Annotated in this window: 51 protein-coding genes and 5 pseudogenes; 21 read left to right on the top strand and 35 right to left on the bottom strand. The window is 39.1% G+C overall.

Going from position 1 to position 54,682, the window contains the following annotated elements; all coding sequences use genetic code 11:
• The 3 genes from V757_RS16920 to V757_RS16910 all read right to left on the bottom strand — a co-directional run.
• The coding region (locus tag V757_RS16920; protein WP_023949182.1) for a UvrD-helicase domain-containing protein at window positions 1-1,882 on the bottom strand (1,882 nt) is incomplete at its 3' end.
• A gap of 1 nt (window position 1,883) precedes the next feature.
• Complete coding sequence (locus V757_RS16915; protein ID WP_147628814.1) at window positions 1,884-2,828, bottom strand: PD-(D/E)XK nuclease family protein; 945 nt, start codon at window positions 2,826-2,828, stop codon at window positions 1,884-1,886.
• Complete coding sequence (locus V757_RS16910; protein WP_031274049.1) at window positions 2,809-4,518, bottom strand: hypothetical protein; 1,710 nt, start codon at window positions 4,516-4,518, stop codon at window positions 2,809-2,811. The genes V757_RS16915 and V757_RS16910 overlap by 20 nt, the downstream gene beginning before the upstream one ends.
• A gap of 394 nt (window positions 4,519-4,912) precedes the next feature.
• Between V757_RS16910 and V757_RS16905 the strand changes: the two genes are divergently transcribed.
• The 3 genes from V757_RS16905 (at window position 4,913) to V757_RS16895 (ending at window position 7,037) form a co-directional block, all read left to right on the top strand.
• Complete coding sequence (locus tag V757_RS16905; RefSeq protein WP_023949176.1) at window positions 4,913-5,551, top strand: Rpn family recombination-promoting nuclease/putative transposase; 639 nt, start codon at window positions 4,913-4,915, stop codon at window positions 5,549-5,551.
• Window positions 5,552-5,603: 52 nt separating this feature from the next.
• Window positions 5,604-5,882 carry a hypothetical protein gene (locus tag V757_RS16900; RefSeq protein ID WP_023949175.1) on the top strand — a complete coding sequence of 93 codons (279 nt, stop codon included), beginning with the start codon at window positions 5,604-5,606 and terminating at the stop codon, window positions 5,880-5,882.
• 351 nt (window positions 5,883-6,233) lie between these two features.
• Window positions 6,234-7,037 carry a phosphatase PAP2 family protein gene (locus V757_RS16895; protein ID WP_052019186.1) on the top strand — a complete coding sequence of 268 codons (804 nt, stop codon included), beginning with the start codon at window positions 6,234-6,236 and terminating at the stop codon, window positions 7,035-7,037.
• A 16-nt stretch (window positions 7,038-7,053) separates the two neighbouring features.
• Here V757_RS16895 and V757_RS16890 read toward each other — a convergent pair whose 3' ends face one another.
• Window positions 7,054-8,685, bottom strand: coding sequence for an acyl-CoA synthetase (locus V757_RS16890; RefSeq protein WP_023949174.1), 1,632 nt, complete (start codon window positions 8,683-8,685; stop codon window positions 7,054-7,056).
• A 183-nt stretch (window positions 8,686-8,868) separates the two neighbouring features.
• Between V757_RS16890 and V757_RS16885 the strand changes: the two genes are divergently transcribed.
• On the top strand, window positions 8,869-9,387 hold the full coding sequence (locus V757_RS16885; protein ID WP_023949173.1) for a hypothetical protein: 519 nt from the start codon (window positions 8,869-8,871) through the stop codon (window positions 9,385-9,387).
• On the opposite strand, the pseudogene lptF reads toward V757_RS16885, so the two are convergent.
• A pseudogene (gene lptF, locus V757_RS16880) lies at window positions 9,373-10,498 on the bottom strand (LPS export ABC transporter permease LptF). The gene V757_RS16885 and the pseudogene lptF sit on opposite strands and share 15 nt — an antisense overlap.
• A gap of 48 nt (window positions 10,499-10,546) precedes the next feature.
• Between lptF and V757_RS16875 the strand changes: the two are divergent.
• The 3 genes from V757_RS16875 to V757_RS16860 all read left to right on the top strand — a co-directional run bounded on the left by V757_RS16875 (window position 10,547) and on the right by V757_RS16860 (window position 13,372).
• On the top strand, window positions 10,547-12,028 hold the full coding sequence (locus V757_RS16875; protein ID WP_023949172.1) for a leucyl aminopeptidase: 1,482 nt from the start codon (window positions 10,547-10,549) through the stop codon (window positions 12,026-12,028).
• A gap of 226 nt (window positions 12,029-12,254) precedes the next feature.
• Window positions 12,255-12,479 (top strand): DNA polymerase III subunit chi, encoded by a 225-nt coding sequence (locus tag V757_RS16865; protein ID WP_031274045.1) that lies wholly within the window; start codon window positions 12,255-12,257, stop codon window positions 12,477-12,479.
• 203 nt (window positions 12,480-12,682) lie between these two features.
• The gene (locus tag V757_RS16860) at window positions 12,683-13,372 is read left to right on the top strand and encodes a Bax inhibitor-1/YccA family protein (protein WP_023949171.1); all 690 of its coding nucleotides are present in this window, start codon (window positions 12,683-12,685) and stop codon (window positions 13,370-13,372) included.
• Between the two features lie 122 nt (window positions 13,373-13,494).
• Here V757_RS16860 and V757_RS16855 read toward each other — a convergent pair whose 3' ends face one another.
• The 9 genes from V757_RS16855 to V757_RS16825 form a co-directional block, all read right to left on the bottom strand.
• A complete protein-coding gene (locus V757_RS16855; RefSeq protein WP_023949170.1) occupies window positions 13,495-14,373 on the bottom strand; it encodes an ATP-grasp domain-containing protein in 879 nt (292 codons plus the stop codon).
• 183 nt (window positions 14,374-14,556) lie between these two features.
• Window positions 14,557-14,883, bottom strand: a complete 327-nt coding sequence (locus V757_RS16850; protein ID WP_218184467.1) for a plastocyanin/azurin family copper-binding protein — start codon at window positions 14,881-14,883, stop codon at window positions 14,557-14,559.
• Window positions 14,849-14,998 (bottom strand): hypothetical protein, encoded by a 150-nt coding sequence (locus V757_RS28815; RefSeq protein ID WP_218184466.1) that lies wholly within the window; start codon window positions 14,996-14,998, stop codon window positions 14,849-14,851. Before V757_RS28815 ends, V757_RS16850 begins: the two co-directional genes overlap by 35 nt.
• A gap of 15 nt (window positions 14,999-15,013) precedes the next feature.
• A complete protein-coding gene (locus V757_RS16845) occupies window positions 15,014-15,781 on the bottom strand; it encodes an ABC transporter ATP-binding protein (protein ID WP_023949169.1) in 768 nt (255 codons plus the stop codon).
• 9 nt (window positions 15,782-15,790) lie between these two features.
• The gene (locus tag V757_RS16840; RefSeq protein ID WP_023949168.1) at window positions 15,791-16,831 is read right to left on the bottom strand and encodes a FecCD family ABC transporter permease; all 1,041 of its coding nucleotides are present in this window, start codon (window positions 16,829-16,831) and stop codon (window positions 15,791-15,793) included.
• A gap of 4 nt (window positions 16,832-16,835) precedes the next feature.
• On the bottom strand, window positions 16,836-17,048 hold the full coding sequence (locus tag V757_RS28810) for a hypothetical protein (protein WP_218118023.1): 213 nt from the start codon (window positions 17,046-17,048) through the stop codon (window positions 16,836-16,838).
• A gap of 32 nt (window positions 17,049-17,080) precedes the next feature.
• Window positions 17,081-17,956: an ABC transporter substrate-binding protein gene (locus tag V757_RS16835; protein ID WP_218118024.1), complete on the bottom strand. Its 876-nt coding sequence runs from the start codon at window positions 17,954-17,956 to the stop codon at window positions 17,081-17,083.
• 270 nt (window positions 17,957-18,226) lie between these two features.
• Complete coding sequence (locus V757_RS16830) at window positions 18,227-19,057, bottom strand: OmpA family protein (RefSeq protein ID WP_023949167.1); 831 nt, start codon at window positions 19,055-19,057, stop codon at window positions 18,227-18,229.
• Window positions 19,058-19,240: 183 nt separating this feature from the next.
• Window positions 19,241-20,872, bottom strand: coding sequence for a mucoidy inhibitor MuiA family protein (locus V757_RS16825; RefSeq protein WP_031274040.1), 1,632 nt, complete (start codon window positions 20,870-20,872; stop codon window positions 19,241-19,243).
• Window positions 20,873-21,102: 230 nt separating this feature from the next.
• Between V757_RS16825 and V757_RS16820 the strand changes: the two genes are divergently transcribed.
• Entirely contained in the window at window positions 21,103-21,606 is a 504-nt protein-coding gene (locus tag V757_RS16820) for a DUF1543 domain-containing protein (RefSeq protein ID WP_218184465.1), read from the top strand.
• Window positions 21,607-21,672: 66 nt separating this feature from the next.
• Here the strand turns inward: V757_RS16820 and recO are convergent, their stop codons facing one another.
• From recO to V757_RS16745, 15 genes and pseudogenes are all read right to left on the bottom strand, one after another.
• The gene (gene recO / locus V757_RS16815) at window positions 21,673-22,269 is read right to left on the bottom strand and encodes a DNA repair protein RecO (protein ID WP_023949165.1); all 597 of its coding nucleotides are present in this window, start codon (window positions 22,267-22,269) and stop codon (window positions 21,673-21,675) included.
• Window positions 22,262-23,155, bottom strand: a complete 894-nt coding sequence (gene era, locus V757_RS16810) for a GTPase Era (RefSeq protein ID WP_023949164.1) — start codon at window positions 23,153-23,155, stop codon at window positions 22,262-22,264. The genes recO and era overlap by 8 nt, the downstream gene beginning before the upstream one ends.
• Window positions 23,152-23,910 (bottom strand): ribonuclease III, encoded by a 759-nt coding sequence (rnc, locus tag V757_RS16805; RefSeq protein WP_023949163.1) that lies wholly within the window; start codon window positions 23,908-23,910, stop codon window positions 23,152-23,154. Before rnc ends, era begins: the two co-directional genes overlap by 4 nt.
• Window positions 23,910-24,726, bottom strand: a pseudogene (gene lepB, locus V757_RS16800) (signal peptidase I). The gene rnc and the pseudogene lepB overlap by 1 nt, the downstream one beginning before the upstream one ends.
• Before the next feature lie 16 nt (window positions 24,727-24,742).
• Complete coding sequence (gene lepA / locus V757_RS16795) at window positions 24,743-26,536, bottom strand: translation elongation factor 4 (RefSeq protein WP_023949162.1); 1,794 nt, start codon at window positions 26,534-26,536, stop codon at window positions 24,743-24,745.
• Window positions 26,537-26,575: 39 nt separating this feature from the next.
• Window positions 26,576-28,066: a DegQ family serine endoprotease gene (locus V757_RS16790; protein WP_023949161.1), complete on the bottom strand. Its 1,491-nt coding sequence runs from the start codon at window positions 28,064-28,066 to the stop codon at window positions 26,576-26,578.
• A gap of 104 nt (window positions 28,067-28,170) precedes the next feature.
• Entirely contained in the window at window positions 28,171-28,584 is a 414-nt protein-coding gene (locus tag V757_RS16785; protein ID WP_023949160.1) for a hypothetical protein, read from the bottom strand.
• A gap of 8 nt (window positions 28,585-28,592) precedes the next feature.
• A complete protein-coding gene (fabF, locus tag V757_RS16780; RefSeq protein WP_023949159.1) occupies window positions 28,593-29,822 on the bottom strand; it encodes a beta-ketoacyl-ACP synthase II in 1,230 nt (409 codons plus the stop codon).
• A 178-nt stretch (window positions 29,823-30,000) separates the two neighbouring features.
• Window positions 30,001-30,234, bottom strand: a complete 234-nt coding sequence (acpP, locus tag V757_RS16775) for an acyl carrier protein (RefSeq protein ID WP_023949157.1) — start codon at window positions 30,232-30,234, stop codon at window positions 30,001-30,003.
• A gap of 205 nt (window positions 30,235-30,439) precedes the next feature.
• Entirely contained in the window at window positions 30,440-31,180 is a 741-nt protein-coding gene (fabG, locus tag V757_RS16770) for a 3-oxoacyl-ACP reductase FabG (protein ID WP_023949155.1), read from the bottom strand.
• A gap of 9 nt (window positions 31,181-31,189) precedes the next feature.
• The gene (gene fabD / locus V757_RS16765; RefSeq protein ID WP_023949153.1) at window positions 31,190-32,122 is read right to left on the bottom strand and encodes an ACP S-malonyltransferase; all 933 of its coding nucleotides are present in this window, start codon (window positions 32,120-32,122) and stop codon (window positions 31,190-31,192) included.
• Window positions 32,123-32,146: 24 nt separating this feature from the next.
• Window positions 32,147-33,121, bottom strand: a complete 975-nt coding sequence (locus V757_RS16760) for a beta-ketoacyl-ACP synthase III (RefSeq protein ID WP_023949151.1) — start codon at window positions 33,119-33,121, stop codon at window positions 32,147-32,149.
• Window positions 33,122-33,148: 27 nt separating this feature from the next.
• Window positions 33,149-34,198, bottom strand: a complete 1,050-nt coding sequence (plsX, locus tag V757_RS16755; RefSeq protein ID WP_023949149.1) for a phosphate acyltransferase PlsX — start codon at window positions 34,196-34,198, stop codon at window positions 33,149-33,151.
• A 27-nt stretch (window positions 34,199-34,225) separates the two neighbouring features.
• A complete protein-coding gene (rpmF, locus tag V757_RS16750) occupies window positions 34,226-34,408 on the bottom strand; it encodes a 50S ribosomal protein L32 (protein ID WP_023949147.1) in 183 nt (60 codons plus the stop codon).
• Between the two features lie 47 nt (window positions 34,409-34,455).
• Window positions 34,456-34,965: a YceD family protein gene (locus V757_RS16745; protein ID WP_023949145.1), complete on the bottom strand. Its 510-nt coding sequence runs from the start codon at window positions 34,963-34,965 to the stop codon at window positions 34,456-34,458.
• A 154-nt stretch (window positions 34,966-35,119) separates the two neighbouring features.
• Between V757_RS16745 and V757_RS16740 the strand changes: the two are divergent.
• Both V757_RS16740 and V757_RS16735 read left to right on the top strand, forming a co-directional pair.
• A pseudogene (locus V757_RS16740) lies at window positions 35,120-35,723 on the top strand (Maf family nucleotide pyrophosphatase).
• Complete coding sequence (locus tag V757_RS16735) at window positions 35,723-36,430, top strand: SAM-dependent methyltransferase (RefSeq protein ID WP_143000559.1); 708 nt, start codon at window positions 35,723-35,725, stop codon at window positions 36,428-36,430. Before V757_RS16740 ends, V757_RS16735 begins: the two are co-directional and overlap by 1 nt.
• A gap of 65 nt (window positions 36,431-36,495) precedes the next feature.
• Here the strand turns inward: V757_RS16735 and V757_RS16730 are convergent, their stop codons facing one another.
• The 4 genes from V757_RS16730 to V757_RS16715 are packed head-to-tail and all read right to left on the bottom strand — an operon-like array spanning window position 36,496 to window position 39,666.
• Window positions 36,496-37,314 (bottom strand): N-acetylmuramoyl-L-alanine amidase, encoded by an 819-nt coding sequence (locus V757_RS16730; RefSeq protein ID WP_023949141.1) that lies wholly within the window; start codon window positions 37,312-37,314, stop codon window positions 36,496-36,498.
• Window positions 37,315-37,336: 22 nt separating this feature from the next.
• A complete protein-coding gene (locus tag V757_RS16725; protein ID WP_023949139.1) occupies window positions 37,337-37,957 on the bottom strand; it encodes a protein-methionine-sulfoxide reductase heme-binding subunit MsrQ in 621 nt (206 codons plus the stop codon).
• Between the two features lie 57 nt (window positions 37,958-38,014).
• Complete coding sequence (locus V757_RS16720) at window positions 38,015-38,665, bottom strand: HAD-IA family hydrolase (protein WP_023949137.1); 651 nt, start codon at window positions 38,663-38,665, stop codon at window positions 38,015-38,017.
• 5 nt (window positions 38,666-38,670) lie between these two features.
• Complete coding sequence (locus V757_RS16715; RefSeq protein WP_023949135.1) at window positions 38,671-39,666, bottom strand: RluA family pseudouridine synthase; 996 nt, start codon at window positions 39,664-39,666, stop codon at window positions 38,671-38,673.
• Window positions 39,667-40,306: 640 nt separating this feature from the next.
• Here V757_RS16715 and V757_RS29825 point away from each other — a divergent pair.
• A pseudogene (locus V757_RS29825) lies at window positions 40,307-42,269 on the top strand (Rne/Rng family ribonuclease); the annotation flags it as partial.
• Between the two features lie 1,336 nt (window positions 42,270-43,605).
• The gene (locus V757_RS16705) at window positions 43,606-44,943 is read left to right on the top strand and encodes a short-chain fatty acid transporter (RefSeq protein ID WP_023949133.1); all 1,338 of its coding nucleotides are present in this window, start codon (window positions 43,606-43,608) and stop codon (window positions 44,941-44,943) included.
• Window positions 44,944-45,050: 107 nt separating this feature from the next.
• On the opposite strand, the gene V757_RS16700 is transcribed toward V757_RS16705, so the two are convergent.
• Complete coding sequence (locus V757_RS16700) at window positions 45,051-45,899, bottom strand: cytochrome c oxidase assembly protein (protein WP_023949131.1); 849 nt, start codon at window positions 45,897-45,899, stop codon at window positions 45,051-45,053.
• Window positions 45,900-45,971: 72 nt separating this feature from the next.
• Between V757_RS16700 and dusB the strand changes: the two genes are divergently transcribed.
• The 9 genes from dusB (at window position 45,972) to ruvB (ending at window position 54,113) form a co-directional block, all read left to right on the top strand.
• Window positions 45,972-46,964, top strand: coding sequence for a tRNA dihydrouridine synthase DusB (gene dusB, locus V757_RS16695; protein ID WP_023949129.1), 993 nt, complete (start codon window positions 45,972-45,974; stop codon window positions 46,962-46,964).
• Entirely contained in the window at window positions 46,957-47,202 is a 246-nt protein-coding gene (locus V757_RS16690; protein ID WP_031274030.1) for a helix-turn-helix domain-containing protein, read from the top strand. Before dusB ends, V757_RS16690 begins: the two co-directional genes overlap by 8 nt.
• A complete protein-coding gene (purH, locus tag V757_RS16685; protein WP_023949125.1) occupies window positions 47,199-48,788 on the top strand; it encodes a bifunctional phosphoribosylaminoimidazolecarboxamide formyltransferase/IMP cyclohydrolase in 1,590 nt (529 codons plus the stop codon). Before V757_RS16690 ends, purH begins: the two co-directional genes overlap by 4 nt.
• Window positions 48,789-48,797: 9 nt before the next feature.
• Window positions 48,798-49,340 (top strand): crossover junction endodeoxyribonuclease RuvC, encoded by a 543-nt coding sequence (gene ruvC / locus V757_RS16680; RefSeq protein ID WP_023949123.1) that lies wholly within the window; start codon window positions 48,798-48,800, stop codon window positions 49,338-49,340.
• A gap of 23 nt (window positions 49,341-49,363) precedes the next feature.
• Window positions 49,364-49,936 carry a Holliday junction branch migration protein RuvA gene (gene ruvA / locus V757_RS16675; RefSeq protein WP_023949121.1) on the top strand — a complete coding sequence of 191 codons (573 nt, stop codon included), beginning with the start codon at window positions 49,364-49,366 and terminating at the stop codon, window positions 49,934-49,936.
• Window positions 49,937-50,031: 95 nt separating this feature from the next.
• Window positions 50,032-51,015, top strand: a complete 984-nt coding sequence (locus V757_RS16670; protein ID WP_023949119.1) for a TRAP transporter substrate-binding protein — start codon at window positions 50,032-50,034, stop codon at window positions 51,013-51,015.
• Window positions 51,016-51,271: 256 nt separating this feature from the next.
• Entirely contained in the window at window positions 51,272-51,766 is a 495-nt protein-coding gene (locus V757_RS16665) for a TRAP transporter small permease (RefSeq protein WP_023949117.1), read from the top strand.
• 5 nt (window positions 51,767-51,771) lie between these two features.
• The gene (locus V757_RS16660; RefSeq protein WP_023949115.1) at window positions 51,772-53,031 is read left to right on the top strand and encodes a TRAP transporter large permease; all 1,260 of its coding nucleotides are present in this window, start codon (window positions 51,772-51,774) and stop codon (window positions 53,029-53,031) included.
• A gap of 20 nt (window positions 53,032-53,051) precedes the next feature.
• Entirely contained in the window at window positions 53,052-54,113 is a 1,062-nt protein-coding gene (ruvB, locus tag V757_RS16655) for a Holliday junction branch migration DNA helicase RuvB (protein ID WP_023949113.1), read from the top strand.
• A 130-nt stretch (window positions 54,114-54,243) separates the two neighbouring features.
• Here ruvB and V757_RS28805 read toward each other — a convergent pair.
• Window positions 54,244-54,682: pseudogene (locus tag V757_RS28805) on the bottom strand (IS66 family transposase); the annotation flags it as partial.

The raw sequence follows: 54,682 nt of genomic DNA, 5'->3' as shown, positions 1-54,682 counted from the left end.
TCTGTGCTAATGGCACCATTTTACCGCTTGAACAGGGATATTGGCTTGGTTCAAGGCTTCTGTCCAACCCTTCTAAACTGCTTGTTAACGCGAACGCACTAATACAGCCACCGTTCTTTTCTTTCTCAGACGCTTTATTTTGCTCCAATACATTTTGCACCAACGCTACGGCTTTATACACCGCCTGCTTTAATGCTTGTTCTTTACCTTCATCTCCACTTTGTTTGGTGAAGTTAAATGGATAATACTGAACTGCATTTGCCTCCTTTGCGGGTTTAAAGGGATGTGAATCCGTATAGCTAATTGCCCCTAGCGATGGCTGATTGTCAGAGGGGAACACCTGTTTAAACATATGATTCACCCAATCCACTACACCAGCATCTGAGCGGAAATTTTCTTTTAAGTGCAGTAAGTCCATCACCACATTACCCAATACTACTTGTTTTTCTGCCTCAGGAAGTCCTGTATTTTTGGCGGCTTTTTCAGCTAATGTCAGAAATAAACTCACTTCCGCATTGCGAAAACGATAGATGGATTGCATGGGATCGCCAACTAAAAATAAGGTACGACCATCACCCACAGACCATCCTGAAGTAATGAGATCTAATAACTCTTTTTGTGCAAAACTTGTATCTTGAAATTCATCAATCAGAATATGCTTTAAATCTGCATCGATTTTTAATAACATCTCTGTTGGAGCTTCTTGGCTACCTAACGCACGCAACGCGCGTTGTGAGATTTCTGTAAAATCAACCACCCCTTCCTCTTGAAATACTTTTTGCAAGTTATGTTCACATTGCAATAAGCACTCAAAAAAATGTTGGAATAAGGTAATATTTTCAGCATCAATTAATTGTGTTGGCAAGCTTTTAACATCACTGATTACATCGACCAAACGCTCGTCTAAAGTTTCAAACCACTCTACCAAGCCCTTTTTAAACGGAGCTGTCGGTGCGATACCACTTGTAACCCTCAAATCTCTCCGAATAGGTCCCTTATCCGTCGCCAAGAAAAAGCATAATGCCTGCCATTTTTCGATATCGTCAATGCTATGCGTAAACGGCTCTCCAGACCATTGCTTAAAAATTTTTAATGGATTCTCTTTTGGATCTTTACCTTTATCCAGTAAATATTGATGTAGGGTCTGAGCCGCCTCAGGCAAAATAGGCGATAAATAAGAAAACCACCCCACTGGTAGCAAGGTATCTAAGCGCTTGAGATTTTGCTCAATAATATTGTTAAGCGTCTCCATCATCTTTGTTAACGCTAGTGCTGGTTCTTGTGCTAATGATATCCAACCTTGCCGTTTATCTAACATCAGAACTAATAAAGAATGGAATTTTTCCACCTCTACATCAAGATGGGATAACACCACACGCACATTCTCTTGAGAATCTAATTGTGAAAATGTTTTTTGTACCGCTTTTCGATGCAATGACTCTGCCGACTCTTGAGGACTTAACCCTGCCCCGGCACCAGATAAGCTCGGTGTCATTCTGACTAAGGATTGAGCAAAAGAGTCTATCGTCTGAATACGTAAACGGCTTGGATTATCTAGCAAAGACCAATTAAGCTCACTATCTCTCTGTAACACAGCCAATGCTTTTTCTCTTGAGTCTTGTTGGTGTTCAGGTACAGGCTGTTCATTTGATCGCGCTTGTTCTAGCTTTTTCATCACACGATCTTTCATCTCAGCCGCTGCCTTACGCGTAAAGGTAATTGCCAAAATATCTTCGGGTCTATTGACAATCGCTAATAAGGACAAAATTCTATCCGTCAATAATTCCGTTTTCCCCGATCCTGCTGGTGCTTGCACAATATAAGAATGATGAGGATTAACCGCTTGCCTCCGTGCGATATGGTCAGTCGCTTGCTTCGTCATATTATTCCTCCTCTGTCTCATGTAATCTTAAAAATGGCAACACATTACAATGCCTCATATCATCGACGTCCAAGTAGCGATTTTTAGCCTCACCTCTTGCTATTTCTTGGAATAACAACAATAACGTAGACTGCCATTTGTCTGTGATTTCTATCCACTGCTCAGCGTTAATCAATGCTCTGTCATTTTGATTATGAGCATAAAGATTTTGCCAGAGGCCCACATAATATTCTTTTTGCCGAGAGAGACTACTAAATGCCACCCCATCTACATCAGCCGCAGGAGCAATCTTTAACAGCGATGCATATAAAGGTAATTGCAGATTTTTTAAGCGCTCACGATCCAACCAGTGCTTTTTGTATTCTGACGCAGATTCCAAACTTCCTGTTTTGTAATCAATAAAAATCAAATGCTCTTTCTCATTTTCATCAATACGATCCACTTTGAAGGTAAAGTGCAATCCCTCTTCTTCCAACATATAACGTCTTTCCGTTTCCCTAATCTTAAATGGCAAACGCTTTTCGGCATCATAGTCAATTAATTGCAAGACAAGATCACGAGCACGCTCTATCGTTAATGCTCTTAATGTCGGAGAGCTTAGATGTGATAATTCTGTCTGACCTGCCGTCTCTAAGGCTTGCTGTAACTGCTGAGTAACCCATTCTTTATCTTGAAGCTTACTTTGGTGACACCCTGTAAAATAAAACAACTCCATCACCTTATGTAAAAAATTACCTTTTACTAGAGATGTCAATTCAGTCTCAGGATAATCAGGTAGCGTTTCTAGCTGTAACCGCAGCACAGCATATGCCCATAGTGGATTGATGGATTGCTTCTCTAAGGTGTGATATCCACCCTCAACATGCCCTTGCATCGGCAAGCCACAATCATCTATTATTTTTTCTAACACAACGTCTTGAGCAGACTTAATATGCTGTATTGGCAAGTTTTTTTTGTGTCGCTAGATAAGGGCTTAAAAAACTACTGTGACGTAAAATTTCTTCACCTTTGAGACTCGGATAACTAAATACGACTAAGGGTGCACTATGCAATATCGCCTCAAAAACTTGTGTTGCCCATGCCATTTCACTTTCTGGCGTTGCATGCATCACATGTGCTCTACGCTGACTGCGTATAGGCAAATAGGGATTAGGATTGGAAATTTGAGGTAGCACATTATCCGTTAACCCCGATACCCACACAGCATCCCATTGCCCTCCCTCTATTTCATATAACCCCACGATATCGAGTACGACATTAGCTGGGCGCTGTCCTTGGAACATAGTTTGCCCAAGGTGTTGCTCAAATAACGATAAGGCTTCATCTGCACCCAACGCAGGTAGCATTTCATCTAACACAGAAAAGGCTTTCATCGCTTGTTCAAATGCCTGACAAAGCTGATAATTAATACTATTTAATGAGAAACCACTCGGAAAAGAAAAGGATTTTAAGGTCTCTTGATACACCTGCACCCACTCTGCACAGGTTCTTTTTTTCATAGACCATGTATCGATACTCGTTTGAAAAGCCTGAGCATGACTAGGATGAATTTTTGATAACTCATCAGAAAAAGCGTTGTACGATAATTTTACCGATGTACCAGAACGCAAGGTACAATCCCACATTGCCAACCGTTCACGATAATACGAGTCAAACGCAAACTCTGCATTTAACAAAGCATTACCCACATCCGCCAGCACCACTGCACCTTGTTGAAAACGTACTAATAGTCGGAACCACGCTAGCACAGAACGTACCAATCCCCATTCACTTAACGGTCGCCCTACCGCTATATGCCACTGCTGATCCAATACCGTATCCTTAAACATCAGCGTGAGCAAGCGCCGAAGTTGCGGGGCGGAATGCTGTAAGTCTGGCACGACTAAAGCGACTTTATGCGTAGGATTGCGTTGAATATACTGTGCTGCCCACATCAATGCTGATAACATTTCTTGATACGAATCCTCGGCACGATATACCTCTATCGATTGAGCCTTTTCACGATGTAATACTAATTGATAAACCTTGCTTCCATTAGCAATACACACTTCGAGCAGACGCTGTTGATACGCACTTAAACTATAAAAACCTAACAATACAATATGTGCAGGTGCTTTTAATTTACCCTCTTGAATCGCTTGCTGCAGCTGTGTTGCCAAAACAGGCGTATCCCACGCAGGCAATGCCGCCAATAACTGTTGATATTGCTGACGCCATTCACAAAACGCTGTATATTCAGGATTGACCTCATCCGCCCTAACCTCAATCCCCCATTCTGTCTCCAAACTATGTGCCTGATTCAAGGAGACCGCTGCCGCTGCCATATTCACCAAAGGCTCATCACTATTTTTTAATGCCGTTTGTAATGCTTGTCGCCAATACCATTGCTGTGCCATCTCATTAAGCACAATAGGCATCTCCACTTGCTGAAAATTTAACGTCGTTGCTAACTGCTGAAACCATGCTTTATAAGGCATAATCGTAGGTAGACTAATCACCTTCACATCAGCCGCCCGCTGTTGCAATAACAGCTTTTTCATAAACATCGCTAGACGATTATTAGCGGTAATAAGGGTTGTCTGCGTGGGAGGTAATGACGATAACTCAGTAAGAGATAAGGGCGTAAAAACAGTCATAATCGGTCAACATAGTTACAATTGATACGATTATAAATGAGATTTGAAAAAGATAACTAACGCTAGGATAGTTATTGCCATTAGATGAAAATATTACGCAGCACATCTTTTAAAGCCTCTTGTTTTGTCTAATAGTTACGTAATTTTATTGTTTCATTGTGAGAATAAATACTCAAAAACAAAAAATAACTCTTAGACAACAATATTCTGATAGAATATTTTATCTATCATTAATATAAAGACTTATAAAAAACGTTCTTCCTTTAACAAGCTCTGTCATTCATCACATAATCTTCCTCTACGGATATTTTTGTCTAATTGTCAGTCAGTACTATTCACTTTAGCATAAATAAATAATTTTTTATTCTTTGTTATCCAATAGAAACTCACACTTATGACTGACAAAATACCTTCATCTTCTTTAGATAATTCTCTATTTACAACCACGAGTAAGACAACATCAACTACTCAAATTATCACACCCAATACATCAGAAAATATCACTACACCTATTCCCTCTCTACCGCCTATCCTTAGTCTTAAAACGGATTGGGTCTTTAAATGGATGTTCGGTCAAGAAAAACACAAGCCTTTGTTGATTGACCTCCTCAATGCCATTCTGCAAGGCAAAGAGCCGCCCATTATCGACCTGACCTTTAACAATACCGAACAAATCGGTGAGCAATTAGACAATCGTAATGTTATCTTTGATATCTATTGCACCACCAGCGATAACACACATCTGATCATCGAAATGCAAAATATCAAGCAGCCACACTATATTGACCGTGCCCTTGCCTATGGGATAACGTCCATGAATAAGCAACTCAATACTCAGAGCAATTGGCATAAGCCACTTGAGCCAGTCTATGTGATTTCATTTGTTAACTTTATCTATTTTGAGAAAGACAGCTTTATTAGTCATGCCAGACTGAATGATTTAGATACAGGAACGGCTATTAGCTCAAAACTCAATCTTATTTTTCTGGAACTCCCAAAAATTAAAAAAAAATCAGTTAGACTATCAGCATAGTCGCCTAGATGCTTGGCTTTATCTTATTAACTACCTCGGAGAAATAGAGACCATGCCTGAATCACTAACGCTTGATAAGACCTTTAGAGAAATCTTTCAAAAAGCCAATACTGCTCAAATGACGGCGCAAGAGTTTGAGGACTTTATTCGCCGTAATAAATACCATTGGAATCACCTTATTGCATTAGATGAACGCTATACAAGTGGAATGGCTGAAGGTAAACTTGAAGGCTTAACTCAAGTAGCGAAGAGCCTCAAAACAGAGGGGATGGACATAACACTTATCCAAAAAGTCACCGGACTTTCTGCAGAAAAAATTAAGCAGCTCTAAAATATCTCGTATGAACAACTACATACATAATTATGGTTAAATCTCATTAGATGACATTTAAAAATTACTCATATCCCTTAAATGAGTGGTATTTCATCATAAATTCGTTTAATATTACATCAAAAAATTAGCACTACTAATACTATTACTTTTTGTGCATAAGAAATATAAAGAGCAAAAAAGCTTCAAACCATATTTTTAATCTTTTTCAAATGACTATTGGGGAATAGCCATGTTTTTTTATGGGAAAAAAAACCTTTCGCCTTCAACTACTCCATTATTGGCAAATAAAATCGCCCATAATTTAAATACCCTCAATAGTTACTCTCTCATACCACCTATTCTTATACTATGTCTCGTAATAGGTGTTCTATTTCACTACCACGCTTTTCACCAGTAAAATATGCTGAGCTTCAAAAACCTATTTTCTTGTATTTAAATGCAAAGCTCTCCCAATTTCCTCAGTTGCAATATAACTTAACGCAGCTAGGTAATGTGTTAATTGCTTTCTCTCTATTAAGTCTGGTGCTTGTGTATTTACCTAAAATATGGGAGGCTCTAGCATCAGCTTCAATTTGCTCTGCAATTTTATCTAACGGTCTGAAACGCCTTTTCGAGATGCCACGACCTGCACAAATGTTTAGTCAAGAAGAGTTTGTTGTTATTGGCGAAGTCTATAAAGGTTTTAATAGCCTACCCTCTGGACACTCAATAACTATAGCGACAACATTATTTGTATTGGTATTTGCTCTTCGCCCTAAAAACCTTACCAATAAACTTACGTGGTTTATTATATTTATCATCATTGGGCTAGGTTTAGCACTATCAAGAGTTGCAATAGGAGCTCATTATCCTCTTGATGTCTTGATCGGCTGTACGATTGGCTATTTTTGTGCGGCCCTTGGGATTTTGACCAATCAAAAATATCATATATGGTCATGGATAGCTAATCCAAAATATTATCCTTTCTTTATTATTTTATTCACTGGTAGTGCTATTGCATTAATAAAAAAAATGATCAGTAACCCCTTAGCTGTTTATTATATCGCGCTAATATGTCTGCTAATTTCCTTAAGCACTCTGATCAAATCTTATGCGCTATACATTAAACATCAATATAGGTCTAAGAGTCAGATAATATTATCCAACTCTTAGTCTCAAGATAAAAATATTAACTACCAAATAACTCAGACGCTTGTTTACGTAATTCAAATTTCTGAATTTTACCAGTCGCTGTTTTGTGTAACTCGCCAAAAACAACCTTTTTAGGTGCTTTGAATTTTGCCATATGTTCACGGCAGTATTCAATGATTTCCTCTTCCGTCACTGGAGGGGCATCATCTTTAAGCTCAATAAACGCGACAGGTACTTCACCCCACTTTTCATCATTTAGGGCAACGACGGCACAAGTAGCCACACCAGGGAATTTATAGATAACATCTTCAACTTCCAGTGAAGAAATATTTTCCCCACCCGAAATAATAATATCTTTTGAACGATCTTTAATTTGGACATAGCCATCAGGATATTTTACCGCCAAATCACCTGTATGGTACCATCCCCCCGCAAATGACTCATCCGTCGTTTTTTTATTTTTCAAATATCCTTTCATGACAATATTGCCACGGAACATAATTTCACCAAACGTTTGACCGTCAGCTTTAACAGGCTCCATCGTAACAGGATCTAGTACATCCACATCACCTTGTAAATGATAACGTACACCTTGACGTGCTTTTAAGGCAGCTCTTTCTGATACAGGCAAGTCAGCCCATTCTTCTTGTTCAGCACATACCGCTGAAGGACCGTAAACTTCCGTTAATCCATATACATGGCTAATATCAAATCCCATTTTTTCCATATTTGCCAAAATAGCTTCTGGCGGAGCAGCTCCAGCCACTTGACCTTTAACTTGGTGATTAATACCAGCTTTCAACGCCTCTGGTGCATTCGCTAATGCCGCGTGTACCACAGGTGCTGCACAATAATGTGTCACATGATGTTGGCGAATTAAATCAAAACATAGTTTAGGTTCAAACTTTCTTAAGCATACATTAACCCCAGCACGTGCTGCAATTGCCCATGCCATGCACCAACCATTACAATGAAATAATGGCAATGTCCATAAATAATTAGGGAACTTAGGCATATCCCACTCAAGAATTTGTGAAATAGCATTTAACGCAGCCCCTCGGTGATGATACACAACTCCCTTAGGATTGCCCGTGGTGCCAGACGTATAGTTAAGTGCAATCGCATCCCATTCATTTTCTGGCATCACCCAATTCGTTAAATCCTGCGCTTCATTCAATAAATCTTCGTAAGTGATATCAGAGAAATCTTCGACATCTGTCGGACCTAGATTATCGTTTACTTGAATAATTGTCAGATTAGGACATGCTTTTTTTATCTGAGGAATATGGGGAGCAAATTCACTATCTGCAAGTAAAATTTCAGCTTCTCCATGCTGTAAACAAAAAATTAACGCTTCTGTATCTAATCGTACATTTAGCGAACAAAGCACGCCACCAGACATAGGCACACCAAAGTGTGCCTCAACCATGGCGGGAGTATTATATAGAAGTACAGCAACTGTAGAATTACGCTTGATGCCTCGTTGTCTTAGTGCCGCAGCTAATTGACGACAACGATCATAAGTTTGTCTCCATGTCTGACGCAAATCACCATGTACAATCGCTTGTCGATGACCATATACCTCTGCCGCACGACGAATAAAATCCACAGGCGTAAGAGGAATAAAATTTGCCGCATTTTGCGTTAAATCAGTATCAAAGTCTGCCATATAACCCTCCTTATAGAAAGATATTCGATAAATTAAAAAGAAAATAAAAGAGCGAATATTTTTTAATCATACTGGTAAATTACAATAAGTCTTTAATAAAAATCAAAGAATCTTCTTAACCTATGGAAATCCCTAGTAATAATAATCTGGTAAAATAGAGCTCGTTTTTCAGACTCACCTCTTATGAATACCGAGCAAATCAAATTATTACGTGATGGCGCCAAACAAGCTGAAACTGACCGCAGCTGGTCTTCTTATAATAAATTTTTAGCTTTGGTCAATCCCCAAGATATTATGACCTTGTGTGATGAACTCCTCACCTTGCGTGCGGGACAATCAAAAACACCAAGTATTCGTCCGTCAAAATTAGCACTAGAGCAATTGCTTAATGCTGAAGTAATGGTGCCGTCCTGTGACAAAATAAAAAATGGCTACGCTATACGTTATGCAGGCTTTACTGTGGATGAACAAAAAACAGGACCTGACGAGGGTTTATTGTGGAGTGCTCAGGAACTTTATATTCACCATCTACGTCAAACTGGTGAATTGAATGACTTTATTAAGCAATTAGAGAGCCAAGCAGTCATTCCTACCTGGCAACTAACAGTTGAAGTTGGCAAACGAAAAAACTATGAAGGAACATTAATTTTTCGCTATATTCGCGAGGATCACGCCACTTATCAACAACTAAGCTTTTTGTAATGCTACTGGTCGTTTTTTGGGTGCTTTAACTCTCATTTTCCACCAAAATAAAAATATAACGAGCAATAATACACCGCCATTAACAGACACTAATCCTGTCCATAGACCAATCTTTCCTGCGGCAATCCAACCTCGCATCATATTGAGAATGTTCATATATAACAGCCCAACAATAGCTGCTACAATGACGTTCCCCGATTTACCTAGACGAGGATTAACAGCTCCTAATGGAATAGCTAATAAGGCTAAGTTTAATGCTGCTAAAGGTAAGGAAAAACGCCACATTAATTGTGAGTCACTTTTTTTATTATTATCTGCAATAAGCTTCTCCAACGGTCTTGCCTTGAGTTGGTTTAAAGAGCTGGCTCTAATCTGGCTCTCAGACATTTTTTTCTTCATTTTCAATACGCATTTTCAAATGATCAAACGTGGATATTTTGAACTCTGGTGAATTCAACGTCGCATCATAACGACTCCCTTTTTCCAACTCAATAAAACGTTCACCCGTCTCTTCATTTCGACTAAACTTGGCATGATCTGCATTAATAATACTAATCACACCCTTTTTAGTCATATCACGAGCAAATACCTTACCCGTTTCATAATCAGGATTAGAAGACGGTTCTATAAAGAATACTTTCTGACCTTGAGCTGTTTCCAAGAATTGTCCCATCGTCACTTTAGACAAATCTGAACGTTGTGCATAGCGCTGGCGATATTCTTCAATTTGGCGATATGCCCAAGGAGAACTCACCACTGTCAAAATAGCAATTAAAATGGCGACTGGTAGCCCTACTCTTAACACTGGGCGAATCCAATTTAATAACGAAATACCACTAGAAAACCATACAAACATTTCTTGTTCACGGTAATTTCTAGAAATAGTCGTTAAAATAGCAATAAATAGTGAAACAATAAGGATAATGGGCAATGCCGTAATACTTGAAAAGGCAGAAATAGCAACAACAATATCCGCACCGATAATGCCTTCAGCTGCTTGTCCAAGTAGTCTCACCAACAAAACACTAAGCCATACGACAATCAATGTTGAAAAAACAACACCCGCATGACTTAGTATTTCAGCAACAACTGAGCGTTTGAATAGCGACATAATTAAACTTGGGTAATAATACTATTATCTAAATAAAGAGGTTTTAAAATGCAATTTACCACACAATCCAATCGTACTTTTGAACAAATAAAAACTCCTGCTCTTTTTGTAGGGGTTTATGAAGATGGTCTTTTAGGCGACGTTGCCGCACAACTTGATACAGCGGGTAAAATCAAAAAAATTCTTGCCAAAGAGTTCAAAGCAAAAATAGGTCAACTACTAGTCTTAAGAGAGTTAGACAATATCGCTGCAGAGCGCGTTGTTCTCGTTGGTCTTGGTAAAAAAGACCATTATAACGCGAATAATCTAATGAAAGCACAAGCTGCTATCGTCGAGTATTTAAAAGAAAGTAGTCTATCAGAAGGGGTAATTACTTTCTTATCAGAAAATCAAACAATTAACTCATTGGAGGCTGCTCGTTTTGCAGCACGTGCAGCAACGTTAGCTACCTATGAGTACACAGCAACGTTTAGTGATAAGCTAACTGCTTTTGCGATTAAAAAATTAGTTTTCACGACTAATAAAGATACTGATAAAGATGTAGCCTTAGGTTTAGCGCAAGGGCAAGCTATTGCTAACGGTATGAACCTTACCCGAGAATTAGGTAATTTACCCTCAAATATTTGTACGCCAACCTATTTAGGCCAACAAGCAAAAGCATTGGCAAAAAACTATAAAACAGTATCTGCTGAAGTGTTAGAGAAAAAACAAATAGAAGCACTAAAAATGGGCTCTTTCTTATCAGTAGCTGCTGGTTCAAATCAAGATCCTCGCTTTATCGTATTGCAATATCAACCAGAGTCTAAAAAACACGCTAAACAAAAACCTATCGTACTTGTTGGTAAAGGCGTAACCTTTGATACAGGTGGTATTTCATTAAAACCTGGTTTAAACATGGATGAAATGAAATATGATATGTGTGGTGCCGCAACCGTATTTGGCGTTATCAGAACAGTGGCCGAGCTTGGATTAAATCGCCCAGTGATTGCACTTGTACCAGCAACAGAAAATATGCCTAGCGGTCATGCTACAAAACCGGGTGATATTGTGACAAGTATGTCTGGTCAAACCATTGAAATTTTAAATACCGATGCAGAGGGACGCCTAATTTTATGTGATGCGTTAACCTATGCGGAACGTTTCAACCCTGAAGCGGTTATTGATGTAGCCACATTAACTGGTGCTATTATTGTTTCTCTCGGCCATATTCACACTGGTCTTTTTGCTAATGATGATGCGTTAGCTGAAGAATTACTAGCCTCAGGCAAGAAAGCACAAGATACAGCTTGGTTAATGCCTTTAGGAGAGGCTTATTCCGAACGATTAAAAAGTAATTTTGCCGATATGGCAAACATTGCTAGTTCACCTGCCGGTGGCTCTATTACGGCTGCCTCTTTCTTGGCAAAATTTACTCAAAAATATTCATGGGCACACCTAGACATTGCCGGTACAGCATGGACTAGTGGTGCTAATAAGGGAGCCAGTGGTCGTCCTGTGCCTTTATTAGTTGAATTTTTATTGAATAAATAAATATGAGCCGTATTGAAGTTGCTCACGGAGCAGATCATCGTCTAAAACAAGCTAGCCAAACTGTGTATAAACAATTTTTGGCTGGCCGCCCTTTGCTGATTTTCTGCTCTGACTTAAAACGATTAGAGGCATTTAGCCAGTATCTATGGGGGGTTAAGTCCTACTGCGTTTATCCCCCACTTCTCCTTATCATTATCAGCTATCTGAAAAAGAAGGTATTCCTACCTTGATTAAAGTAGCAACGGAAATTCCAGAAAATATTCTTGACTATTTTTTAGAGGACACTAAGCCTTGGCTACTAAACCTTGATATAGCATGCCCACCTTTTTTTGAGGTATTCGATAAGGTTTTAGAAATTGTCTCAAATCACCCTGAGGATAAACAATTAGCGAAGCTACGTATTCAACATTACAAGCAATCAGGGCATGAAGTGCGTTTCCATCAGCTCTAAATAATAAATATACTTTTCAAATAATTGTGAAATAACACTAAACACTATTGGTATCTTTTTGTAATCTGCTTCAACACTATTGATTATTTAGTTAAATTCATTGAAATACTTATTTTATTTATTTGTCGTGAACTATCTTGTAAAAAGTCTTAACTACGTTAAAATGAATGCAAGTCCCCTATTTTTTAAATATCGGAGTTTTTATGCAACATTCTGACAATTTTTCTATGCCAAGTCATGCTAACACTAGCATAACCATTCGTAATAAAGTTTTACGAAGCACTTATATTTTATTAGCTATTTCGCTAATTCCAACGGTACTTGGTGCTATTCTAGCGTTGAATTTCAACTTATTCGCTAGCATGAGTCCATTAGCTAGTACATTAATTTTCTTTGTGGGTGCTTTTGGTTTAATGTTCCTTATCGAAAAAAACAAACATAGTGCCGCAGGTATTGGCTTTCTTATGCTATTTACCTTCTTTATGGGTATTATGCTTTCACGTATTTTAGGCGTAATAATGTCACTAGGGAATGGTGCATCTATTATTGCCCTAGCGTTTGGAAGTACGGCGATAATTTTTGCGGTTATGGCAACAATTGCCTCTACAACAAAACGTGATTTTAGCTTTTTAGGTAAGACATTATTTATTGGTGTTATCGTTCTGATATTAGCCTCTTTAGCTAATATCTTTTTCCAAATTCCAGCACTAAGTCTAGCTATTGCTACCGCTGGTACTATCATCTTTTCACTATTTATTTTGTTCGATGTACAACGCATTGTGAATGGTGGGGAAACTAACTACATCTCAGCAACATTATCTTTATACCTGAACATTTACAATATTTTTGTAAGTCTTTTACAAATCTTTGGTATTGTTGGCGGTGATGATTAATTAGCTATCAATTAAAATATAGTTTTTTATAACGTTAAACGGAAACTGTCTCCGTTTAACGTTTTTTTACGTACTGCAATATGTTAGATAGGCATCTAACGACAGTCATACATCTGAATTTATCAGTAATTTTTATTCTTACTCACTCCCATCATCTCAAGCAATACATTCGCAAAACGCTCACTCGCTAGTTGATTCGTGTGAAGATATAAAGCTGGCTCTATGACTTCTAATTCGTTAAGCAAGAATCGATTATCTGCCAATATATCCGTACCATCTACCCTTGCATAAATAGGTGTATGAGGTAATTTATCTAGTAAAGCGGTTGCGAGATCTAAGGCTTGTTGACTCGGCACTACGGTATGTATTTGTACACCATACGCTGAATTAGCACGCCACTCACCTGCCGGTGGCTGACGTTTTACAGCATGACTAAACACGCCATTAAAATAAATCAAACTCGTTTCACCATAGTGTTCAATAGCTTGTATGTAAGGCTGTATTACCAAGCCGTTCTGATAGCCCTCTAAATGAGGTAGCTCTGACGACAAGCAATCCCATTTTTGAACGGATTGCCCACTTTGTCCTATTAACGGTTTAAGTACAACAATATGCTGTTGTGTTTGCTGATAAATAGATAGCGCTAATTCTCGCAGTTTTTCTGCATTGATTTGAGGCATAACTTGCGTAGGAATAACATCAATCCCCCAACTAGCAATCTCTTGTAAATAGGACTTATGCATATTCCATTGCATCAGCGTTACAGGGTTGACGGTTTGGCAACCATGCTTATTCATATCTGCTAACCATTCTGAAAAAGCCATCGGTGTTTGTGCATAATCCCATGTACATAATGGCAATATATAATCGGCGGCTACGCTAGACTGCCACGGGGACACTGTCACCTTTATACCTTTTTCCTCTAATAAATTAACCATAGGTAATACATTCGCAGGGAGATTTGGCCAGTCAGTGCATGTCGCTACTAATAACTTTTTCATTTTATTTTGATATTCCTTTAACAAAAAAGGCATAAAACCTATTGTTTCTATGCCTTATATTGTTTTATTGAAAAACATTAATGATTAGGTGATGGATAGATTGTAAGTATAAAACTGAAAAAATCAATAATACAGATTAACCTAAAACCTATACACTCAAAACACTAGTTAACAACCAACTACCTATTTTACCTGTTCAAAGTATTTGGCTAAGCGACCTTTATTATCATTTGCACGTTTTTCAAGTTCTACAACCATTTTTTCCGCTTGCTCTTTATTGGTCGCTTTACCTACCTGAATAATACCACTCATATTCATCATACGATGTGGAGGGCATACATATACATATACGCCTTCATTCGTTAGTTTAACCGTAAACTCTTTATCCTCTTCTGACAAGAATTTCTCCGCACCTTCAGGCACTACACGACTTTGTGTCCAATGGCCTTTATTGGTAGGAATAAACGTAACCGTATCACCCACCTCTGCCTTGACAAAACCAGGGCTCAAATACTATAGAGCCATCAGTACCATTGTCAAGCATTTTAATTTCATGATTCGCAGCAAACCCTATCGTATGAGCTGAAGCTGCCATTAAACCGATAACTAATAATTTCTTAAGCATTATATATTTTCCTTGTCAAGTTAATTTACGCATAGGACGGATAACAGGTAATCCAAGGCTATCCTTCAAAATTTCAATATCAACGTTATATAAATCGCTAATAATCTTTGCTGTTAATACCTCTTCGGCGTGTCCTTGTGCTTGGACATTATTCTTGCCTAATAGAATGATTTCATCAGAAAATTGTGCTGCTAGACTTAAATCATGCAATATCATGACGGTAATAACATGATTTGCTTTAGTATAAGCACACACATGTTCTAATAAGTTAAGTTGATGATGCATATCTAATGCACTCACAGGCTCATCCAATAACAAGATTTCTGGCTGACGAAGCAGGACTTGCGCAAACATGACTAATTGCCGCTGCCCGCCACTTAAGCGCATAACATCACGATGCGCGAGATGCGCAATCCCGAGCATATCTAACATTTTCGCGGCTTCTGTTAATAACTCATCCCCCACATGCATATGTAAGGCATCTAAACGTCCCAGCAGCACTACCTCTAATACCGTTAAAGAAGCTTCTACTACCGTATCTTGCGGCATATAGCCAATAGGTTTACGCCATTTAAGCAAATGTTTCAATGACAGTGGCATATCCAAATAATGGATATCTCCCTTGAAAGGAACTTCCCCAAAGATTGTTTTTAATAATGTTGATTTACCTGCACCATTGGGACCTAAAATTGTATAAGTTTTCCCTTTTTCAAGTCTCAAATTAGCCTTATCAGCAATAACTAAGTCACCACGAGAAATTGAAATATTGTTTAATATTAGCATGTTGATTCCCTAGCGCTTCGTTAAGATAATCCAGAAAAAGAATGGGACACCTACAAATGAGGTGACAATACCCACAGGGAACAACGCACCCGGAATAATGACCTTAGACAAAACAGAGGCAATGGATAAGAAAGCAGCTCCGGCGATCATCGCTCCAGGCAAGAAGAAACGCTGATCTTCACCAAGTAGCATACGCGCAACATGAGGAGCTACTAAACCAATAAACCCAATCACCCCCACAAAACTAATCGCTGTCGCCGTCATTAAGGCCACAAAAACCAATGTTTTAAACCTCAGCCATTGCAAATTAATTCCTAGACTTTTCGCTCTTTCTTCTCCCAGACGTAAGGCGGTCAGTTTCCACATGTCTTTTGATAAGAAAAATACACAGATAGTTGTTACGACAGTGGTAATAAATAAACTATTCCATGTGGCTTTAGTAAGACTACCAAATAACCAAAATAAAATTTGTTGAGAAATTTCTGGGGCAGCGATAAACTGAATCAATGACAGCACTGATTGGAATAAGAACAATAGCGCAATACCTACCAACACTAACATTGATGACGTAAACCGCTTAATAGAGGCAAATAGAAACAAAATACCCGACGCAATCATCGTCATCACGAATGCGCCCATGGGTACGGCAAATGCTTGTGGCAAGCCAAATCCACCAAAGGCGATCACAAAAGAAGCACCTAACCCTGCTGCGGCCGCCAAGCCTAAAGTATAAGGACTTGCCATCGGGTTATTTAATAATGTCTGAATTTCTGCTCCACCAACACCTAGAGCAGCACCGACGATTAGCGCCATTAATGCCATCGGCAATCGTAAATCATAAACAATCACCTTGCTAATAGCATCACTCGTTTCATGACCAATTAATGCTTTTACTACCTCACTAATCGGCAACATAGATGGACCAGTGGCAATATCTAGCACTAGCCCTACCATACATATAAGAAAAAAAGCCAACAGTACAAACCAGCGTTTACGCTCAAGTAAACGCTGGTTCTTTACAATATCGGCGACAACAACCGATTCATTCATATATCTATTTACCTTCTGGTGCTAAATAGAATATTCCTTCTGGTGTCACGGGTAAATATTTCTTATAAAAATCCAAATAAGTTTTTGTAGGATCTAAATCAGCAAATAACTCAGGATAAATAGCTTTAGCGACAAACTGAATAGATGCGCTATCAGAAAGGGTACGAGAGTTTGCATGGTAAGCACCATATAAACGATTGTTTTTGATAGCTGGCAACTCAGCCCAGCCAGTGCGCTGTTTATAACCATCTAGGCGCTTAGTCGCCTCTGCTTTTTCAATGTCAAAACCATGACCATTGCTTGAGGATTTTTCTTAAGCTCTGTTTCACGTCCACTAATAATCACAACATCAGGCTTAGCCGCTAAGACAAGCTCTGGGTTAACTGCCGCATAATACTCTACAGCATCCTTAGCAATATTATCGCCACCCACAAGTGTAACCATTGATCCCCACATACTCTTACCAAAGCTTACACCATATTCTGCAGGGCCTTTATTACCAAATTCAACATATACTTTTGGTTTTGGCAAGTTAGCTTTTTCAACGCGAATTTGAATATCTTTGGCAACAGCCTCATACTCATTCGCTAATTCTTTAGCCTGTTTTTCGTTACCCGTTAATGTACCAATAATTTCTGTACTTTTCACATGGGCAGGTACTGTTTGAGCATTGTAATCTAACACAACAACTGGAATTTTAGCCGCTTCTAAAGGCTCTAAGTCTGAACCTAGTGCATCATATTGCCATTTAGCTAATACTAAGACATCAGGTTTAAGCGATAATACTTTTTCAATAGAGAATGTACCTACTTCTACCTCACCCACGTCTTCGATGCTATTAAGCTTAGGCAATGCTGCACTGAATGCTTTCCAGCTTGCTGGTGCCCAATCTGTCCATACAGCTTTAGAAAACCCTACGACATTATTTAGCTCATCTTTACCCGCAATAGCTAAATAGTCTTGATAATAAAAGCCAACAACAGCACGCTTAACAGGCACATCTACTGTCACTTTACGATCAGCTAAATCGGTAATTTCAACGGGTGCAGCATGGAGAGAACCTACCATACCAACAACTAATGCAGAAGCCACTACGACTGATGATAAATTAAAACGTTGTAACATATAATTTCTTTAAAATTTTATAAAAACACAAATGATATTCATTATCATTTTTGATATTGTAATATATTATTAAAAATAATTTCTAGTTCAATAATAGATAAAGAGAAAATAATACAGCTTATGAATACTAGCATCGCCCTCTATCTCTAGGCGAATAAATTTAAAAAATAATAACTCTTAAAAAAATTGCCCCCCATTAGTTTTCTGCTAATGAGGGGCAATTCGATTTTTACTATAACTAAAAATTTAAACTACTAATAAACTACAATCTTAGCGTTTTGGTGGTTGAGGATAAGATTTATCGTATAAAGCTGATGGTCCTTCTTTACCTGCAGCACCAGTGACTGGTGTTGTACCATTCGCTTTTACTTCAACACGACGGTTTGGTTTTAAGCAATCACGTAATGCTTGACCTGTCTCATTTGAACATGCTTTGATTTGGTGAGCCTTACCCATACCAACTGTTTCAATTGAAGCCGTTACACCATTATCTTTAAGTGCTTGTCCTACTGTAGCCGCACGACGTTTAGATAAGTCAAGATTATAGCTTTCAGACCCTAAGCGATCAGTATAACCAGTCACTACAACAGATTTTGCCCCATTTTTTGTTAACTCTTGAGCCACATTTTGCACAACAGCTTGACCTTCTGTTGTAAGGTAATCTTTATCAAAATCAAATAACGTATCGCCTAATGTATAGTTTGCATTGCCATTACATCCATTTGGATACCAGAAGAAGCTTTGTGCATTCATATCTTTATCGAACAGAATCTTGTATTGGCAAACCTTTAACTCACCATTTTCACGATAATTAAAGGCATAATTCCATTCACGTGTTCCAAAACCTTCTGCAAAGTGTGGGCGACCGATTAAGTTATAAAGTTGGTCTTTATTCATGCCACGTTCAATTAGACGAACATTATCCCAATTAGGCCATGACCCCTCTTGAGTACCGCTATGATTAAATTGTGCTGCACTTAATTTAGGCCAAACTAAATCAGAAACATCTGCCGTTCCTTCAGAAGAAACTTTACTTAAGTTTCCGCAAGCACTAAGAACAAATCCAGCCGACATTACTAAAGCTAAACGAGTTAATTTCATCTTAAAATCCCTGTAGCACGCCTTGACTGCGCGTTAATTTTCATAATAATTAGATAACTAATATTTCATTTAAAATCATATTAATTATCAATCCGATAGAGTAACCATTATAACTAATTTTTATTTTTTTAACAGTTTAAACACAAATTTTCAATAGCTTAAAACCCATTTCTTAACAAAAATTTAATTTGTATTGATATTTTTATCTGCTGGATACTCAATAGTAAATTCTTTTTTAACTACTTGGTCTACTTTAGGACCTAATTTAATCGTTTGTTGGTATCGACCAAATTGATCCATTTTTATATCGTTACTATTAGGACTTTGTAAAGTAACAATAATATCTTTTTGTCTTGAACTAGGAATACGCTCATTAATCACTAATTCAATCGCTTCTGGATGTGAATTAGTCAACGTTACTTCCTCTACAAATTTAAGCTTTTTCGTTTTATTAATCACACCACTTGTTTCTTCTAGTCGTTTAAGTGGTGATTTTTTAACAACAACTTTTTGATCTTCGCCAACTAATTGGGTAAATTTTTGCCCCGTATAAATGGTAGGTAAACTTCCTTGCCCAACAAACTGACCATCAAAATACGTTTGCAACTCACCTGCCAAAAGAGGATATTCTGATTTATTTTCTCCTTTTACTGTGACTAATACTTTGTCTTGTTGCTGCGGATAGTAAGCATACACCACTTCTACATCCTGATTGCTAGTTTGCATCTCAATGGCTTGGCTTTCTTCTTTGCTTAATAAATTAATTTTATGTTTAATTTCAAAAGTCACCGCCAGCTGATTATCCTGAACGATTGCCGCATCAGAGACGACACCAGCCGCCTCTTCTTGCGCTGGTGCTGCAGCCATCACGGTAGCTTCCATTGCTTGAGATCCTGCAATTCCTTTGTTTGTCACCATACGTTTTGTTCTCATTGGTGGCTGATAATAATCAATAAACCAAGGACTTACCTCTGGTACTTCACCAACCTGAACGGGGCGACCAGTAGATAGTTTAACGTTGACATTTTCCCAGTCCTCATTGGTATTTTGCGTGATATTAGCCGTATATTTCAGCTGAATTTTCTTTGCATTGCTATCAAAAAATAATTGATAGCTAGGCACCCAACTAACGCCATAGTTAATATAGTTTAATCCTAAAGTATAGTCACCTTCTTTACTCGCTCTGACTCTAACAACCACTTGTTTATTACGACCAAATTGTTTTTCTTTTTCTTTCTCTAGCTCATTGTTAATTTCCGCAATTAATTTATCTTGCTCAGAAAGTTTATCACTCAGACCTAATTGCTCCTCTAATAACTGTGCTTGAGATTGACGTGAAAATTGTTGTACTTGTTTTACTTCTTCTAGATTAAATGGCCTTTCAGAAGAGGCAATATTTTTTTGTAATTGACTAATAAGCTCTAATTGACCATCCAACACTCTTATTTGATCGATAACTTTTTGTTTTGCTTGTTCTGCTTCTTTTAGTCGAGTTTTGATTTTTTCTAAAGACTCGCTCTTAATTTTATCCTTTTCTATTTGTTGTTCTTCCACACCAATGAGGGTTAAAGGCGCAGAGCCATTTGCTTTAAATTGCAAGGATTGGCTTTCAACTTGCTCAGATAAATTAGAAAAAACTAGACGGTGCTCACCTACCGGTAAATGAATTTTTGCCTGTCTTGTTAAATACGCTTGCTCTGGATAGACAATAACTTCTTGGATATGGCTATCTACGTTAAATGTTTCTGCTAAAAGTGCAGGGCTTGCTGTCATTAAGCTTATCGCTAGGATAGATAACTGATTTCTCTTGACCACGAGTTAACTCCTTTTAGTAAAAATTAACCGACTATCGTCTAAACACTTTAACTTATTAACAAACCTTTCTTTATTTTTGACATATAGACGTTGGGCTTAGACCATAGCATTTTAACTACAATAAAGCGAATCTTATTAATATAATGAGATTGTACTTATGTTTAGATAGCAACCGCTATTTTTTCTTTTTACTTAATCATATTTTTCATTTTACTATGCAACAGCTCTATATGTTTTATCTTGGTGGAAATGCTGGTTTTTCTACTATTGAAGTCCATGACATACAATTTGTAGTTGATCACAATGTTGAAGAAGCCATTCCTACGCTACGCCAACGCTGGTTTGGTGACCCAGATAAAATCCATCTCGATGGCTATACAGTGCTTAATTGGGCAGACGGCTTTGACATTATATTGTCTGAAACGCCTCCCACGCATCAGCAAGAAAAACTATTCTTTGTTTATGTCGGTGGTTATACACCTGGCTCGTTGGCAGAGCAACATGATTATGGACTATTCGTAGCAAATAGTCCAGAGCAAGCCAAGCAGAAAGCTCTTCAGACGCTTCTAGTTGGTAAAGATCACCAACACAAAGATAACCTTAAAGATGTAGATCAATGTCTAGCACTACATCAATTTCAACATGAACATACCACAAAACCTTATACATTCATCTTCATGCTAATCCGAATGGAAAACCAGACAAGCCTAACTGGCAAGGTTATAGACCAATAGGCATATAAAACAATCTGTTATTTGTTTATAGCAAAAGCGTTCCATAATCAGGGGATACGTTTTTTATTAACGAGGATAGCTATTTTTTAATTCTGTAACCACTTTACGCGTATTGAGTGTTTTACCCTCTAAGTAATTATCAATAGCTTGTCTCAGCCTTTGTCTCAATAATGGTTCACTCTCTAGCTGATAAAAATCAGGCATCGATTCATCCATACCATAACCAACTTCTTTAAGTAACAACCATTCAAAACGTCGTAATACGATTCTTTCGTCTAGACCTGAACTTAAGTTTTGTAAAGCAAACACATATTCGTCATATAAAATAGAAAAAGAATCTTCCGGGGGTAAGCTTCGCAATAATAATTCATTCAAATACCATGCTGACATTAATGCTTTTGACGGCAATGCAATAAACCCATCAAATTCAGCTTGAGTAATAGTTTTCACCTCACCTGTCCCACTCCATGAGACAACTAAGGGTTGAAAATGAGACAAAATAGGACGCATGACGGAATACGGTCTTTTGGCACCTTTAGCAATACCTGCAACGAGTCCATAATCACGAGAAAATACCGTAGCGACACAAGACGTTTCGCTCCATGGAATCGCTTTTAATAAAAAAGCATGGGCATCAATAACTTTGTGCTGACGTTTACTCATAACCAAGGTCACGTAAAGCACTTTCTTTATCAGACCAACCTTTACGTACTTTGATATAAATTTCTAGAAAAACAGGCTTATCTAGCATCTCTCGAATATCCTGACGTGCCTCCGTCGCAATTCGTTTCATATGCATACCTTTTGCACCTAGCAAAATGGGTTTATGGCTTTCTCTTTCTACCACAACACACGCATTGATATGTACACCCTCTGGAGTTTCATCCCATTTTTCTATTTGGACTGTGCTGGCATAAGGTAGTTCATCTCCTACTAAACGGAAAATTTTCTCCCGAATTAGTTCGGCGGTGATAAAGCGCACTGAACGATCTGTCATGGCATCTTCATCAAACATCGGCTCACCTTCTGGCAACCGTTGTGCAATCTCATCCAATAATACATTGAGCTGAATATCTTTAACAGCACTCAAAGGAACTACCGCATCATAAGGAAATTTTTGTAAGATTTTGCTGGTAAATTCAAACAAATCATTTTTGCTTTTGAGTAAATCAACTTTACTAATCACTAGAATACACTTTTTCGATGTAGGTAATAAAGGCACCACATTATCATCCCCTTCTCCCCATTTGCCAGCCTCAACTACATGCACAACAACATCTACATCGGCTAATGTTTGTGTCACAACACGATTCATCATACGATTCATCGTACCACCATGACGTGTTTGAAAGCCTGGCGTATCCACAAATATAAACTGTTTATTATCTTGTGTTAGTACACCATGAATTCTATGTCTCGTTGTCTGAGCCTTACGTGACACAATAGAAATTTTGCCTCCAATTAAGGCATTAATAAGCGTTGATTTACCAACATTAGGGCGACCTACGACCGCAATAAAACCTGTTTTAAAAGATGTCTGCTCAGTCATTTTATCTCCTGCTCCACTGCAACTGGTAAGGTCAATTGGGTAACAACACGTTGTTTAGCTTTTACAATGCTTTTCTTATTTGGTGATACTTGCTTAAGTTGGTTAATCACAATTTTGGCGGCACTTTGCTCTGCAGCTCTACGGCTACCACCCGTTGCTGAAGCAGATAAATTCAAATCAGGAACACTACACTCAACTTCAAACTGTTGATCATGTGCCGCACCAGTTGTTGCTAATACAGTATATTGAGGTAAAGGCAAACGACGAGCTTGCAACATTTCCTGTAATAATGTTTTGGCATCTTTGCCCAATGTTGAAAAGTCCACATCCTTTAATAAAGGACGGTAAAGCTTTTCAATCACTTGTTGTGCTTGTTCAATACCATTATCTAAATAAATTGCACCAAAAATTGCTTCCATAGCATCTGCTAAAATTGAAGGTCGTCTAAATCCACCACTTTTTAGCTCACCCTCACCTAACAATAATAAATCTGGTAGCTCTAATTGAATGGCCAATTCAGCTAAGGTAGATTGATTAACCAAGCTAGAACGAATACGCGACAAATCACCTTCATCTTGATGTTGTAATAACGTAAACAATAAAGAAGCCACTGAAAAATTTAGAATTGAATCACCTAAGAACTCTAATCTTTCATTGTGCTGCATACTATAACTCCGATGAGTTAATGCACGCATTAACAAATTCATATTTGTGAATTTATATGATAAACGTTCTTGTAATCTTTGGTATTTCATTAGTTTACTGATGATCCTATACGACCAAACTCATTAAAATTCATCCAGATAAAAAAGGCTTTACCCACTATATTTTTGTCTGGTACAAACCCCCAGAAACGACTATCCTGACTATTATCACGATTGTCTCCCATAGCAAAATAATAACCTTCTGGAACTTTACACTCTACCGCTGTTGCACTTGGATAAGTACATTGATCAAATTTAGGGAAGTTCACAATTGGACGAATTTGGCCTTGCATGGGCAATAATAAAATATCGTGCTCAACTTCACCCAATTTTTCTTTGAAACGCATTGGTGACCCAGATTGCTGACTTGGATTCACATAAGGACCCACTTCTTGTAATGGCAACTGTTCACCATTGACACTTAAACGCTTATTTTCAAAACGAATAACGTCTCCAGGCACACCTACAATACGTTTAATATAATCTACTTTGGTATCCACTGGGTATTTAAATACCACCACATCTCCTCTTTGAGGATCACCTAATGGAATAATTTTCTGATTAATAATAGGCAAGCGAATACCATAAGAAAATTTATTAACCAAAATCATATCGCCACTTTCTAATGTCGGTAACATCGATCCCGATGGAATGCGAAAAGGTTCTACCACAAATGATCGTAGAACAAATACAAATAAAATCACCAGGAAAAAAACCAACCGCATATTCTACTAGTTTAGAGCGATACTCATCTGCATGCTCAGCACCATAGGTGGCAACGCGACGAGGTTTTAAGACCCATTTATCCAATAGTTTAATCGCCCATGTTACGACTAAAAGAATAAAAAATATAACCGCAAAATCCATCGTTTATTAACCTCGCTTATTTATCCTCAACTTGCAAAATAGCAAGGAAAGCTTCTTGTGGAATCTCCACACTACCAACTTGTTTCATACGTTTTTTACCCGCTTTTTGTTTTTCGAGTAATTTACGTTTACGAGTGATATCACCACCATAACATTTTGCCAAAACGTTTTTACGCAGTGCTTTAACATTTTCACGTGCAATAATTTCAGCTCCGATAGCTGCTTGTACCGCAACGTCATACATTTGTCGAGGTATTAACCCTCGCATTTTACTAACTACTTCACGTCCACGATAACGAGCGACTGAACGGTGTACCATCATAGATAAAGCATCTACTTTGTCACCATTAATTAATAAATCAACTCTCACCACATCTGCACTACGATATTCTAAGAACTCATAGTCCATTGAAGCATAACCACGTGACACCGATTTTAATTTATCAAAAAAATCTAACACAATTTCAGCTAATGGAATTTCATACGTCAAATGAACTTGACGCCCATGGTAACTCATATTCTTTTGAATACCACGTTTGTTATTACATAACGTCATCACAGGCCCCACATAATCTTGTGGCATAAATAACGTCACATTGACCATTGGCTCACGAATATCACGAATATACCCTACATCTGGCATACGCGATGGACTATCAATCATGACCACTTCACCATCTGTTTTTTCAACCTCATATACCACAGACGGTGCTGTCGTAATCAGATCCATATCGAACTCTCGTTCTAGGCGTTCTTGGACAATTTCCATATGTAACAGTCCTAAGAAACCACAACGGAAGCCAAAACCTAATGCCTGCGATACTTCTGGCTCAAACATGAGTGCCGCATCATTGAGCTTTAATTTTTCTAAGGAATCTCGTAGTTGATCGTATTCACTACTTTCAACAGGATACAAACCAGCAAATACCTGTGGCTTAATTTCTTTAAATCCAGGTAAAGGTTCTGCGGCTGGGTTTTGTGCCAGTGTAATGGTATCGCCCACTTTTGCATGAGCAAGCTCTTTAATTCCCGTGATAATGAAGCCTACTTCTCCAGCAGATAATTGCGGACGAGGAGATGACTTAGGCGTAAATACCCCTAATTGCTCAACCAAGTGTGACGCCCCTGTCGCCATAAAACTCACTTTATCTTTGAGTTTAAGCGTACCATTGACAATTCTAACCAACATCACAACACCAACATAATTATCAAACCATGAATCAATAATTAAGGCTTGCAATGGCTTATTGGGATCACCTTTGGGAGGTGGCACTTTATTTACAATGACTTCTAAGATCTCATCAATACCCATGCCTGTTTTTGCACTCGCCAATACAGCATCATGAGCATCAATACCAATCACATCCTCTATTTCTTCTCGAGCTTCATCTGGGTTTGCCGAAGGCAAATCCATTTTATTAAGCACTGGAATAACTTCTACACCTAAGTCAATAGCGGTATAACAATTGGCAACTGTTTGTGCTTCAACCCCTTGACTTGCGTCAACGACTAATAAAGCTCCCTCACAAGCCGACAATGAACGACTGACTTCATAGGAAAAATCTACGTGTCCTGGTGTATCAATAATATTTAAGTTATAGGTCTTACCGTCCTTAGCTTTGTACTGCAAAGAAGCTGTTTGTGCCTTAATGGTAATTCCACGTTCACGCTCAATATCCATTGAGTCAAGGACTTGAGCTGACATCTCTCGGTCAGCCAAGCCCCCTGTCCGTTGAATTAAGCGATCCGCTAAAGTTGATTTACCGTGATCGATATGTGCAATAATTGAGAAGTTACGAATGTGTTGCATCGAAAAAATAGTAAAAATTATTCAATCCAACATTGTAACTTATTTTTTAGGTGTAACAGTGACCCATTGCGTCAAATCTTCACGACGAATTAATAGTGCAGCTGCTTTATTTGCAGGTAATTGTTTCACCTCATTTTGAAACTGTTTTACTGACATGATATCTTTGTCATTAATAGCCAAAATAATATCATCCTTACGCAATCCTACATCTTGCGCCAGCCCTTCGACATCATTCACTACAACGCCATTATTAACACGGAATTTTTGTTTTTGAGCATCTGTTAATTCAGTGACTGATAAACCTAATTTATCAAACTGACTAGCATTATCTGCATTATTCTCGCCAGTGGCAGTCACTTTTTTATCAGCTGCTGTCTGGTCTAAGGTAACAGGTACCGTAATTTCTTTACCTCGACGCCATACCGTAATATCCGATTGTGTCCCAGGTTTAGTCATTCCTACTAAGCGAGGTAAATCATTCCATTTGTTAATAGTCTTGCCCGCAAAACTAACGATGACATCGCCAGATTTGATACCAGCTTTTTCAGCGGGGCTACCAGGTTCAACATTGCTCACCAAAGCACCTTTAGTATCTTTTAGGCCTAACGCATCAGCTACTTCTTTTTTAACCTCACCAATCATCACACCTATGCGACCACGCTGAACAGTACCAGTGCTTTTAAGTTGTTCAACAATTTTCATCGCTTCATTAATAGGAATAGAGAACGAAATTCCCATAAATCCACCACTACGGGTATAAATCTGTGAATTAACACCCACAACCTTACCAGCCAGATCAATTAATGGTCCACCAGAGTTACCTGGATTAATAGCCACATCTGTTTGAATAAATGGTAAATAATCCCCTGTATCACGATTGATAGCACTAACAATACCAGAAGTCACTGTTGACTCTAGACCATAAGGCGAACCAATCGCTACGACCCATTGACCTTTTTTCAGTTTCTCTGAGTCACCCATCGCTAAAGCACTAAGAGCTTTAGCATCAATTTTCAATAAAGCAATATCAGTTCGTTTGTCTGATCCAATAACTTTAGCTGTATATTCCTTACCATCATTCAACGTCACAATCACTTTAGTAGCATCATCAACCACATGGTCATTGGTAATAATATAGCCGTCCTCTGAGATGATAAATCCTGAACCTACACCGCTAGGCTCTATTCTTTCTGAATTAGGGTTGCTTGGTTTTGGTGTATTACGTTTAGGAGTCTGTAGAGGGAAATCAGGACCAAAGAAAAACCGGAAAAGGTCTTCTGGATTGCTACCATCAAAGTCCCCCATCCCAGATTGCGAGCTTACTTTGCTCATTGTTCTAATATTTACTACACCATTTTCTGTTGCTTGAACTACTGGCGTAAAATCAGGTAAGCCCATCACTAGTGGTGCCGTTTGACTAGTAGGGACAGTATTAGATACCGAAGAAATATTATTTTCCGCAATAGCAGATGAAGAAATGGCCAAAGAAAGCGCTAACAAAGAGGCAGATAATTTTTTTAGAGTAAACATGTTGAATCCTTGCAATAGGGAGTCTTATATGGATATCAATAGTCTATAGTCATTCTATTTTTTTTTCAACCCCATGAAACAAGAGGAAATTTTTTATTAAGCGATTAGGCTTGTTTGTACTGCAAATAATGCATGACCACATTAAATTTTCGCCATGCTTTATCAGACAACTGCCATTTCCAAATGATTATCGGATTGGAGCATTTTCCATCTATTTCTCGAATAGCCAATTGCCACCAGAATGGTCCCTTGGAAATATTAATAGCATCACCTTGATAAGCCCGTTCATCACTAACCAAACTAAGCTGTTGAGGAGAATATGATAATACCCATAAAGAAGGGGTTTTTTGAAGTTTTTGGTAAGCATAAAAAAGCCCTACTACCATGAGAGCGAAATTTCCTCCTAATAGGACAAAAATTGCCAACATCAATAATAGGGCTTTTATATGTAATTCTCCTCTTGACTGAGACAAGACTAAACTATTTGCCCAATAGTCTGGAAGAGAACGGATTAACATGGTTAATCCTAAATTTTCTTAACAATCATCGAACCATTAGTACCACCAAATCCAAATGAGTTAGATAAGGCGTAATCAATTTTTAAATCACGTGCTGTATTGGCACAATAATCCAAATCACACTCTGGATCTTGGTTAAAAATATTAATAGTCGGTGGAGAAACTTGATGATGAACAGCTAATGTTGTGAAGACTGCTTCAATACCACCAGCCGCACCTAATAAGTGACCTGTCATTGATTTTGTCGAGTTTACAACGGTTTTATATGCATGATCACCCAACGCTAATTTCAATGCTTCAGTTTCATTTTTATCACCTAACGGTGTTGAGGTACCATGTGCATTAACGTAGTTAATTTGATCTGCATTGATACCAGCATTGCGTAAGGCATTCTGAATACCACGACATGGTCCTTCACGATCAGGTGCAGTGATGTGATGAGCATCCGAACTCATTCCGTAGCCCACAAATTCACCATAAATCTTAGCACCACGCTTTATTGCATGTTCATATTCTTCCAAAACAAGAACACCAGCACCTTCACCTAATACGAAACCATCACGATCCTTATCCCAAGGACGAGATGCTGTTTGAGGATCATCATTTCTTGTTGATAATGCACGCATAGCCGCAAAACCACCAATACCTAATGGAGAAACTGTCGCTTCTGCACCACCCGCCAACATCACATCAGCGTCACCATATTCAATCAATCTAGCCGCATCACCAATTGAGTGCAATCCTGTCGTACACGCAGAAACAACAGCATAACTCGGTCCTTTTAAACCTAACATAATAGTTAAGTGACCTGAAATAAGATTAATCAATGAGGCTGGAACAAAAAAAGGCGAAATACGGCGTGGACCTTTTTCTAAATAATCTGTTTGTGTTTCTTCAATACGTTTAAGTCCGCCAATGCCTGAGCTAACAATAGCACCAAAACGATGAGCATTTTCTTCGGTCACTTCTAGACCAGAATCACGCCAAGCATCAATAGATGCCGCTAAACCATAGTGGATAAACGTGTCCATCTGCTTAATTTCTTTAGCACCGATATAGTTCTCAGCATTAAAATCCTTCACTTCAGCAGCTACTTGTGAATTAAAAGCACTCGCATCAAAACGAGTAATATTAGTAATACCTGAACGTCCATTTACGATATTATCCCAAGCCGTAGCCAGTGTATTTCCTACTGGTGAAACAATACCTAAACCTGTAATAACAACTCGTCTCTTCACAGACAACTCCCGTTTTCATTCAAATCATGTTTGAAATTTTATATTGACCTAAAAAAAGCGTTTTGGAAAATACAGAACAACACTGCTAGATTTTTCCAAGACGCTCTTTGAGACGAGGCAGTACAAAATACTTGTTTGAACTACCTCTGTCATATTTTCAAAAAAACAGATATTCTCATTAAGCTTTTTGAGCTGAAATGAAATCAATCGCTTTTTGAACTGTTGTAATAGTTTCAGCTTGCTCATCAGTAATGCTAGCTTCGAACTCATCTTCAAAAGCCATAACTAATTCAACCATATCTAGTGAATCGGCACCTAAGTCGTCAAGAAATGAAGACTCATTTTTGATTTCTGCTTCGCTTACACCTAACTGTTTTGCAACGATTTTCTTGACGCGTTGTTCGATGTCCATGTAAATCTCCAATAGGGATCATTCCCCAAGTTATACCCTATGCAACACAAAGGGTTGTTTTAAATTAAAAAAAAATCAGCACTCAATGTACTCACTACTGTAAATACAAACACAACTGCCAGTTTGCATTTTATAAAAATTTGTTCATTTTTTGCAAAAAACGAACAAAAACAAAAAATTAAAATTCTTGACAGCCTAAGAAACCTTAGGACATATACATACCACCGTTCACATGTAACGTATTACCTGTGATATACCCTGCACCTGGACTAGCTAAGAACGCTACAGCTTGTGCAATATCGTTCACTTGTCCTAAGCGAGCCATAGGAATTTGGCTTAATAATGCATTTGTTGCTTCATCACCAAGTGCACGTGTCATATCAGTATCAATAAATCCTGGTGCAACACAATTAACCGTAATATTACGACTACCAATTTCTCTCGCTAAAGCACGAGTCAAACCAGCAACACCTGCTTTTGCAGCCGCATAGTTAACTTGACCTGGGTTTCCACTTTCTCCAACCACGGATGTCACATTAATAATTCTGCCACCTCTGGCTTTAACCATTGGTCTAATTACACCACGGCAAAGACGGAATACAGCTGTTAAATTCGTCTGAATCACAGCATCCCAATCCTCATCTTTCATACGCATAATAAGACCATCACGAGTAATGCCCGCATTATTCACCAGAATATGTGGACCACCCTCAGCAGCTAACTCAGCTAAAAGAGCATCACTTGCTGCCGCATCAGTCACGTTTAGCACGACGCCACGCCCACCAAAAGGAGTTAACTGTTCAGAAACACTTTGTGCACCATTCTCAGTCGTTGCTGTACCAACAACTATCGCACCTCGTTTAGCAAGTTCTAAAGCTATTGCTTGCCCTAAACCACGACTCGCACCTGTTACTAGCGCTATCTGACCTGTTAGTTCTTTTGTCATAACTCTTCCTTAATTTTTTAAGGCATCCAAAGTTGATGCTAATGATGTAGGATCAGTAATAGATAACGCTTGAATTTCAGGCGCAATACGTTTTACTAAACCTGTTAATACTTTCCCTGGTCCGCATTCCACGATATGAGTAACACCCTCTTTTTGCATACGTTGAATAGTCTCAACCCAACGTACTGGATGCCAAGCTTGACGCACTAAACCATCTTTGATGAGAATAGAGTCTGTTACTGTCTCTACATCGACATTATTAATAATATCAATGCTTGCAGATACTAAATCCAGTTGATTTAAAGCTTTTTCAAGAATAGTCGCGGCAGGCTTTAACAATGAAGAATGGAACGGTGCTGAGACCGGTAATACTAATGCTCTCTTAGCTCCTTCTTTTTTGGCTAATTCACAAGCCCTTTCGACAGCGGCTTTATGCCCAGCAATAACTACTTGCGCTGGAGCATTAAAATTTACTGCCTCAACTACTTCACCCTGTGCGGCTTCATTGCACACCTTTTGAACGGTTTCGTCATCTAAACCTAAAATAGCTGCCATAGAGCCAGCACCCACAGGAACAGCATCTTGCATAGCATTTGCACGAATACGCACTAGTTTCACTGCGTCTTCTAACGAAATCACTCCTGCAGCGGCTAATGCTGTATATTCTCCTAAACTATGGCCAGCCACTACTGATGGAATAACACCTCCCTGCTCAATATAAGCTTGGTACATAGCGTAACTAGCAGCCAACATAACAGGCTGTGTATTTGTTGTAAGATTAAGTTGTTCGGCTGGTCCATTAGCAATTAAGTTTACTAAATCTTGGTCTAGTGCATTACTAGCTCTCTGCATAATGTTTTGCACCACTGCAACCTCTTTCCATGCATCAAGCATACCAACCGCTTGAGACCCTTGCCCAGGAAATACCATAGCTAATTTCATCACTTCTCTTCCCTCTTTATTATCTTATAATTTAACTAAAACTGAGCCCCAAGTGAAACCACCACCAACGCCTTGCAATAGGATAGTTTGCCCTTCTTTGATGCGACCATCTTTATAAGCAACATCAAAAGCTAAAGGTACACTTGCAGCAGAAGTATTAGCATGCTTATCTACTGTAACCACAACTTTTTCCTCAGGAATACCCAATTTTCTACCCAATGAATTAATAATTCTAACATTAGCTTGATGTGGCACCATCCAATCAATATCCTCTGGACGGATAGAAGCTTTCTCACAAACTTTTAACGCAGAATCCTCTAAAGACGTCACTGCCTTTTTAAATACAGCCTGACCATCCATACGTAAAAATGGATCTCCAGTAACTTGCCCATGATGAATAGCGCCTTCTGTACGCAAGATTGTGTGTAAACTGCCATCCGCATTTAGTTGTGTCGCTAAAATACCTGGCTCTTCAGAGACCTTAAGCACCATTGCACCTGCACCATCCCCAAATAATACACAAGTTCCTCTATCATTCCAATCCAGAATGCGTGTAAATGTCTCAGCACCAATGACAAGTGCACATTTAGCATTCCCGGCACGAATATAACTATCTGCTGTTGTAAGCGCATAAACAAAACCACTGCAAACAGCTTGTACGTCAAATGCGGCTCCGCCTTTGATACCTAACTTTGCTTGCACCAAACAAGCTGTACTAGGAAAAATATAATCTGGCGTTGATGTCGCCAAGACAATCAAATCAATTTCATCAGCTGAAATTCCTGCATCTTCAATCGCTTTTCTAGCCGCTTCAGTCGCTAAATCACTTGTTTTAATATTGTCTGCTGCTATATAACGCTGTTTAATACCTGTTCGCGTAAATATCCACTCATCTGAAGTTTCAATTCCTTTTTTGGCAAGCTGATCAGCTAAAACATCGTTTGAAACAATGTTTTCTGGCAAAGCACTACCTGAACCTATAATCTTTGCGAATGGCATGGTTAAATCTCCTGATGTCACCACATCCTATGAAAGGATGTTGTTATTATTCTGATTAGTTTCTTGATGCAAATGCGTCATTTGCTGTATGGTCAATACAGTTTTATCTAATAGCTGGCTTTCAACAGCTCGTTTTGCACGTTCAATTGCACATCTAAACGCTAGTATATCTGCTGAACCGTGACTTTTAAATACAACCCCACGTAAACCCAACAATGCAGCACCATTATAACGACGATTATCAACCTCATCACGAAATTTAGAGAGCACTGGACGAGCAATTAAAGCAGCAAACTTATTATAAAGTGAACTTAAAAAATTCTCTTTAATTTTCTTGCTGATCATCTTTGCTAAACCTTCAACTGATTTTAATAAGACATTTCCGACAAAACCATCACAAACAACAACATTGGCAGTTCCCTTAAAAATATCATCGCCCTCTACATTTCCAATGAAATTAATAGGGGCAGACTGTAAAAGGTCACCTGTTTTCTTAACAACGTCATTGCCTTTAATGGCTTCACTACCGATGTTTAGTAAACCTACTTTTGGTTCAGGAATTCCATCAATCGCCTGTGATAATGCAGATCCCATTAAGGCAAACTGCAATAAATGCTCTGGTGTGCAATCAACATTTGCACCTAAATCTAGGACGGTTGTTCCTTTGCCTAACTGATTAGGAATAGCAGAAGCAATGGCTGGTCTATCAATACCATCCAATGTTTTTAATATGAAGCGAGCAACAGCCATTAATGCACCCGTGTTGCCTGCAGAGACACAAGCATCAGCTTGCTGTTCTTTAACAGCCAGCAATGCTAAATGCATGGAAGATTTTCGTTTTCGACGAAGAGCCACCTCAATAGAGTCATCCATCTGAATACTTTCTTCAGCATGCACAACAGTGAATTGAGATAGTCGAGAAGGTTTCGCTGATTTTAATGCAGTTTCGATCTGGGTTTTATCACCCACTAATAAAAAATGCACCTCTGGGTAATCCTCTGCTACTTGTACGGAAGCAGGAAGAGTAACGGGGAGACCAAAGTCTCCCCCCATGCAATCAATAGCGATACGTACCACGATTAAGTTTTTATTTACTAATAAAAATTATTCGTCGTTTTTCGTTTTTAGAACTTTACGACCACGATAAACACCATTAGGGCTAATGTGGTGACGTAAGTGCAATTCGCCAGTTGTTGGCTCAATCGCTGTTGGTGGGTTAGTTAGGAAATCGTGAGAACGATGCATACCACGTTTAGATGGTGTTTTCTTGTTTTGTTGAACAGCCATGATGACTCCAAAAAATACTGTATCGCTAAGAGACAGATAAAATTAAATTAATGTTTAAGCTTCTCAAGCACTGCAAAGGGAGAAGGTCTTTTCTCTAAGTTATCCTCTGGCATTTCTGCCAACTCTGGGCATATATCATGCTTAGGAATATAAGGCAAACTTAAAATAAGTTCGTCTTCAACTAACGCCAACATATCTACTGGTTTGTTAGCTAAAATTTTCTCATAGGCATCATTGTCAATTTCGCCTGATTCAGAGACATCTGCATTAAATGCTCGCTCCGACGTGACAACTTGTAATTCTACCTCAGAAGCTACATCGTAATTAAATAATTTCATGCAGCGCTGACATTGCAACCGTGGGTTCGCCGTGATACTAAGTTTTACCAGTGCGGGACCATGCGGCTTTTGATGGCCTTTTATGCTCCAAGACACTTGATTTTCATCAGTCTGTTCTGGTAAATCTTCCGTAAGACGCAAAAAGCGTGACAGTGGATTTTGCTGATGAACTTCGTGCCCTAAACGCACCAAATCCATTAAATCAATATATTTCTCCACTTTACTCTCCGCGCATCTATTAAATGCACCTCAAACACACTAGCTACTAGAATTAGCCTAATATATAATACGAAAATGTGCTTTCCGTAGAAACTCACAATTCCCGTGAAACATAAAATAATAACCTGATATTAAATTTTGGTCAAATAAAACAATGAAAAACTCAGAATTTCGATTGATTTTAGCCTCATCTTCAAAATACCGAAAAATGATGCTAGAACGTTTTCAACTGCCTTTTGAAACTATTTCACCTAATATTGATGAAACGCCCAAACCGGCTGAATCGCCCGTAGAACTAGCCATCAGGCTGTCTATAGAAAAAGCGCAGGCTATCTGTAAACAATTCCCTGATGCAATCGTTATCGGATCAGACCAAGTTGCCACCCTTGGAAATGACCCTATTGGCAAACCCGGTTCTTTTGTAAAAGCACAACAACAACTACGTCAATTAAGCGGACAACATGTTCAATTTCACTCTGCACTAGCTGTATGCAAAGGAACAGAAATCCTTTCTAAGAAATGTTATTACTCATGCCTATTTTAGACAATTAACTGATGCCGAAATTGATCACTACTTACAAATTGAGCAACCTTTTGATACCGCTGGTAGCGCCAAAGCAGAAAGTTTGGGGATTACATTGATGGAAAAACTAAGTAGTGACGACCCAACAGCAATTATAGGGCTCCCACTCATTGAATTAGCACAAATGCTAAGACATTTTGGACTTAACCCAACACTAAAAGCAGGACTCATTTAATAATGACTAGTTTACATCTTATCCCGGTAGGGCTTGGTAATGCCCCGATCCAACGCTGGCTTCCTCAAGAAGCTCAAACACTCGCATCAGAAATTGATGTCTATATCGCTGAAAATGCTAAAACAGCACGTGCTTTTCTAAAACTTGTTACCCCAGTAAAACCAATCCAAGAAATTATCATTCACACTTTAACATCTAAAACTAGCCCACAAGAGATTAGAGAATGGTTAAAAAACCCCGGAAGTCAAGGACGTATTGGTTTAGTCTCCGAAGCTGGTTGCCCTGCAGTGGCTGACCCTGGAGCCATAGTCGTCAAGGAAGCTCACAAAATGAATATCCGAGTCATTCCTTGGGTTGGCCCCTCTTCTCTATTGCTAGGACTAATGGCTAGTGGTCTGGATGGACAACGTTTCGCCTTTCATGGTTATGCTCCTGTACAACCACATGAACGCGTAAAGCAATTGCAACAATGGGAAAGTTACTCACAAAAGCACCAACAAACACAACTTTTTATTGAAACACCCTACCGTAATTTAGCTATGTTTCAATCCCTATTAGATACCCTAAAACCCAGCACTAGACTTTGTATTGCGCGTGCTATTACCACAGATGCCGAATGGATAAAAACCTACACCATTGCTGAATGGAAAAAGCAAGCTGTTCCTGATATTGACAAACAAGCTACCTTATTTTTATTTTTAGCTTGAACAGTACACCGCTGAGCAAACGGAAGCAGCTCTGAACCACAAGTACCACAATAGATACTACAGAATTAGTTCTCTGACGCTTCCATCGCTCGAAGATTCATCAGAATAGCTGCCGTTTGGGCATCCATCCTACCATCAAATTTTACCGGTCGGTAATGCATCTGAAAGGCTCGCAATACTTGCTGACTCTTACTCGTCCAATCACCCGTCAGTTCAATATCATAACCTAGTGTTTTCAAGGCTTTTTGTAATGAGAGTGTACTAGGCAACCCCTCTTTTTTATATTTTCTAGTCAGACTAGCCACCTGATGTTCATCATACCATCGCCCCAACCCTTCTTGGGCAAGCCATTGCCAAGGAAAAGCTGGTCCAGGATCAAGCTTACGCTGAGGTGCGATATCGCTATGCGCGAGAATATTTTTTCCCTGAATTTGATGTCTTTGTTGGATATCTTTTAATAAAACAATTAGACGTTCTATTTGTGAGCTAGTATAGGCTTGCCATTGATTAATATCAGACGGAACTTTTTTGCCACTCTGTTTGGGTCCCAAATTAACAATCTCAATTCCAATAGATTGAGCATTTAAGTTAGTGTCTGTACCCCATTGGCTCTTTCCAGCATGCCATGCCCTACGATTCTCATCCACCAATTGAATGACTCTAGCTGGTTCCTCATCTGTAATCAAATAATGAGCAGAAACCTCTTGCTCGGTTAAAATTTTTATTGAATCCATTAAGGATTCCCACGTGTAATGTAGGATAATATATTTAACTCGACTGTCCTGCCCTTTTGCTTCTCGGTACTCATCTACAGGTCCCGTCGCACAAGCGCTCAATACTAAGCAACATATAGCAACAACAGATTTAAATAATTTTTTGAACATAATAGTAGATCAGTGGATAAAATCACTTAGGCTTAATCGCTTGCAATTGTTGCTGAATACGTTGCTGCCGTATACGTTGAGCAACAATACGCCATACTAATAATATAAATACAACCGCGGTAAAAGCATAAATATCCGCTATAGACGCATCAGATCTTTGCATAAAAATAGCATGTATAACGGCAAAAACCGCTACTATATAAACCAAGCGATGCAAACGTCGCCAATTTCTTCCTAGCTTGCGTACCATAGCCTGATTAGACGTTATAGCTAAGATACATAACAAGACATAGTTAAATAAACCAAATACGATAGCAGGTCGCTCTACAATATCCTTACCCATCAAAGCGAAACTAAAATGTCGCTCCATGCCTGACCATAAGAGCAAATGACAAGTTGCATAGAAAAAAGTGAACAACCCAAACATGCGACGCCATAAGATAAAGCCCTGTTGCTTAGTCAATTGACGCAAAGGAGTCATACATAATGTAATAATTAGAAAACTTAAGGTAGTTTGACCAGAAGAAGACATTAACCATAATCCTGGATCTTGCCCTAATTGTTGTGCGCTATACAAATATATCCACCTTGCCAAAGGCAATAACGAGATAAGAAACAATACTGGTTTTAATTTGAGCCACATGACACTATCCTTTCTTGGTGAGTATTTCTATTATTCAAATTTTTATTCTACGTCTAATTAGCAATAAATAGATAATAAGCGATGGAGCTCATCAACACTCTCGACAACATGATCTGGTTTTGCCTCATAAAGTTCTTGCTTAGAATGTGCACCATAAGTAACAGCAACACAATGCACACCAGCATTTTTAGCTAGCAAAATATCATGTGTCGTATCCCCTATCATCACCACATTTTCAGGCTCAACCATAAGCTCTTCCATTATCTCATTCAACATAAGTGGATCAGGTTTGCTTGCTGTCTCATCTGATGTTCTAGTCGCATCAAAAAAATGACCCAACTGATGATTAGCCAAAGCCCTATCTAGCCCCACTCGACTCTTACCTGTCGCCACCGCCATTTGAGTGCCTTTACTTTTCAACTCATCTAATAGTTGTAAATTACCCGGAAATAAGCGTAAATCTGGGTCTCGAGTTAAAAAATGATATTTATAACGAGTCACAAAATCGTCAACCAAGTCATCCGTTAAGTCTGGAATAACTCGTTTCAACGCATCCACTAAAGTAATTCCTATAACCCAACTCGCGTCTTGATGACTAGGCACCGTCAAATTTAAGTCTCTCGCTGCATTTTGCATAGCAACAACAATAGAATGCGTTGAGTCCATTAATGTGCCGTCCCAATCAAACACTACCAATGAAAACTTCATTATTTTTATCCTTTTTTTAGCTGATCTAAGAAGCGCAAACACTCAACAGGCAGAGGGGCTTCCAAAAGCAATTTTTCCCCAGTCAATGGGTGCGTAAATTGCAAGCGATGGGCGTGTAAGAACATTCTTTTAAAGCCTTTTTTCGAGACTTCTTCACGAACCTCATCCTTTCCATATTTCTCATCACCGACAATAGGAAAACCTTGAGAAGCTAAATGCACTCTTATTTGATGAGTTCTACCTGTTTTAAGCTGAGCACCAAGCAAAGTATATCCTAAATACCCTTGCAATTTAGTGACAATGGTATGTGCATATTTTCCATGTTCTTTGTCAACACGTACTCTTCGTTCACCGTCAGGCGTTAAATACTTATATAGTGGCAACTTAATTTCTTGTCTTTTCGCCGTCCACTCCCCAACAACGAGTGCTAGATAAGATTTATGCCCTTCGGATTGTCGCATCATGTCATGCAATACAACCAATGCACTTCTTTTCTTCGCAATAATCAATAAACCAGAAGTCTCTTTATCTAACCGGTGAGATAACTCTAAAAACTTACTCTCTGGTCGTGCCGATCGCAGCTGCTCAATCACACCGAACGAAACACCACTCCCACCATGCACAGCAACTCCCGCTGGTTTATTAATCACTAAAATTGCATCATCTTCATAAATAATAGGAAATTCTGCTTTAGGTACAGGTGGTTTACTATCAGGATCTGCCATTCTGAGAGGAGGAATTCGCACTTCATCCCCTACATTTAGACGGTATTCTGATGAAATACGACCTTTATTGACCCTGACTTGACCCGAACGAATAGCTTTGTATAAATGACTTTTCGGCACACCCTTACACTGACGTAGCAAAAAATTATCGATTCTTTGCCCATCAGCCCCCTCATCAATCTTCACAAATCTCACCTGTAATAGAGCATTAACCTTATCTGAAGAGGATTGTGGGGAAATTTTTTTTTGTAGTGGAGATGATAATTGCTTAGCCATACTTGTCATCAGTAAATTAATTACTTATTTTAACGCAAACCAAGCGATTTTAGTTTTATGCATATCGGCTCACTTTATTTCATTTCATACATTAAAGGTATATAGCCTATTCCTAATTAAATGATTTTAATTTCTTTCTTATCTACCCCCCCTATGCTATAATGGCTCACCCGAGAGAGAATAGTTTAACCATAATGACTAAAACTCCTATCACACGTAAGAAACTTTCAGAAGAGAAAGCTCAGTGTTTCGTTTTAGCACGACGCGAGAGAATTAACGCAAAGGTGTCGCTATTTCGGTAATTGAAGGTTACAAACGCATGCTTATTTACGTTATGAAATGCGGTAGTTTTATATTTAATCCCCTACCCACGTAAATGCATATATCCGTTTGTCAGAACCTTGTTTGTGCACAGTGAAAGATTAAAAAATCTAGATTTTTGAGCCTATTATGTTAGAGAGCTTAGTCTAGGTTTTCAGTAAAACTTTTTATGCTCAACATAGCTTGAGCGCATTAATATAGACAGTCCCAACCAAGTATTGGTCATGGGATTCTTTGCATGAGCAATTGGTTTGCCCTCGATACCTAGGGTTAATGCATTTATGGTGAATGCATTAAATTTTTATTGAGAAGAACCAATATGAAACGCATGTTATTTAATGCAACGCATCAAGAAGAATTACGCGTTGCTATCGTAGATGGGCAAAAGCTCCTTGATATTGATATTGAAACAGCAGGTCGTGAACAACGCAAAGGTAATATCTACAAGGGTGTAATTACTCGCATCGAACCTAGTCTAGAAGCTTGCTTTGTAAACTATGGCCATGAGCGCCATGGTTTTTTACCCTTCAAAGAGGTAGCACGTAGCTACTTCAAAGAAGGCGTTGATGTCCGTAATGTTCGCATCCAGGATGCGTTAGCCGAAGGACAAGAGCTTATCATCCAAGTAGAAAAAGAGGAACGCGGTAACAAAGGTGCTGCTTTAACCACTTTTATTTCTCTTGCCGGCCGTTATCTTGTCTTAATGCCAAATAATCCTCGTGGTGGCGGTGTTTCTCGCCGCATTGACGGAGAAGAAAGACAGGAATTACGTGAAACCATGTCACAACTAGATTTACCAGAAGGAATGAGCATGATTGCTCGTACCGCTGGTATTGGTCGTACTGCTCCTGAATTAGATTGGGACCTTAAATATTTATTAAAACTATGGAATGCTATTTTTACAGCATCTCAACAATACCCAGCTCCCGTTCTTATCTACCAAGAATCAAGTTTAGTTATTCGTGCTATTCGAGACTATTTCTCTCCCGATATCGCCGAAATTCTAATTGATACTGATAATATCCATAATCAAGCATTAGCCTTCATGCAAGATGTAATGCCTGAAAATGTCCAAAAAGTAAAACGTTATCGAAATGCTGTTCCTCTTTTCTCTCGCTTCCAAGTAGAGCACCAAATTGAAACAGCTTATTCACGTAACGTTCAATTACCCTCTGGTGGTTCTATCGTTATTGACCATACCGAAGCTTTAGTAGCCGTAGATGTAAACTCTGCACGTTCAACTAGAGGTACTGACATTGAAGAGACTGCCATGCGTACCAATCTTGAAGCAGCCGAAGAAGTTGCTCGTCAACTCCGTTTGCGTGACTTAGGCGGTTTGATTGTTATCGATTTCATTGATATGGAAGACAGCAAAAACCAACGTGCTGTTGAGCAAAAATTAAGAGATGCTCTACATGTTGATCGTGCTCGTGTTCAGATGGGTAAAATTTCTCGTTTTGGTTTAATGGAATTATCTCGTCAACGTTTACGCCCTTCACTTAATGAAGGCTCACATGTTACCTGCCCACGTTGTAATGGTACAGGCGTAATTCGTGACGTAGAATCTAGTGCACTGAATATCTTACGCCTACTTGTAGAAGAGGCGATGAAAGAAAATACAGCGGCTATCTATGCGCAAGTTCCTGTTGAAGTAGCTACTTACCTACTCAATGAAAAGCGTACTGATATTGTAAAAATCGAAACACGCCTAAAAGTACGTATTTATCTTATCCCGAACAAAAATATAGAAACACCTCATCATGATATTGAGCGTGTTCGTTACGACGACCCACGTATGGATGAGCAAAAGTCTAGCTTAGAAATGATTGAAGCACCTGAAAATACGACACTTTCTTGGCAAGACAAAAAAGAAAAAGATGAAGAAAAACAACGTCCTGAAGCAATTGTTAAAGGAATTCATCGCGAAACCCCTGCTCCTACACCTGCCGTTACTCCCGCAGTAAAAGCACAAGAACCTACGATAGGTTTCTTCCAACGCATCAAAGCATGGTTTATGGGTACGCCAGCCACTCCTTCTGTTGAGGATTCTCAAGAGAAAAAAGAGATTACCGGCACAACCAAAACATAATCGCCAAGATAAGCAACGCAATCGCCCTCGTCGTCCAGAAAAAGCTCAGGATGACGATAAAGCTATTGCTCGTAAAGCCAAGCGTGCGGAAGAATTAAAGGCAGCTAAAGAGGCCAACAAAGAAGCGGCTAAAGAACAAGTTGAGAATCGTCAATCTCGTCGCCAAAATAGAAAGCAACGTCAAGAGACCAGTGCTGAACAAGCTAATACGACGATTACAAAAGAAACTTCAACTAAAGCTAATAATAACCAAAACACTGCTCCTAAAGAGGTTTTAAAAGAGACTCAAAACAAACCTCAAAAAGTGTCAGCCACCGATGCAGATACAGTATCGACTAAACCAGCCAATTTTGAAGAAAATAGTACTCGTTTAGAATCATCCTATGTTACAGATGTTGATACTAGCTCTCAAGCCCTAGGCGATGATATTATTGATAGTGCTACTGATAATGCGACAGGTGAAGATTTCACTAATGACCAAGGGGAAGCTCGCAAACGTCGTAGACGTAATCGTCGTGGTCGTCGTCCAAATGATGAAGCTAAATCAATCACACCAAATGAAAACCTAGCCTTCATCCCTAACGAAGTCTTATTAGAGCAACAAGAAGCACAGCAAGGACAAGTGTTAAGCCAACAGCAAACAACCACTCCAGCAGAAGCAAACAATGCTTTTGTTCCTGCTACTGTAGCAGGTGTGACAGGTCTTGCAACTATCGTTGTGGCCGAAACAATTAATCACAACGAAACAAGCCCTGAACATGCTCATGCACCAGACTTATCTGAGATTTCGCCAGTAGCGACTGTTAAAGAACATGTACCTGAAACAGCTAATCTTAGCGAAACAACTGACACTACAACTAGCGTAAGCTCTATAGTGGAACCTGCTACACTTGTGCCTAGTCCGGTACCTGTCTTTGAAACTACAGATACAGTAGCTCCTGTTGTGGTTTCTGAAACAGTTCCGCCTGTAGCTGTTGATTTACCTCAAGAAGTTGAACCTCCTGTTGTGAGTGAGGTTATTGTTGCCGCTAAATTAGATGACAATTCCACCACTGAGGAAGATACTAGTGTGACTATCGTTCAAACAAGTGCCATCGAGCAACCGATGAATACAGTGTCCGATGGAAAATCAGTGGTAGATACAGCTACATTGACTCAAGTCGTGGAAAGTGCTGGAATGCAGTGGATTCAAACCAAGCCTGATTTGGTGGTAGAAATAACTCCTCCAAGTATTAAGCTAGGTCGAGCACGCAAACCAGTACAAGCAATTAGTAATGAACCGTTAATACTAGTAGAAACTGACAGTTCTAAAAAATAATTGACTTAGTATTGATCAAAAATACAATCCTATTAATCGCCTAACGCAGAACATGACCTATGTTCTGCGTTTTTTTATACCCTTATTAGGATTAATCCCAATGTAATAATTACAAAATATAATTTACAATCTATTACTAACCGGGGAATATTTTCATTCCCCTTATTTATGTTTACAACAATGAAACCTTATGTATGAACAGGGAGTCTATATGTTTCGTGCAATTACCGAAGCTAGTGTGAGATTGGTTCGTCAATACCTACCATCTCCTTTTGTCTTTGTTGTTATCCTAACTTTAATGGCATTTACGGCTGTTTTAACATTCACCAACCAAAATTTTTTACAAGCTAGTAGTTTCTGGGGCAATGGTCTATGGAGTCTATTAGGTTTCTCTATGCAAATGGCACTTATCTTGGCGACAGGTCATATATTAGCTAAAGCACCTGTTCTAGGTCGCTTCTTAGATAATATTGCCTCTAAAGTAACTAGTCCTAAGGTCGCTATTCTTGTGGTAACACTAGTAGCACTTTTAGCATGCTGGTTAAACTGGGGATTTGGACTTATCGTTGGTGCAGTAATGGCAAAAGCATTAGCACGTAACGTAAAAGGCGCTGACTACCCATTACTAGTAGCTTCAGCATACTCTGGTTTCTTGATTTGGCATGGCGGTTTATCAGGTTCTATTCCATTAGCATTAGCAACTGGTGGTGCTGACTTAGCAAAAATCTCTGCACAAACAATTACAGCAGCAGTTCCTGTCTCTGAAACGCTATTCTCTTGGTATAACTTAGCCATTATTGCTGGTTTAGTGATTGGTCTACCATTGCTTAATATGGCAATGATGCCTAAAAAACCTTTTGAAGTAGATCCAAAACTAATGATCGAAGAAGCTATCGAACTACCACCAAAAGATACATGGGCTCAAAAAGTTGACGACAACCGTTTCTTGGCACTTATTTTAGTGTTCTTTGGTGCTGCCTATATATATGGTCACTTCAGTAGCAAAGGATTTTCACTTTCATTAAATATTGTGATTGGCTTATTCTTATTCCTAGGTTTATTAGCGCATGGTACCCTAGAAAGATATTCTCGTGCAATGGAAGAAAGTGCCAAAGGAATTAGTGGTATTATTCTACTCTTCCCATTTTATGGTGGTATTATGGGTCTTATGATGGGGGCTGCTGATGGTGGTACTTCTCTTGGCGCCATGATTACTAACCAATTCGTTGCATGGTCTACAGCGGAAACATTCCCTTCTCTTGCGTTCTTAAGTGCTGGGTTAGTTAACGTATTTGTACCTTCTGGTGGTGGTCAATGGGCTGTTCAAGGTCCAATCATGTTACCTGCTGGCGTCCAATTAGGTGTGCCTCCAACCGTTTCTGCAATGGCGATTGCTTGGGGCGATGCTTGGACAAATATGATTCAACCATTCTGGGCACTTCCTCTTTTAGGTCTAGCTGGTCTTAATGCTCGCGCTATTATGGGTTATTGCTTAATAGCATTAGTGTATTCTGGTATTTTAATTACTGGCGTTTTTTATTTTGTTTAATAGACAAATACTCTTAAAACCATTTCTCGTATGCCTTAATCGATAGTGGTTTTAGGGCAATAAACAGAGAAGCGATACATCTAAAATATAAAAGATGTATCGCTCTTTTATTTTACTCTCAGTCGCCCCTTAGCTGATAATCGCATAAATGTAGCTAAAGCGACGAGAATACCGAAACTTTCTACAATTGCCGCAGGCACCCACATAATAATACCACCTAATCCTTGATCTTCTAGCGCTGAAATTGGTACAGCTCTACCACATAAATCAAACAGTGGATACAAATCATTGGGCGTTAAAGCAATATAAATTCCCACCAATATTTGCGGAACCATCGTTAAAATAGGAGAAATAATCCTTCCCTTAACCGTCATCGCCGCAGGTGGGGCTGGACGACGATCTAAAATCAAATTCCAATACATAAAACCGCTTATCACAACAGACCAGTTCATCAAGCGATATAAATAAATATCCAACATAGAATAGAACTGCACGGTTGGGATTAACCAAACAAGCACCAAGAAAACAAATAAAAAAGGAACAAAATACTTATCTGTACACCATTTACGTAACGTCATTGCCAGAGAGGTTTGCTCAAATTTTCTTAATTTCAACCTAAGCGTTACTGGCAATCCTGCTCGCATTACCTGTCCTGGATAAGCCGCCATTACTAAGAGTGGTGCTAAATGGTGTAAAAAAACATGTTGAATACGATGCACAAAAAACACCCTTTCAGCAAAATAATCAACATGGGTATGCAACGATAAATAAAGCATCACAAAACCAGACCAAAACAAGCAATGTCTTACTATACCGATTGGTCTATGGAGCGAGCCTTTAATAAATAAATAGGCACTGAACAAAAAACAAATAATTAATGTCGGTGAAAACTCCCAAGGTTCAAGCCATTGAGCGATTGTTAAATCCATAGTACCTCTTTTTTCTTGAATGCTCATATTTTAATCATATTTATATTTTTTATCCTATTTATGCCCGTTAAGCCACGTAAATGGGCTACAATTTCATGCATGAAAATCGGACAATGGACATTGCCTAACCCTGTATTTGTTGCTCCTATGGCTGGAGTGACCGATCGCCCTTTTCGTCAATTATGCAAACGACTAGGGGCTGGTTATGCTGTGTCTGAAATGGCTGCCAGCAATCCAAAACTATGGGATAGTGTCAAAACGTCTAGGCGTCTCAATCACGACGGTGAAGTTGACCCCATTTCCGTTCAAATTGCTGGTGCTGATCCTGATATGATGGCTCAAGCCGCTCTATTTAATATCCATAAGGGTGCTAAGATTATTGATATTAATATGGGTTGTCCTGCCAAAAAAGTTTGCAATGTTGCTTCAGGATCTGCGCTACTAAAGCATGAAGAGCTAGTAGTTGCGATTTTAAAGTCCGTTGTTCAAGTTTGTAAGCCACTAGATGTACCTGTCACACTCAAAACCAGAACAGGATGGGATAGAGAGCACAAAAATGTGCTCCGAATTGCTACTCTTGCTCAAGACATAGGTATTAGTGCGTTAACACTGCATGGTCGTACTCGTGCCGATATGTATAATGGTGAAGCAGAATATGACACCATTAAACTGGTTAAAAGTGCTTTATCCATACCTGTTATTGCGAATGGAGATATTGATTCTCCTCAAAAAGCGAAATACGTATTGGACTATACGCAAGCTGATGCAGTGATGATAGGCCGTGCGGCTCAAGGAAATCCCTGGATTTTCAAACAAACAAATTACTACTTAGCACAAGGGAAAGAATTACTTCCTCCTCGTTATAGTGAAATGCAAGAGGTTTTATTGCAGCACTTGAATGAACATTATCAGTTTTATGGTGAACATACTGGTGTACGAACAGCACGCAAACATATTGGGTGGTATGTAGCCCAATTACCTGGTGCCACAGAATTTATCCAAGTAATGAACCAACTCAATACATGTTCAGAACAATTTAACGCTGTGGAAGATTGGTTTAATGAACTCATTCGATTTGAAGAAAATGAATAAAATAGATCCTATCGATAAATGTATAACAGCGAATCTTGACGCTTATTTCAAGGAATTAGGTGATGCCCCCGCTTCAAATGTGTGGAATATGGTCATGGATGGTGTAGAAAAAGCCATGCTTGAAAAAGTCATGGCCTATACCAATGGGAACCAATCCAAAGCCGCCGAAGTATTGGGCATTACTCGCAATACATTACGTAAAAAACTTATTTCTAACCATCTTATTGACGCATCATGAAATTAACCACTGCTCTTCTTTCTGTTTCAGATAAAACAGGTATTGTTGAATTTGCCCAAGCTTTAGCGGCTCGTGGCATTAAATTACTCTCTACTGGTGGCACAGCGGCTTTATTAAAAAAAGCAGGTCTAGACGTTACGGAAGTGGCCGAACATACAGGTTCTCCAGAAATTTTAGACGGGCGTGTCAAAACACTACACCCTAAAATTCATGGTGGCTTATTAGGTCGCCGTGATAATGCCGAACATTTAGCCACAATGGAGCAACACGGCATATCTCCTATCGACTTATTAGTAGTCAACCTCTACCCTTTCCGTGAAACGATTGCAAAACCAAATTGTTCTTTTGCTGATGCGGTAGAAAACATTGATATTGGTGGTCCTGCTATGCTACGTGCAGCAGCGAAAAACCATGGTACCGAACAAGGTGGTGTCACTGTGGTTATTGACCCTAGCGATTATGAACAAGTCCTAAAAGAAATCGACCAATTTGGCCAGCCTTCTTATGGCTTACGCTTAAAATTAGCGAGCAAAACATATGCTCATACGGCAGCTTATGACGGTGCAATTGCTCAGTATTTGACAGCGTTAACTGATGCCGAGCCAGCACAGGAAAGTACCCCAGCACGCCAACAATGGCCAGAAACAGTCACTATTCAAATCCAAAAACACCAAGAATTACGTTACGGTGAAAACCCTCATCAGAAAGCCGCTTTCTATATCGACCCTGTTCGTGGTAATGGCTTACTAGGTAATTATGAACAGCTACAAGGCAAAGAGCTTTCTTATAATAATATTGCTGATGCGGATGCCGCTTGGGAATGTTCACGTAGTTTTGATGTACCTGTATGCGTGATTGTTAAACATGCAAATCCTTGTGGCGTTGCTATTGGAGCTACACCTTTTGAAGCTTATCAAAAAGCCTTTAAAACAGACCCTACTTCTGCCTTTGGTGGCATTATTGCCTTTAACCGCAAAGTTGATTTGGCTGTTGCCGAGGAAGTTAGCAAACAGTTCATGGAAGTATTGCTTGCGCCTGAATACACAGAAGATGCCTTAGCATTACTTGCCGCGAAAAAGAATGTTCGTGTGTTAAAAGTTAGCTCTGGCTCAGAGCAAAACCCATTTGACGTAAAACGCGTTGGTGGGGGTTGGCTACTCCAAGACCCTGATGCCTTCGATGTACCAGCTGAATCACTTAAAGTAGTCACTAAAAAACAACCGACAGCACAACAACTTAACGATCTTATGTTTGCATGGAAAGTGGCAAAATATGTCAAATCAAATGCTATTGTATTCTGTGCTAATGGCATGACAATGGGTGTAGGTGCAGGTCAAATGAGTCGTTTAGATTCTGCTCGCATTGCTGCCATCAAAGCAGAAGCAAATGGTTTAAGCTTGAAAAATACGGCGGCGGCCTCTGATGCATTCTTCCCATTCCGTGATGGTTTAGATGTTATCGTAGCGGCTGGGGCTGATTGTATTATTCAACCTGGTGGTAGTATTCGTGACGAAGAAGTCATTAATGCAGCTGATGAGCATGGCATTGTGATGGTTTATACTGGCACTCGTCATTTCCGTCACTAATCCAGAACTATGCGGATTCTTGGTATAGACCCAGGCCTTAGAAAAACGGGCTATGGTGTGATAGATGTTCAACAAGCCCATATCTATTATGTGGCAAGTGGTACTATTGCTATACCAACGGATCTGCCTTTGCATCATCGCTTAAAACACATTATGGATCATATTCGTGAGGTCATTGAACATTACAAACCTCACGAATCTTCTCTTGAAAAAGTCTTCGTCAATACGAATCCTGAAACAACATTATTATTGGGTCAGGCAAGAGGTGCTGCCATGTGTGCTTTAGCTGATACTGGACTAGATGTAGCAGAATACACCGCCTTACAAATAAAAAAAGCTGTCGTTGGTCGAGGACATGCAAGAAAAGAGCAGGTCCAAATAATGGTTCAACATTTACTAAATTTAAACGCAATGCCTGAACCTGATTCTGCTGATGCGCTAGCATGTGCTATCACGCATGCACATGCCTCCAGCTTACTAAATAAACTCAAAGAACTCGATTTAGATACTACTCATACCAGTAAAATGCGTGGTGGTCGATTACATATTTAACATTCATGTAAAAAGAAAAAATTATGATTGGACGAATTACTGGCTTATTAATAGAAAAAACCCCTCCAACAATTTGTGTGGATGTCAATGGTGTAGGCTATGACATAGAAGTCCCCATGACAACGCTATATGACTTGCCTGAAGTCGGCGCAAAAGTCACTCTTTTCACTCACTTAGCCATACGTGAAGATGCACATGTTCTCTATGGTTTTTTAAAACCCGAAGAGAGAACAACGTTTAGATCCTTAATTAAAGTGAGTGGTATCGGTGCTCGTACAGCATTAGCTATTCTATCTGGGCTTAGTACAACTGACTTAGCTCAGGCGATAGAACAACAAGATGCCACCTTATTAGTAAAAGTCCCAGGTATTGGTGCAAAAACAGCCGCAAGACTACTCTTAGAACTAAAAGGCAAACTTTCTAATAGCACATTACCACAAAGCCATACTCAACAATCCTCGAAGAGTGATATACTCAATGCTTTAGTTGCCTTAGGTTATTCCGAAAAAGAAGCCAATAATGCAACAAAAAATTTAGCTAGCGATGTTTCTGTTGCTGATGGTATTCGTCTAGCGTTACAAAATTTAACGAAATAAGGATACTATTCCTCATAAGGGAACTATCTACATTTGCTCACAAGGCAATGAATGCGTTCAAGTTTTTAATAAATTATGTATTTCCAGGGGGAAAAATGAAAAAGAATTGGTTTAAAAAAACATTATTTAGCTGCGCTGTCATTGCTTCTATGGCGTCTACCTCAGCGTTTGCAGAACAATCATTAAAAATGGCTTATGCATTAGCCAAAGACTCTCATTATGGAGCAGCAGCTAACGCCTTTGAAAAATCATTAGCTGAAAGCACTAATGGTAAATTCAAAATCGAGCATTTTGCTAATAGTGCTTTGGGTGGTGAGCGTGAAGTTATCGAAGGTTTACAACTAGGTACTGTTGATGCAGCTGTATTATCAACAGGGGCAATTTTGAATTTTGTACCACAAGCAGGTGTATTTGACATTCCCTTCTTATTCCGTGACTTAGCTCACGCTCGCAAAGTACTTGATGGCCAAATTGGTCAAGACATGTTAAAAGAGTTCCCAAAACGTGGGCTAGTCGCTTTAGCATGGGGTGAGCAAGGTTTCCGCCACCTAACTAATAACAAACATGCGGTAAAAGAACCAGCAGATGCCAAAGGTCTAAAAATCCGTACTACTGAAAACCCTGTTCATTTATTAGCATTTAAACAATTAGGTATTTTAGCAACACCTATGGCTTGGCCTGAAGTTCAAACAGCGCTACAACAAGGTACTATTGACGGTCAAGAAAACCCTACTTCAGTGATTGTATCTGCGAAACTTAATCAACAACAGAAATTTATGTCATTAACTGGACATGTTTATGCGCCTGCTGTGATTATCGTCTCTCCGTCAGTATATGACAGCTTAAGTGATGATGAAAAAGCAAAATTCGTTGAAGCGGGTAAAAAAGCTGGTCAAGCTATGCGTGATTTCGTTGACAATGTCGAAAAATCAGGCGTTCAAACATTAAAAGACGCTGGTATGCAAGTCACTGAAGATGTTGATCGTGATGCTTTTGCTAAAATCGTTAAAGAAGTGTACCCTGAGTACTATAAACAATTTAGTAAAGAGCTTATTGATAGTATTGAAAATACAAAATAATTATTCTTGCTAACAATATTTTAGGCTTTCTATTTGTTTTTAGTAAGCAGTAAAGGTTAGTGAGAACTACCGCTTCAGGCTGTCGATAAAGTAGTACTTTCGACGTGCAGATTTTCATCATCAGTCTTAATTGATTTATTGACTACACTTGAAAAGCTGCACGTCAAAATTAAAAAAATAAAGGTTTATCCACAATCTGAGGGGTTAGTAAGAACTAACCCTTTTTACTCATCTCTAGAGATTAACATTTTCTATCATGAAATCTTTTACTTATTGGCTTGATAAAACACTATTTAAACTGGTTTCTATCGCTGCTCAGTTATTGTTACTGTCTGCCGTGATAGCAGGAATTTATCAAGTATTTGCTCGTTTCGTATTACACGAACCAGCAGCCTGGACGGAGCCATGGACTCGCTCATCACTGATTTGGGTTGTCTTTTTAGGCGTTATTTTGGCATTCCGTCATGGCGAAATGTTACGTGTGGATGTTATTAATACATTTTTATCTAGTAATGCACGTCGAATTGTACGCCATATCGCCAATTTACTCTGTGCCATCTTCCTTGGACTGTTAGCATGGATTGGCGGAAATATGACTTATCGTGTCCGTTTCCAATCAATTGCGGGTTTGGACTTTTCAATTTCATGGATTTATCTTGCTATTCCTGTTGGCTGTACTATTGCCTTAATCGCTCTATTAGTACAATGGTTTAGCAAAGAAGATTCTCATCATTCCCAAACAATGGAGTAGTACTCATGGCACAAATCATGATTTTATCCATGTTAGTATTTTTCGTACTAACAGTCCCTGTAGGGATTGCCATTGGTCTAGCTTCTTTTTTAGGCATTGAAGTGGCGGGAATTAACTGGTTAGTTATTGCTCAGCAATTTTATGCATCGTTAGATAAGTTTCCTTTAGCAGCCATTCCATTCTTTATTTTGGCAGGCAACCTAATGCAAGAGGCCAGTATCTCTGAACGTATGGTGAATTTTGCCAAAAGCTTGGTTGGCAATATGCAAGGAGGTTTGGCTTGTAGTTGTGTTATTACGTGTATGATTTTCGCTGCAGTCGCTGGTTCTAGTGTTGCCACCACTTTCGCTGTTGGTTCAATTCTGATTCCAGCGATGATTTCTCATGGTTACCCTAGACCTTTTGCTGCATCTTTACAAGCCACTGCCGCAGAGCTAGGCGTGATTATTCCCCCTTCTGTTCCTATGATTCTATTTGCTGTTGCTACGCAAACAGATTTAGTTAGTTTATTTATAGGTGGTATTCTACCCGGTATCTTGATTGCTGCTGGCTTGGTTTTCTACGTTTGGCTATACGCAAAACGCAATAATTTTGGCTTACGCGATGGAGAAAATCGTTTATCATTCTGGCCTGCACTTAACCAAGCTAAGCTCGCCTTATTAATGCCGATTATTATTTTAGGCGGTATTTACGGGGGAGTCTTCACACCAACAGAAGCTTCAGTTGTGGCGGTTGTTTATGCCTTAATTATTGGCGTATTTGTCTACAAAACACTAAAGCTACCTCAACTTCAAAAAGTATTCCAAAACACCGTCATTTCTACAGCCATTATCATGTTCTTAATTGCTAATGCGGGACTCTTTGGGTTCTTATTGAATCGAGCAGGAATTCCTAATCAACTAGGTGAATGGTTAGCCCAATTATTCGATAACAAATACACATTCCTATTAGGTGTAAATCTTGCCCTTTTCTTTATTGGTATGTTTATTGAAACATCTGCCTCTATTGTCGTGTTAGCACCATTATTACTACCCGTAGCGGTAAAATTTGGTGTCGATCCAGTACACTTTGGTATCATTATGGTTGTTAATTTGGCACTTGGTATGATTACACCACCATTTGGCGTTAACTTATTTGCGGCATGTACCGTGGCCAAATTATCTGTTGATCAGATTATTAAGCCATTGCTCCCATTTGTATTTGTATCATTTATCTGTTTGCTATTAATTACCTATATTCCTAGTATTACATTAGCACTCTTATAAAGATAAACTAAGGATTTAAAATGCCTATTGTTCCTGATAATCTGTCTGTTAATTTACCTCAGCGAGAAATTATTCAAGCTGAACCAATTAATCGCTCAGAAGAATCGATAGAAAGAGCTCTACGTCCAAAATCACTTCGTGATTATACGGGTCAAGATAAAATCTGTGAGCAATTAGGCATTTTTATTCAAGCCGCAAAGAAAAGAAATGAACCGTTAGATCATGTGCTCTTATTTGGCCCTCCGGGCTTAGGTAAAACAACACTAGCGCATATTATCGCTAATGAAATGGGCTCACAAATGCGTCAAACCTCTGGTCCTGTGCTTGAAAAACCTGGTGATTTAGCTGCATTACTCACTAATTTGCAAGCAAATGATGTCTTATTTATTGATGAGATTCATCGTCTCTCCCCTGTTGTAGAAGAAATTCTCTACCCAGCATTAGAGGACTTTCAAATTGATATTATGATTGGTGACGGTCCTGCCGCTCGTAGTATCAAAATTGACTTACAACCATTTACGTTAGTAGGTGCCACTACTAGGGCTGGGATGCTTACCAATCCTCTTCGTGACAGATTCGGTATTATTTCTCGTTTAGAATTTTATTCCACTGAGCATCTTGCACAAATCGTTACTCGTAGTGCTCATCTGCTCAATGCTGAAATTACACCTGCTGGTGCTTTGGAAATTGCCCGTCGTTCACGTGGAACACCTCGTATTGCTAATCGTCTTCTTAGACGCGTAAGAGATGTTGCCGATGTTAAATACAAGGGCTTAATTTCCGATGAGTGTGCAACAGAAGCTTTGAGCATGTTAGAAGTAGACCCTCAAGGCTTAGACCTTATGGATAGAAAACTCCTTGAGACATTAATTCATAAATTTGACGGAGGACCTGTTGGCATTGATAACCTAGCAGCAGCAATTGGCGAAGAAAGCGATACCATCGAAGAAGTGATTGAACCCTATCTTATCCAAAATGGCTATATTCAGCGTACTCCTAGAGGACGAGTTGCCACACAAAATACATGGCTACATTTTGGTTTATCACCCAAAAGTCAAAACAATAATTCTGAACTATTTTAGTTTCTTAATAAACTATCAAAGAGGATACTTTCGGCGTGCAGGTTTTGTAGTTGATAGGTAAGCGTCCGGTGAACTCCGATTGACTTCCGTTTTTAAATGTTCAATGCCCCGATTTTGTCGGGGCATTGTGTTAATTCTTGGTGTCGTTTGGCGCTTGCCAACGATGAGGCAGAAGCTCAGCAATGTCCTTCGCTTTCTGTGTCGGCAATCGTTCCAACACATCCTTAAGGTAAGCATAAGGGTCATGGCCATTGAGCTTAGCCGATTGAATTAACGACATCACCGCAGCCGCACGTCGACCCGCTTTCTCTGAACCTACAAAGAGCCAATTCTTGCCGACCAATCGCGAGTGGAACGTATCAAATTCTCTACCGCATTATTATCCATCGGCAGTTGAGCGTCTTCCAAGAGGCGCGTCAAGGCAAGCCAATTGTTCAGGCTGTAACGAATGGCTTTGGCGATCGCCGAGTTCGGCGGCACCAGCTCAAACTGACTACGCAACCACCTTTCTAATTGCTTAAGTGCCGGCTCCATGTGGCGTTGTCGATGGGCTAATCGCTTCGATGGAC

It is taken from the genome of Pelistega indica, assembly GCF_000506865.1.
In the GTDB taxonomy this organism is placed as follows: domain Bacteria; phylum Pseudomonadota; class Gammaproteobacteria; order Burkholderiales; family Burkholderiaceae_B; genus Taylorella; species Taylorella indica.
The sequence above is the reverse complement of the archived record's forward strand: the minus strand, read 5'-3'. Positions and strand labels throughout refer to the sequence as shown.

Excerpts from the sequence above, each read along its gene's own strand:
- V757_RS16910 (WP_031274049.1), bottom strand. The coding sequence starts at position 4,518 with ATGACTGTTTTTACGCCCTTATCTCTTACTGAGTTATCGTCATTACCT.
- V757_RS16905 (WP_023949176.1), top strand. The coding sequence starts at position 4,913 with ATGACTGACAAAATACCTTCATCTTCTTTAGATAATTCTCTATTTACA.
- V757_RS16900 (WP_023949175.1), top strand. The coding sequence starts at position 5,604 with ATGCCTGAATCACTAACGCTTGATAAGACCTTTAGAGAAATCTTTCAA.
- V757_RS16895 (WP_052019186.1), top strand. The coding sequence starts at position 6,234 with ATGTCTCGTAATAGGTGTTCTATTTCACTACCACGCTTTTCACCAGTA.
- V757_RS16890 (WP_023949174.1), bottom strand. The coding sequence starts at position 8,685 with ATGGCAGACTTTGATACTGATTTAACGCAAAATGCGGCAAATTTTATT.
- V757_RS16885 (WP_023949173.1), top strand. The coding sequence starts at position 8,869 with ATGAATACCGAGCAAATCAAATTATTACGTGATGGCGCCAAACAAGCT.
- V757_RS16875 (WP_023949172.1), top strand. The coding sequence starts at position 10,547 with ATGCAATTTACCACACAATCCAATCGTACTTTTGAACAAATAAAAACT.
- V757_RS16860 (WP_023949171.1), top strand. The coding sequence starts at position 12,683 with ATGCAACATTCTGACAATTTTTCTATGCCAAGTCATGCTAACACTAGC.
- V757_RS16855 (WP_023949170.1), bottom strand. The coding sequence starts at position 14,373 with ATGAAAAAGTTATTAGTAGCGACATGCACTGACTGGCCAAATCTCCCT.
- V757_RS28815 (WP_218184466.1), bottom strand. The coding sequence starts at position 14,998 with ATGCTTAAGAAATTATTAGTTATCGGTTTAATGGCAGCTTCAGCTCAT.
- V757_RS16845 (WP_023949169.1), bottom strand. The coding sequence starts at position 15,781 with ATGCTAATATTAAACAATATTTCAATTTCTCGTGGTGACTTAGTTATT.
- V757_RS16840 (WP_023949168.1), bottom strand. The coding sequence starts at position 16,831 with ATGAATGAATCGGTTGTTGTCGCCGATATTGTAAAGAACCAGCGTTTA.
- V757_RS16835 (WP_218118024.1), bottom strand. The coding sequence starts at position 17,956 with ATGTTACAACGTTTTAATTTATCATCAGTCGTAGTGGCTTCTGCATTA.
- V757_RS16830 (WP_023949167.1), bottom strand. The coding sequence starts at position 19,057 with ATGAAATTAACTCGTTTAGCTTTAGTAATGTCGGCTGGATTTGTTCTT.
- V757_RS16820 (WP_218184465.1), top strand. The coding sequence starts at position 21,103 with ATGTTTTATCTTGGTGGAAATGCTGGTTTTTCTACTATTGAAGTCCAT.
- recO (WP_023949165.1), bottom strand. The coding sequence starts at position 22,269 with ATGAGTAAACGTCAGCACAAAGTTATTGATGCCCATGCTTTTTTATTA.
- era (WP_023949164.1), bottom strand. The coding sequence starts at position 23,155 with ATGACTGAGCAGACATCTTTTAAAACAGGTTTTATTGCGGTCGTAGGT.
- rnc (WP_023949163.1), bottom strand. The coding sequence starts at position 23,910 with ATGAAATACCAAAGATTACAAGAACGTTTATCATATAAATTCACAAAT.
- lepA (WP_023949162.1), bottom strand. The coding sequence starts at position 26,536 with ATGCAACACATTCGTAACTTCTCAATTATTGCACATATCGATCACGGT.
- V757_RS16790 (WP_023949161.1), bottom strand. The coding sequence starts at position 28,066 with ATGTTTACTCTAAAAAAATTATCTGCCTCTTTGTTAGCGCTTTCTTTG.
- V757_RS16785 (WP_023949160.1), bottom strand. The coding sequence starts at position 28,584 with ATGTTAATCCGTTCTCTTCCAGACTATTGGGCAAATAGTTTAGTCTTG.
- acpP (WP_023949157.1), bottom strand. The coding sequence starts at position 30,234 with ATGGACATCGAACAACGCGTCAAGAAAATCGTTGCAAAACAGTTAGGT.
- fabG (WP_023949155.1), bottom strand. The coding sequence starts at position 31,180 with ATGACAAAAGAACTAACAGGTCAGATAGCGCTAGTAACAGGTGCGAGT.
- fabD (WP_023949153.1), bottom strand. The coding sequence starts at position 32,122 with ATGAAATTAGCTATGGTATTTCCTGGGCAAGGGTCTCAAGCGGTTGGT.
- V757_RS16760 (WP_023949151.1), bottom strand. The coding sequence starts at position 33,121 with ATGCCATTCGCAAAGATTATAGGTTCAGGTAGTGCTTTGCCAGAAAAC.
- rpmF (WP_023949147.1), bottom strand. The coding sequence starts at position 34,408 with ATGGCTGTTCAACAAAACAAGAAAACACCATCTAAACGTGGTATGCAT.
- V757_RS16730 (WP_023949141.1), bottom strand. The coding sequence starts at position 37,314 with ATGTTCAAAAAATTATTTAAATCTGTTGTTGCTATATGTTGCTTAGTA.
- V757_RS16725 (WP_023949139.1), bottom strand. The coding sequence starts at position 37,957 with ATGTGGCTCAAATTAAAACCAGTATTGTTTCTTATCTCGTTATTGCCT.
- V757_RS16720 (WP_023949137.1), bottom strand. The coding sequence starts at position 38,665 with ATGAAGTTTTCATTGGTAGTGTTTGATTGGGACGGCACATTAATGGAC.
- V757_RS16715 (WP_023949135.1), bottom strand. The coding sequence starts at position 39,666 with ATGGCTAAGCAATTATCATCTCCACTACAAAAAAAAATTTCCCCACAA.
- V757_RS16705 (WP_023949133.1), top strand. The coding sequence starts at position 43,606 with ATGTTTCGTGCAATTACCGAAGCTAGTGTGAGATTGGTTCGTCAATAC.
- V757_RS16700 (WP_023949131.1), bottom strand. The coding sequence starts at position 45,899 with ATGAGCATTCAAGAAAAAAGAGGTACTATGGATTTAACAATCGCTCAA.
- dusB (WP_023949129.1), top strand. The coding sequence starts at position 45,972 with ATGAAAATCGGACAATGGACATTGCCTAACCCTGTATTTGTTGCTCCT.
- V757_RS16690 (WP_031274030.1), top strand. The coding sequence starts at position 46,957 with ATGAATAAAATAGATCCTATCGATAAATGTATAACAGCGAATCTTGAC.
- purH (WP_023949125.1), top strand. The coding sequence starts at position 47,199 with ATGAAATTAACCACTGCTCTTCTTTCTGTTTCAGATAAAACAGGTATT.
- ruvC (WP_023949123.1), top strand. The coding sequence starts at position 48,798 with ATGCGGATTCTTGGTATAGACCCAGGCCTTAGAAAAACGGGCTATGGT.
- ruvA (WP_023949121.1), top strand. The coding sequence starts at position 49,364 with ATGATTGGACGAATTACTGGCTTATTAATAGAAAAAACCCCTCCAACA.
- V757_RS16670 (WP_023949119.1), top strand. The coding sequence starts at position 50,032 with ATGAAAAAGAATTGGTTTAAAAAAACATTATTTAGCTGCGCTGTCATT.
- V757_RS16665 (WP_023949117.1), top strand. The coding sequence starts at position 51,272 with ATGAAATCTTTTACTTATTGGCTTGATAAAACACTATTTAAACTGGTT.
- V757_RS16660 (WP_023949115.1), top strand. The coding sequence starts at position 51,772 with ATGGCACAAATCATGATTTTATCCATGTTAGTATTTTTCGTACTAACA.
- ruvB (WP_023949113.1), top strand. The coding sequence starts at position 53,052 with ATGCCTATTGTTCCTGATAATCTGTCTGTTAATTTACCTCAGCGAGAA.